The organism is Chromohalobacter canadensis (genome assembly GCF_029544075.1).
Taxonomy (GTDB): Bacteria; Pseudomonadota; Gammaproteobacteria; order Pseudomonadales; family Halomonadaceae; genus Chromohalobacter; species Chromohalobacter canadensis_A.
In genome coordinates this window covers 1-57671 of sequence record NZ_JAJQJH010000004.1, presented here as the reverse complement: position 1 = coordinate 57671, position 57671 = coordinate 1, and the positions used below count along the sequence as shown (strand labels likewise).

At 62.6% G+C, this 57671-nt stretch carries 51 protein-coding genes (1 of these 51 running past the window's edge); 37 read left to right on the top strand and 14 right to left on the bottom strand.

Going from position 1 to position 57671, the window contains the following annotated elements; translation table 11 throughout:
• The 12 genes from LUN51_RS07805 to tal all read left to right on the top strand — a co-directional run.
• Positions 1-526, top strand: the 3' portion of a protein-coding gene (locus LUN51_RS07805) for a carbohydrate ABC transporter permease (RefSeq protein WP_011505942.1). The gene continues 362 nt to the left of window position 1, outside the view; only the last 526 of its 888 coding nucleotides appear in the window; its start codon lies off the left edge, out of view; the stop codon is at positions 524-526.
• Positions 527-541: 15 nt separating this feature from the next.
• Positions 542-1363, top strand: coding sequence for a carbohydrate ABC transporter permease (locus LUN51_RS07800; protein WP_011505943.1), 822 nt, complete (start codon positions 542-544; stop codon positions 1361-1363).
• A gap of 11 nt (positions 1364-1374) precedes the next feature.
• Positions 1375-2517, top strand: a complete 1143-nt coding sequence (locus LUN51_RS07795; RefSeq protein ID WP_277810817.1) for an ABC transporter ATP-binding protein — start codon at positions 1375-1377, stop codon at positions 2515-2517.
• Positions 2517-3209: an HAD family hydrolase gene (locus LUN51_RS07790; RefSeq protein WP_084075928.1), complete on the top strand. Its 693-nt coding sequence runs from the start codon at positions 2517-2519 to the stop codon at positions 3207-3209. Before LUN51_RS07795 ends, LUN51_RS07790 begins: the two co-directional genes overlap by 1 nt.
• Before the next feature lie 77 nt (positions 3210-3286).
• On the top strand, positions 3287-4072 hold the full coding sequence (locus LUN51_RS07785; protein ID WP_011505946.1) for an L-iditol 2-dehydrogenase: 786 nt from the start codon (positions 3287-3289) through the stop codon (positions 4070-4072).
• 2 nt (positions 4073-4074) lie between these two features.
• Positions 4075-5046, top strand: a complete 972-nt coding sequence (locus tag LUN51_RS07780; RefSeq protein WP_277810816.1) for a sugar kinase — start codon at positions 4075-4077, stop codon at positions 5044-5046.
• The gene (locus LUN51_RS07775; protein ID WP_277810815.1) at positions 5043-6326 is read left to right on the top strand and encodes a D-tagatose-bisphosphate aldolase, class II, non-catalytic subunit; all 1284 of its coding nucleotides are present in this window, start codon (positions 5043-5045) and stop codon (positions 6324-6326) included. Before LUN51_RS07780 ends, LUN51_RS07775 begins: the two co-directional genes overlap by 4 nt.
• 17 nt (positions 6327-6343) lie before the next feature.
• Positions 6344-7093 carry an SDR family oxidoreductase gene (locus tag LUN51_RS07770; protein ID WP_035414541.1) on the top strand — a complete coding sequence of 250 codons (750 nt, stop codon included), beginning with the start codon at positions 6344-6346 and terminating at the stop codon, positions 7091-7093.
• Between the two features lie 15 nt (positions 7094-7108).
• Entirely contained in the window at positions 7109-7822 is a 714-nt protein-coding gene (locus LUN51_RS07765) for a nucleoside triphosphate hydrolase (protein WP_277810814.1), read from the top strand.
• Complete coding sequence (locus LUN51_RS07760; RefSeq protein WP_277810813.1) at positions 7815-9299, top strand: mannitol dehydrogenase family protein; 1485 nt, start codon at positions 7815-7817, stop codon at positions 9297-9299. Before LUN51_RS07765 ends, LUN51_RS07760 begins: the two co-directional genes overlap by 8 nt.
• 69 nt (positions 9300-9368) lie before the next feature.
• Positions 9369-10865, top strand: a complete 1497-nt coding sequence (gene xylB, locus LUN51_RS07755) for a xylulokinase (protein ID WP_277810812.1) — start codon at positions 9369-9371, stop codon at positions 10863-10865.
• 39 nt (positions 10866-10904) lie between these two features.
• Positions 10905-11855, top strand: coding sequence for a transaldolase (gene tal / locus LUN51_RS07750; protein WP_075369460.1), 951 nt, complete (start codon positions 10905-10907; stop codon positions 11853-11855).
• 140 nt (positions 11856-11995) lie between these two features.
• On the opposite strand, the gene LUN51_RS07745 is transcribed toward tal, so the two are convergent.
• From LUN51_RS07745 to LUN51_RS07735, 3 genes are all read right to left on the bottom strand, one after another.
• Entirely contained in the window at positions 11996-13456 is a 1461-nt protein-coding gene (locus tag LUN51_RS07745; protein WP_277810811.1) for an NAD-dependent succinate-semialdehyde dehydrogenase, read from the bottom strand.
• A gap of 227 nt (positions 13457-13683) precedes the next feature.
• Positions 13684-14679 (bottom strand): LLM class flavin-dependent oxidoreductase, encoded by a 996-nt coding sequence (locus LUN51_RS07740; RefSeq protein WP_277810810.1) that lies wholly within the window; start codon positions 14677-14679, stop codon positions 13684-13686.
• A gap of 104 nt (positions 14680-14783) precedes the next feature.
• Positions 14784-15377, bottom strand: a complete 594-nt coding sequence (locus LUN51_RS07735; RefSeq protein ID WP_277810809.1) for a YqaA family protein — start codon at positions 15375-15377, stop codon at positions 14784-14786.
• A gap of 216 nt (positions 15378-15593) precedes the next feature.
• On the opposite strand from LUN51_RS07735, the gene LUN51_RS07730 reads away from it, so the two are divergent.
• Positions 15594-17228 carry a BCCT family transporter gene (locus LUN51_RS07730; protein WP_277810808.1) on the top strand — a complete coding sequence of 545 codons (1635 nt, stop codon included), beginning with the start codon at positions 15594-15596 and terminating at the stop codon, positions 17226-17228.
• A gap of 299 nt (positions 17229-17527) precedes the next feature.
• Here LUN51_RS07730 and LUN51_RS07725 read toward each other — a convergent pair whose 3' ends face one another.
• Positions 17528-17956, bottom strand: coding sequence for a hypothetical protein (locus LUN51_RS07725; protein ID WP_277810807.1), 429 nt, complete (start codon positions 17954-17956; stop codon positions 17528-17530).
• A 124-nt stretch (positions 17957-18080) separates the two neighbouring features.
• Between LUN51_RS07725 and LUN51_RS07720 the strand changes: the two genes are divergently transcribed.
• From LUN51_RS07720 to LUN51_RS07710, 3 genes are all read left to right on the top strand, one after another.
• Complete coding sequence (locus tag LUN51_RS07720) at positions 18081-18788, top strand: extensin family protein (protein ID WP_277810806.1); 708 nt, start codon at positions 18081-18083, stop codon at positions 18786-18788.
• 105 nt (positions 18789-18893) lie between these two features.
• On the top strand, positions 18894-19520 hold the full coding sequence (locus tag LUN51_RS07715; protein WP_277810805.1) for a YbhB/YbcL family Raf kinase inhibitor-like protein: 627 nt from the start codon (positions 18894-18896) through the stop codon (positions 19518-19520).
• 26 nt (positions 19521-19546) lie between these two features.
• Positions 19547-20083, top strand: a complete 537-nt coding sequence (locus LUN51_RS07710; protein WP_277810804.1) for a carboxypeptidase regulatory-like domain-containing protein — start codon at positions 19547-19549, stop codon at positions 20081-20083.
• A gap of 103 nt (positions 20084-20186) precedes the next feature.
• Here the strand turns inward: LUN51_RS07710 and LUN51_RS07705 are convergent, their stop codons facing one another.
• A complete protein-coding gene (locus tag LUN51_RS07705; RefSeq protein ID WP_257125191.1) occupies positions 20187-20309 on the bottom strand; it encodes a hypothetical protein in 123 nt (40 codons plus the stop codon).
• A gap of 148 nt (positions 20310-20457) precedes the next feature.
• Here LUN51_RS07705 and LUN51_RS07700 point away from each other — a divergent pair, with 148 nt between their 5' ends.
• The 5 genes from LUN51_RS07700 to LUN51_RS07680 all read left to right on the top strand — a co-directional run bounded on the left by LUN51_RS07700 (position 20458) and on the right by LUN51_RS07680 (position 25212).
• A complete protein-coding gene (locus LUN51_RS07700) occupies positions 20458-21402 on the top strand; it encodes a LysR family transcriptional regulator (RefSeq protein WP_277810803.1) in 945 nt (314 codons plus the stop codon).
• A 110-nt stretch (positions 21403-21512) separates the two neighbouring features.
• Positions 21513-22550: a TRAP transporter substrate-binding protein DctP gene (gene dctP / locus LUN51_RS07695; RefSeq protein WP_277810802.1), complete on the top strand. Its 1038-nt coding sequence runs from the start codon at positions 21513-21515 to the stop codon at positions 22548-22550.
• A 73-nt stretch (positions 22551-22623) separates the two neighbouring features.
• Entirely contained in the window at positions 22624-23133 is a 510-nt protein-coding gene (locus LUN51_RS07690) for a TRAP transporter small permease (RefSeq protein ID WP_277810801.1), read from the top strand.
• A complete protein-coding gene (locus tag LUN51_RS07685) occupies positions 23133-24410 on the top strand; it encodes a TRAP transporter large permease (protein WP_431355568.1) in 1278 nt (425 codons plus the stop codon). Before LUN51_RS07690 ends, LUN51_RS07685 begins: the two co-directional genes overlap by 1 nt.
• Before the next feature lie 40 nt (positions 24411-24450).
• A complete protein-coding gene (locus tag LUN51_RS07680; protein ID WP_277810799.1) occupies positions 24451-25212 on the top strand; it encodes a M15 family metallopeptidase in 762 nt (253 codons plus the stop codon).
• Here LUN51_RS07680 and hglS read toward each other — a convergent pair.
• The 3 genes from hglS to LUN51_RS07665 all read right to left on the bottom strand — a co-directional run bounded on the left by hglS (position 25209) and on the right by LUN51_RS07665 (position 28873).
• Positions 25209-26576, bottom strand: a complete 1368-nt coding sequence (gene hglS, locus LUN51_RS07675) for a 2-oxoadipate dioxygenase/decarboxylase HglS (RefSeq protein WP_277810798.1) — start codon at positions 26574-26576, stop codon at positions 25209-25211. The two genes, LUN51_RS07680 and hglS, sit on opposite strands and share 4 nt — an antisense overlap.
• Positions 26573-27862, bottom strand: a complete 1290-nt coding sequence (locus LUN51_RS07670; RefSeq protein ID WP_277810797.1) for a 2-aminoadipate transaminase — start codon at positions 27860-27862, stop codon at positions 26573-26575. Before LUN51_RS07670 ends, hglS begins: the two co-directional genes overlap by 4 nt.
• A 99-nt stretch (positions 27863-27961) precedes the next feature.
• On the bottom strand, positions 27962-28873 hold the full coding sequence (locus tag LUN51_RS07665; RefSeq protein ID WP_277810796.1) for a LysR family transcriptional regulator: 912 nt from the start codon (positions 28871-28873) through the stop codon (positions 27962-27964).
• A gap of 189 nt (positions 28874-29062) precedes the next feature.
• On the opposite strand from LUN51_RS07665, the gene amaB reads away from it, so the two are divergent.
• From amaB to amaA, 4 genes are all read left to right on the top strand, one after another.
• Complete coding sequence (amaB, locus tag LUN51_RS07660) at positions 29063-30556, top strand: L-piperidine-6-carboxylate dehydrogenase (RefSeq protein WP_277810795.1); 1494 nt, start codon at positions 29063-29065, stop codon at positions 30554-30556.
• 122 nt (positions 30557-30678) lie between these two features.
• Complete coding sequence (locus LUN51_RS07655; RefSeq protein WP_277810794.1) at positions 30679-32130, top strand: sodium-dependent transporter; 1452 nt, start codon at positions 30679-30681, stop codon at positions 32128-32130.
• Complete coding sequence (locus LUN51_RS07650) at positions 32127-32438, top strand: hypothetical protein (RefSeq protein WP_277810793.1); 312 nt, start codon at positions 32127-32129, stop codon at positions 32436-32438. Before LUN51_RS07655 ends, LUN51_RS07650 begins: the two co-directional genes overlap by 4 nt.
• Complete coding sequence (gene amaA, locus LUN51_RS07645; RefSeq protein WP_277810792.1) at positions 32435-33715, top strand: L-pipecolate oxidase; 1281 nt, start codon at positions 32435-32437, stop codon at positions 33713-33715. Before LUN51_RS07650 ends, amaA begins: the two co-directional genes overlap by 4 nt.
• Before the next feature lie 111 nt (positions 33716-33826).
• On the opposite strand, the gene gnd is transcribed toward amaA, so the two are convergent.
• The 3 genes from gnd to LUN51_RS07630 form a co-directional block, all read right to left on the bottom strand.
• Complete coding sequence (gene gnd / locus LUN51_RS07640; RefSeq protein ID WP_277810791.1) at positions 33827-34807, bottom strand: phosphogluconate dehydrogenase (NAD(+)-dependent, decarboxylating); 981 nt, start codon at positions 34805-34807, stop codon at positions 33827-33829.
• A 126-nt stretch (positions 34808-34933) separates the two neighbouring features.
• The gene (locus tag LUN51_RS07635; protein ID WP_277810790.1) at positions 34934-36175 is read right to left on the bottom strand and encodes a ribonucleotide-diphosphate reductase subunit beta; all 1242 of its coding nucleotides are present in this window, start codon (positions 36173-36175) and stop codon (positions 34934-34936) included.
• Positions 36176-36316: 141 nt separating this feature from the next.
• Positions 36317-39250 carry a ribonucleoside-diphosphate reductase subunit alpha gene (locus tag LUN51_RS07630; RefSeq protein ID WP_277810789.1) on the bottom strand — a complete coding sequence of 978 codons (2934 nt, stop codon included), beginning with the start codon at positions 39248-39250 and terminating at the stop codon, positions 36317-36319.
• Between the two features lie 545 nt (positions 39251-39795).
• Between LUN51_RS07630 and LUN51_RS07625 the strand changes: the two genes are divergently transcribed.
• Both LUN51_RS07625 and LUN51_RS07620 read left to right on the top strand, forming a co-directional pair.
• Positions 39796-40515 (top strand): response regulator, encoded by a 720-nt coding sequence (locus LUN51_RS07625; protein ID WP_075369471.1) that lies wholly within the window; start codon positions 39796-39798, stop codon positions 40513-40515.
• Between the two features lie 5 nt (positions 40516-40520).
• Positions 40521-42164: an ATP-binding protein gene (locus LUN51_RS07620; RefSeq protein WP_277810788.1), complete on the top strand. Its 1644-nt coding sequence runs from the start codon at positions 40521-40523 to the stop codon at positions 42162-42164.
• A 59-nt stretch (positions 42165-42223) separates the two neighbouring features.
• Here LUN51_RS07620 and LUN51_RS07615 read toward each other — a convergent pair whose 3' ends face one another.
• Entirely contained in the window at positions 42224-43138 is a 915-nt protein-coding gene (locus LUN51_RS07615) for a LysR family transcriptional regulator (protein ID WP_277810787.1), read from the bottom strand.
• A gap of 163 nt (positions 43139-43301) precedes the next feature.
• On the opposite strand from LUN51_RS07615, the gene metE reads away from it, so the two are divergent.
• Both metE and LUN51_RS07605 read left to right on the top strand, forming a co-directional pair.
• Positions 43302-45587 (top strand): 5-methyltetrahydropteroyltriglutamate--homocysteine S-methyltransferase, encoded by a 2286-nt coding sequence (gene metE, locus LUN51_RS07610; protein ID WP_277810786.1) that lies wholly within the window; start codon positions 43302-43304, stop codon positions 45585-45587.
• A 200-nt stretch (positions 45588-45787) separates the two neighbouring features.
• Complete coding sequence (locus tag LUN51_RS07605; RefSeq protein WP_277810785.1) at positions 45788-46576, top strand: C-type lysozyme, inhibitor; 789 nt, start codon at positions 45788-45790, stop codon at positions 46574-46576.
• A gap of 53 nt (positions 46577-46629) precedes the next feature.
• Here the strand turns inward: LUN51_RS07605 and LUN51_RS07600 are convergent, their stop codons facing one another.
• The gene (locus tag LUN51_RS07600) at positions 46630-47508 is read right to left on the bottom strand and encodes a MurR/RpiR family transcriptional regulator (protein ID WP_277810784.1); all 879 of its coding nucleotides are present in this window, start codon (positions 47506-47508) and stop codon (positions 46630-46632) included.
• Positions 47509-47640: 132 nt separating this feature from the next.
• On the opposite strand from LUN51_RS07600, the gene LUN51_RS07595 reads away from it, so the two are divergent.
• From LUN51_RS07595 to LUN51_RS07560, 8 genes are all read left to right on the top strand, one after another.
• Entirely contained in the window at positions 47641-48438 is a 798-nt protein-coding gene (locus LUN51_RS07595; RefSeq protein ID WP_277810783.1) for an N-formylglutamate amidohydrolase, read from the top strand.
• Entirely contained in the window at positions 48431-49027 is a 597-nt protein-coding gene (locus LUN51_RS07590; RefSeq protein WP_277810782.1) for a TRAP transporter small permease subunit, read from the top strand. Before LUN51_RS07595 ends, LUN51_RS07590 begins: the two co-directional genes overlap by 8 nt.
• Complete coding sequence (locus LUN51_RS07585) at positions 49027-50349, top strand: TRAP transporter large permease (RefSeq protein WP_040239694.1); 1323 nt, start codon at positions 49027-49029, stop codon at positions 50347-50349. Before LUN51_RS07590 ends, LUN51_RS07585 begins: the two co-directional genes overlap by 1 nt.
• A 98-nt stretch (positions 50350-50447) precedes the next feature.
• Positions 50448-51500, top strand: coding sequence for a TRAP transporter substrate-binding protein (locus tag LUN51_RS07580; RefSeq protein WP_277810781.1), 1053 nt, complete (start codon positions 50448-50450; stop codon positions 51498-51500).
• Positions 51501-51600: 100 nt separating this feature from the next.
• Positions 51601-52962: a glutamine synthetase family protein gene (locus LUN51_RS07575; RefSeq protein ID WP_277810780.1), complete on the top strand. Its 1362-nt coding sequence runs from the start codon at positions 51601-51603 to the stop codon at positions 52960-52962.
• A gap of 42 nt (positions 52963-53004) precedes the next feature.
• The gene (locus tag LUN51_RS07570) at positions 53005-54384 is read left to right on the top strand and encodes an aldehyde dehydrogenase family protein (protein ID WP_277810779.1); all 1380 of its coding nucleotides are present in this window, start codon (positions 53005-53007) and stop codon (positions 54382-54384) included.
• A gap of 47 nt (positions 54385-54431) precedes the next feature.
• On the top strand, positions 54432-55577 hold the full coding sequence (locus tag LUN51_RS07565) for an iron-containing alcohol dehydrogenase (RefSeq protein WP_277810778.1): 1146 nt from the start codon (positions 54432-54434) through the stop codon (positions 55575-55577).
• 219 nt (positions 55578-55796) lie between these two features.
• Positions 55797-56411, top strand: a complete 615-nt coding sequence (locus LUN51_RS07560) for an FMN-dependent NADH-azoreductase (RefSeq protein WP_277810777.1) — start codon at positions 55797-55799, stop codon at positions 56409-56411.
• A gap of 64 nt (positions 56412-56475) precedes the next feature.
• Here LUN51_RS07560 and LUN51_RS07555 read toward each other — a convergent pair whose 3' ends face one another.
• On the bottom strand, positions 56476-57549 hold the full coding sequence (locus LUN51_RS07555) for a metal-dependent hydrolase (protein ID WP_277810776.1): 1074 nt from the start codon (positions 57547-57549) through the stop codon (positions 56476-56478).
• Between the last annotated feature and the right edge of the window lie 122 nt (positions 57550-57671).

Below are 57671 nucleotides of genomic sequence, written 5' to 3'. Positions count from 1 at the left end.
CACGGTCGGCGCCCTGGTGTGGAAGAACATGCTGATGCACCCGGTCAACGGCGTGTTCGCCTGGCTGAGCGGCCTGCTCGGGCTGCCGGTGATCGACTGGTTCTCGTCGATGCCGCTGGCGTCGATCATCATCATCGTCGCCTGGCAGTGGATGCCGTTCGCCTTGCTGATCCTGCTCACCGCCATCCAGTCCCTGGACGATGACCAGGTCGAAGCGGCGCGCATGGACGGTGCCGGACCGCTGGCGATCTTCTGGTTCATCACCCTGCCGCACCTGAAGCGGGCGATCAGCGTGGTGATCATGATCGAGATGATCTTCCTGCTGACGATTTTCGCCGAGATATTCGTCACCACCTCGGGCGGCCCGGGGCTGGCCTCGACCAATCTGGCCTATTTCATCTATATCCGCGCGTTGCTGGACTTCGACGTGGGCGGCGCCTCGGCCGGCGGTGTCATCGCCATCATCCTGGCCAACATCGTGGCGATCTTCTTGATCCGCACCGTGGCCAAGAATCTCGAGACCTGAGGCGAGGAGCACTGCATGAATCCTACGATGACCAAGAAACTGCTGCTCACGCTGCTCGCCTGGGGCATCGCGTTGATCGTGTTCTTTCCGATCTTCTGGATGGTGCTGACCGGCTTCAAGACCGAAGGCGAGGCCGTGGCGACACCGCCGAGCCTGTTCTTCGAGCCGACCCTGGCGGGCTATCACGAAGTCATGGCGCGTGCCGACTACTTGAAGTTCGCCCTGAACAGCATCGTGATCTCGTTCGGCTCGACCCTGCTGGCGCTGATCGTGGCGATTCCCTCGGCCTATTCGATGGCCTTCCTGCCGACCAAGCGCACCCGCGGCACGTTGCTGTGGATGCTGTCCACCAAGATGCTGCCGCCGGTCGGCGTGCTGATGCCGGTGTACCTGCTGTTCCGCGACATGGGCCTGCTCGACTCCCAGCTCGGTCTGACCATCGTCTACATGCTGATGAACCTGCCGATCGTGGTGTGGATGCTGTACACCTTCTTCAAGGACATTCCCAAGGACATCCTCGAAGCAGGACGCATGGACGGCGCCGGCACCCTGCAGGAAGTGCTCTACCTGCTGTTGCCGCTGACCCTGCCGGGGATCGCGTCCACCGGATTGCTGTCGGTCATCCTGAGCTGGAACGAGGCGTTCTGGAGCCTCAACCTGACGACCTCGGATGCCGCCCCGCTGACCGCTTTCATCGCTTCCTTCTCGAGTCCCGAAGGGCTGTTCTGGGCCAAGTTGTCCGCCGCCTCGACGCTGGCCATCGCGCCGATTCTGATCTTCGGCTGGTTGACCCAGAAGCAGATGGTTCGTGGTCTCACCTTCGGCGCCGTCAAATAAGGAATTCCGCCATGGCAACGCTACAACTCAACAACATCGTCAAGGACTTCGGCGGCACCCAGGTCATCAAGGGCGTCGACCTCGAGGTCAAGGACCGCGAATTCGTGGTCTTCGTCGGCCCCTCGGGCTGCGGCAAGTCGACCCTGATGCGGATGATCGCCGGGCTCGAGAGCACCACCAGCGGCGAGATCGCTATCGACGGCCAGCGCGTCAACGAGGTCGGGCCCGCCGACCGCGGCCTGGCGATGGTCTTCCAGAGCTACGCGCTCTACCCGCACATGACCGTCGAGGACAACATGGGCTTCAGCCTGCGCCTGGCCAAGGTGCCCAAGGCCGAGCGCCGCGAGAAGGTCCTCGCCGCCGCACGCATCCTGCAGCTCGAGCCCCTGCTCGACCGCAAGCCCCGCGCGCTGTCCGGCGGCCAGCGTCAGCGCGTGGCGATCGGACGGGCGATCGTGCGCAACCCCAGCATCTTCCTGTTCGACGAACCGCTGTCGAACCTGGACGCGGCGCTGCGCGTGCAGATGCGCATCGAGCTGGCCCGGCTCCACGAGGAGCTCGACGCGACGATGATCTACGTCACCCACGACCAGATCGAGGCCATGACCATGGCCGACAAGATCGTCGTGCTGCAGGACGGCGTGGTCGAGCAGATCGGCTCGCCGATGGAGCTCTACCACCACCCGCGCAACCGCTTCGTGGCCGGCTTCATCGGCTCGCCGAAGATGAACTTCCTGGAGGTCGAGGTGCGCGGTGCCGACGCCGAGGGGGTCGACGTGGCGCTGCCCGGCGGCGACTGCCGGGTGCCGGTCGCGGGCGACGGCGTCAGCGCCGGCGATACGCTGACGCTGGGCATCCGTCCCGAGCACCTGGTGCTCGACGAGGCGGGGCCGCTGACGGGCCGGATCCAGGTCATCGAACGTCTCGGCGGCGTCACCTCGCTGTATCTCGAGCACGGCGACAGCGAGTGGATTCTGGTCGCCGACGGCAACGTCGCGCATCGCGTGCACGACGAGGTGCGCTTCACCTTCGACCCGGCCTGCGCGCACCTTTTCACTGCCGATGGCCTGGCCCTGGCGCACCTGACGCGCCACCCGCTGGCCGATATCGACCGCAAGGAAAATCGCGCCTCTTCGGCATCGGACGGCCGCTGATGAAGTCGCCCATGGAGGTGCTGATCTTCGACTGCGACGGCGTGCTGGTGGACAGCGAAGCCATCGCCGAGACGGTGCTGCGCGAGCGACTGGCGGCCTGGCTGCCTGACCTGGCGATCGGTGATGAATTGCGCCGGGCACTGGGCATGACTACCCAGGCGATTCTCGATCATCTGGCTGCCCGCAGCGCGCATGCCTTGCCCGATGACGCCCTCGAACGCATCGACACGGCGATCGAGGCGCGATTGGCCGAGGAGCTCGAGGCCATGGCCGGCGTGGCGGCTGCCATCGAGGCCCTCGATCTGCCGCTGGCGATCGTCTCCAACAGCCGCCGCCGTCGCGTCGTCGCCTCGCTGGCCAACACCGGGCTCGATGCGCAACTCGGCAAGGCGCCGCTGTTCACCGCCGAGCAGGTCGCGCACCCCAAGCCGGCGCCTGATGTCTATCGCCTGGCGGCGTCGCATCTCGGTGTCGCGCCTGCCGCCTGCCTCGTTATCGAGGACAGTGTCTCGGGGACCCGGGCGGCCTGTGCCGCCGGCATGACGGTGATCGGTTTCACCGGCGCCAGTCATGTCGAGCCCGGCCATGCACAACGGCTGCGCGACGCCGGCGCCTGGCAGGTGCTCACGCACATGGCGGCGCTTGGCGAGCTGGTACAGCGCTGGCGCGGCGAGCGTCACGCCGTGCGCTGAAGACCGCCGGGGGGATATGGCCGACGGCCCGAAGCTGGCGCTTCATCATGACTTCACTCGAACAAGGAACCACAGCGATGAAACTCGACAAGCGAACGGCAGTGGTGACCGGCGGCGCGCGCGGGATCGGCCTGGCGATCGTCAAGGGCTATCTGCGGGAAGGGGCGCGCGTGGCGATCGCCGATATCGACACCGACGCCGCCGAGCAGGCGGTCGCCGAGATTCGGGCCGAGGTCGACGAGGCGCCGGTGATGGCGGTGCGGCTCGACGTGGCCGACGCCGACTCGCGCCAGGCGATGATCGCGGCCGTCGAGGCGCGTTTCGGCGGTATCGACATCCTCGTCAACAATGCGGCGGTATTCGACATGGCCCCGGTGCTCGAGGTCAGCGAGGCCAGCTATGACCGGCAATTCGGCATCAACGTCAAGGGGACCTTCTTCACCCTGCAGGCGGTGGCGGCGCATATGGTCGAGCGCGGCCAGGGCGGCAAGATCATCAACATGGCCTCCCAGGCCGGGCGCCGCGGCGAGCCCCTGGTCAGCATGTACTGCGCCTCCAAGGCCGCGGTGATCAGCCTCACCCAGTCCTGCGGCCTCGCCCTGATCAAGCACCGCATCAACGTCAACGGCATCGCCCCCGGGGTGGTCGACACCCCCATGTGGGACGAGGTCGATGCCTTGTTCGCGCGCTACGAGAACCGCCCGGCCGGCGAGAAGAAGCGCCTGGTCGGCGAGGCGGTGCCCTATGGTCGCATGGGGCGTCCCGAGGATCATGTCGGTGCGGCGGTGTTCCTGGCTTCCGCCGACAGCGACTACGTGGTGGCACAGACGCTGAACGTCGATGGCGGCAACTGGATGAGCTGATCATGAGCGCAGAACTGCCTCACTTCGATATCGTCACCGCCGGCGAGCTGCTCGCCGAATTCGTCGCCGAGCGACCCGGCCAGCGTTTCGACGTGCCGGGACGTTTCCAGGGGCCGTTTCCCAGCGGTGCGCCGGCGATCTTCGCCTCCCAGGCGGCGCGCATGGGGGCGCGGGTCGCCTATGCCGGCTGCGTGGGCAGCGATGGCTTCGGCGACCTGATCCTGGATCGGCTGACCGCCGACGGGATCGATACCGCTGCGGTGGGGCGCGATGCCGAGTATCCCACCGGCACCGCCTTCGTGCGTTATCGCGACGACGGCGACCGCGACTTCATCTTCAACCTGACGCACAGCGCAGCGGCGCGTCTCGACGTCGACGATGCCGGGCTCGAACGACTGGCGGATTGCCGGTATCTGCATGTGATGGGCTCGTCGCTGTCTTCACCCGCGGCCATCGCACTGATCGATCGGCTGGCTACACGGGTTCGCGCGCGTGGTGGCCGGATCAGTTTCGACCCCAATATTCGTGCCGAATTGATGGCCGACCCGGCGACCCGGGCGGCGGTGCTGACGCGCATCGACGATTGCGATGTCTTCCTGCCCAGCGAAGCGGACCTTGCCTGGCTCAGCCATGGCGAGCCGGAGGCCGAGACCGTGGCGAGACTGCTCGACGAACGGCGCATGTCGCTGGTGGTGCTCAAGCGTGCCGCGCGCGGCAGCGAGGCCTTCACGTCGGGTCACGCGCCCCGACGCGTGGCGGCGTATCCCGTCGATGAGCGCGACCCCACCGGAGCCGGCGACTGTTTCGGAGGCGCCCTGATGGCCGCGCTGGCGGCGGGCGAGCCGCTCGAGCGTGCCCTGCAGCTGGCCAGCGCCGCCGGTGCCCACGCGGTGACGCGTGTCGGTCCCATGGAGGGGTGCAGCGACCGCGCCACCCTCGACGCCCTGATTGCATCCCACGGAGGTGCCCGATGAGCGATCATCTGCTCGACCCTATCGTCACGGCCAACCGCGAAGGCAGCCGACGCGGCATCTACTCGGTATGCTCGGCGCATCCGCTGGTGCTCGAGGCGGCGTTTCACCAGGCACTCGAGGATGGCTCGCCGCTGCTGATCGAGGCGACCTGCAACCAGGTCAATCAGGAGGGCGGCTATACCGGCCAGACGCCGGCCGACTTCCGTGATCGGGTCGCGGCGATCGCCGAGGAATGCGGGTTCGATGCCGGGCGCTTGATTCTGGGCGGGGATCATCTGGGCCCCTCGCCGTGGCAGGATCAGCCCGCCGAGACGGCGATGGCCAAGGCCGAGGCACTGGTCGCGGCCTACGCCGCAGCGGGCTTCACCAAGCTGCACCTGGACGCCAGCATGCCTTGCGCCGACGATCCGGCGGCACTCGATGACGCGCAGGTCGCGGCACGTGCCGCGCGGCTATGCCATGCCGCGGAGCAGGCCGTCGGCGATCGCTGCGGCGAGCTGCGCTACGTGATCGGCACCGAAGTGCCCACCCCGGGCGGTGCCCACGAACACCTCGACGGCGTGGCGGTGACCACCACCGACGACCTGGCACGTACCCTCGCCACTCATCGCGACGTGTTCGAGACTCAAGGGCTGGCGGATGCCTGGGCCCGGGTGCGCGGCGTGGTCGTCCAGCCAGGGGTCGAGTTCGGTCACAGCGAGGTGGTCGACTTCGTGCCGGACGAGGCGCGCGCGTTGAGCCGCGCCATCGCCGCCTGGCCGAACATCGTCTTCGAGGCGCACTCCACCGATTATCAGACGCCCGCCGCCTATGCCGAGCTGGTGGCCGGCCACTTCGCGATTCTCAAGGTCGGGCCGGCGCTGACCTTTGCGTTGCGCGAGGCGTTGTTCGCGCTCGAGGCCATCGCCACCGAGGCGCCGGGCATCGACGCACCGCCGCTCGGTGCCAGTCTCGAACAGGCGATGCGTGACGACCCCCGCTACTGGCAGGCCTATTACGAGGGCGATGCCGAACAGCAACGCTTCGCGCGTCGCTACAGCCTGAGCGATCGGATCCGTTATTACTGGACGCGGCCGGAGGTGGCGGCGAACGTCGAGGCGCTGTTCGACACGCTGAGCCGCCGACCGATGCCACCGACCCTGATCAGCCAATATCTGCCCGACGGCTATCGGGCGGTTTGCGAGGGGCGCCTGGCGGCCGAGCCTCGCGCGCTGGTGCGCCAGCACATCCAGCAGGTGCTCGCGGCCTATGCCCGGGCCTGCCTGCCCGAATCACGTTGAACGGCGGGAGCGAGGCGATGCGTCAACTGCACTTCGATTTCAGCGGTAGCGTGGTGTTGATCACCGGGGCGGCCAACGGCATCGGCAAACAGCTCGCCGAGCGGTTCGCGGCAGGCGGCGCCCATCTGGTGCTGGCCGACCGCAGCGAGGCGGTCGAGGCGGTCGCCCGGGCACTCGGCGACACCCACCTGGCCGCGGTGCTCGATGTCAGCGAGGAAGATGCCGTCGAGGCGATGGTCACGCAGGCCATCGAGCGCTTCGGCCACATCGACGTGCTGGTCAACAATGCCGGCATCGGCCCGCTGGCGCCCGCCGAGTCGATGGAGGCCACGCTCTGGGATGCCACCCAGGCGGTCAACCTGCGCGGCGTGTTCCTGTGTTGTCGCGCGGTGGGACGGCGCATGCGCGAGCGCGGCTACGGACGCATCGTCAATCTTGCCTCGCAGGCGGCCAGCGTCGGCCTGGAAGGGCACCTGGCCTACTGTGCCAGCAAGTCCGGCGTGCTGGGGCTGACGCGTACCCTGGCGCTGGAATGGGGGCCGTACGGAGTGACCGCCAACGCGGTGTCGCCGACGGTGGTCGACACCGAATTGGGACGCTACGGCTGGGCCGGGGAGAAGGGCGAGCGCATGAAGGCGCTGATTCCCACCCGGCGTTTCGCCACCCCCGACGAGATCGCCGACAGCATATTGTTCCTGGCTGCCCGCGAGTCGGCGATGATCAACGGCGCCGACCTGCGGGTGGACGGCGGTTATACCGCGTGCTGACGAGGGACGGGAGCCATGACGGACACCTTTGCCAACGCCGATGACGCGCTCATGATGACGCCGACGCTCGAGGCCATGGCCGAGCGGTTGCTGACGCATGCCTCGCCGGAGCGTCGCACCCTGGTGGCCATCGCCGGCCCGCCGGCGGCGGGCAAGTCGACGCTCACCCAGCGGCTCTGCGAGCGGCTCAATGTCCTGCAGCCGGGTGTGGCGGCCATCGTCCCCATGGACGGGTATCACTTCGACAACGCGGTGCTCGCGCCCCAGGGCCGGCTGGACATCAAGGGCGCGCCGGAAACCTTCGATGTCGCGGGGCTGCTGAGCGACCTGACACGTCTGCGTCGCGACGACGGCGCGGTGGCCGTACCGGTGTTCGATCGCCCGCTCGACCTGGCACGCGCCGGCGGCCGCCTGATCCTGCCCGAGCATCGCCTGGTGCTGGTCGAGGGCAATTACCTGTTGCTGGACGCTCCGCCCTGGCGCGAGCTGCAAGCCTTGTTCGACCTGTCGGTGTTCATCGACGTGCCCGATAGCGTGCTGGTCGAGCGTCTGCTGTGCCGCTGGCGAGACATGGGGCAGGACCCGGCCGGCGCGCGGGCACGCACCCATGACAAGGACATGCTCAACGCACGGTTGGTCAACGATCGCTCGGCGGCGCCGGACTGGCGCTGGCAATTTCACGCTGCTATTCGACACTCGCTCGGCCCCAAGGAGTCTTCCCATGACTGAACTGACCAACGCTACCCTGGCGCGTCTCGACGCCGCCGTCGCCACGCCGAGCTATGACCGCTCGCAGCTCACCCCGGGCATCGTCCATATCGGCGTGGGCGGATTTCATCGCGCTCATCAGGCGATGTATCTCGATGCGCTGATGAATCGGGGCGAGGCGCTCGACTGGGCCATCGTCGGGGTCGGTGTCATGCCCGGCGATACGCGCATGCGCGATGCCCTGGCCGCACAGGATCATCTCTACACGCTGGTGGTCAAGCACCCCGATGGCCGCTACGAGCCGCGGGTGATCGGCTCGCTCATCGATTACCTCTTCGCGCCCGACGATCCCGAGGCGGTCATCGAGGCCATGAGCGATCCCGCGATTCGCATCGTCTCCCTGACGGTCACCGAAGGGGGCTACAACATCGACCCCGCCAACGGCGAATACGATCTCGCGACCCCCGACGTGCGCCATGACCTGGCCTCGCCTCAGGCGCCACGTACGACCTTCGGGCTGGTCATCGCGGCGCTCCAGCGGCGGCGCGAACGGGGCATCGCACCGTTCACGGTGATGTCGTGCGACAACATCGAAGGCAATGGCGATGTCGCCCGCAAGATGTTCACCGCCCACGCCCGGGCCCTGGACGCCGAATTGGGCGCCTGGTTGGAAGCCGAGGTCAGCTTCCCCAACGCCATGGTCGATCGCATCACGCCGGTGACGACCCCGGCCGATTGCCAGGCGCTGGCGGAACGCTTCGGGGTGGAGGACCAGTGGCCGGTGGTCTGCGAACCGTTCACCCAATGGGTGCTCGAGGACCATTTCGCGCTCGGCCGCCCGCCCTACGAATGGGTCGGCGTGCAGATGGTCGAGGATGTCGTGCCCTATGAACTGATGAAACTGCGCCTGCTCAACGCCAGCCATCAGGCGTTGACCTACTTCGGCTATCTCGCCGGCTACCGCTATGCCCACGAAGTGTGCCAGGACCCGCTGTTCGTCGAGTTCCTGCTCGATTACATGCGACTCGAGGCCACGCCGACGCTATCACCGGTACCGGGCGTCGATCTGGCCGACTACCGGCAGACACTGATCGAGCGTTTCGCCAACCCCGAGATCAAGGACACCCTGGCACGTCTATGTGCCGAGAGTTCCGACCGCATCCCCAAATGGTTGCTGCCGGTGATTCGCGAGCAGCTCGCGCGCGGTGGCGATATTCACCGCAGTGCCGCCGTGGTCGCCAGTTGGGCGCGTTACGCCGAGGGCGTCGACGAGCAGGGCGAACCCATCGAGGTGGTCGACCGGCTCAAGGAGCGCTTGATGACGGTCGCCGGCGACAATCGCAACTACCCAGCAGCGTTCATTGAACAGCACGCCTTGTTCGGCGACCTGGCGAAAGAGACACGTTTCCGCGACGCTTATCTTCAGGCGCTTGCCTCCTTGCATGCAGATGGAGCACGCGCGACATTGCATGCCTTGGTCGAGGGTCGTATGTCGTAACGTGGCCAAAGGTCAGATACTCGATACCCCGTCATAGTCGGGGAATGCGCTGCAGCCGAAGGAGAGAGCATGTACGTTGGCGTGGATTGTGGAACGCAGAGCACTAAGGTCGTGATGGTGGATATCGAGCATGCGGCGATTCTGGGAGAGGCGAGTCGTCCGCATCATTTGATCGAAGGCGATAACGGCAAGCGTGAACAGGACGTGAGTGAGTGGATCGCAGCCTTGACCGAGGCGTTCCATGAGGCGGTGAGCGAGGCCGGGATCCAGGCGCGCGACATTCGCGCCATCGGTGTCTCGGGACAGCAGCACGGCATGGTCGCGCTGGACGTGGACGGGCAACCGCTGCATCCCGCGAAATTGTGGTGCGATACCGAAACGGCGCTTCACAACGAGGCGTTGATCGAGCGCTTGGGCGGTCGAGAAGGCTGCCTGGACAAGCTGGGGTTGGTGCTTCAAACCGGCTATACGGCCTCGAAAGTCGCCTGGTTGCGCGATACGCATCCAGATGCCTACCGACGTATCGCCACGTTGCTGTTACCCCATGATTACCTGAACTTCTGGCTGACCGGCGAGCGCGTTGCCGAGTGCGGCGATGCCTCCGGCACCGGATACTTCGATACCCGCACGCGTAGCTGGCGTCATGATGTGTTCCAAATCATGGCGCCCGAACTCTCGCCGGAGGCGGTGCTGCCGCGTTTGGTCGACTCTCACGCCCCAGTGGGCACGGTACGCCCTGAAGTTGCGCGCCTGCTGGGCCTCGGCGATGACGTACTGGTGTCCAGTGGCGGCGGCGACAATATGATGGCGGCGATCGGTACCGGCAACATCGCGCCCGGCATGGTTACCCTGAGCCTGGGCACCTCGGGGACCGTGTACGCTCATTCGTCCGAACCGATGGAGGCCGAGGACGCCCAGGTCGCCAATTTCTGCGCCAGCCACGGGGGCTGGCTACCGCTTATCTGCACCATGAACGTGACCTCGGCGACGACCAAGGTCCGTGAGCTGTTCGGTTTCGATCTGGTGACCTTCGGAGAACGAGTGGCCAGAGCGCCGCTGGGCGCCGAGGGCGTCATGGCCTTGCCGTTCTTCAATGGCGAGCGTGTGCCGGCACTGCCGCACGCCACCGCCAGCTTCGAGGGCATGACGAGCCTCAACACGACCGCGGACAATCTCTGTCGCGCGGTAGTCGAAGGGACGACGTTCGGGCTACGCTATGGGTTCGAACGCTTGGGCGAGCTGGCATCGCAGGCTAGCCAGGTCCGTCTGGTCGGCGGTGGCGCCAAGAGTGCCGTCTGGCGCCAAATCGTCGCTGATGTGCTGGATGTCGACGTGATCTGTCCACGTATTACCGAAGCTGCCGCTCTGGGCGGGGCGATTCAGGCTGCCTGGTGCGATACCCAGACGCGTGGGCGGGGCGAGTCACTGGCGGCACTGACCGAGCGTCTCGTCGAGGTGGATCTCGACACCCTCACCCGCCCGCGTGGCGAACCGGTGCGCCGTTATCAGGAACTTTACCAGCGTTACCGTCAGGCGCTGGCCGAACGCTACGACGTCGCGCCATGAGACGCGACCCATGACCCTTTTCGTTACAGGACATTTGCCATGACGCAACTCGAGGCTCTCAAGCAACTTTCGATGGTGGTCGCCGATACCGGCGATCTCGAGGCGATCAAGCGCTATCAGCCGCACGATGCCACGACCAATCCTTCACTGATCCTCAAGGCTTTCGAGCTGCCCGGCTATCAAACGTTGATCGACGAGACGCTAGCGCAGGTCAAGACTGATATCGCCGATCCCCAAGCCCGTGTCGACGAAGCGGTGGATCGTTTATCCGTCGCCATTGGTAGCGAGATCACGCAACTGATTCCGGGGCGCGTGTCCACGGAAGTGGCTGCCAAGCTGTCCTTCGATCGCGAGGCGAGCATCAAGAAGGCGCATCGTCTCATCGAGCTTTACGAGCAGCACGGGGTCGGTCGTGAACGCGTGCTGATCAAGCTGGCCTCCACTTGGGAGGGCATCCGCGCTGCCGAACAGCTCGAGAAAGAAGGCATTCAGTGCAACCTGACGCTGTTGTTCTCCAAGGCGCAGGCCCGTGCCTGTTTCGACGCCGGGGTGTATCTCATCTCGCCCTTCGTGGGCCGCGTCACCGACTGGTACAAGCAGAAAACCGGGCAGGAGTACGCGCCGGAGGAAGATCCGGGCGTGGTGTTCGTGCGTGAGGTATGCGATATCGCCAGCCGTTATCGTTACGACACGGTGGTCATGGGCGCCAGCTTCCGCACCCAGGGCCAAATCCTGGGCTTGGCTGGCTGCAACCGCCTGACCATTTCACCGGCGCTGCTTGAGGAGCTCGAGAGCCAGGAAGGCGACATCGAACGCAAGATCAGCGATGTCGGGGACGCCAGCGAGCGCCTCGCGCCAATCGATGAAGCCGAGTTCCGCTGGGGGCTCAATCAGGATGCCATGGCGACCGAGAAGCTCGCCGAAGGCATTCGCCGTTTCGCCGACGACCAGGCGACTCTCGAAGAGAAGCTCGCCGCGCGCCTGGGGTGACGCGCCATCGTGCTGCATGAACGCAAGAAGGCCGGCGAATGCCGGCCTTCTTGCATTTCATAGGCATGGCGGCGATGCGGTGGATGGTTGGGCCATGAGGTCGATCCGCATGGTCGTCTCAGCTGTTTGCAGTACGGCGGTCAACGCTTGGGGCGCGGGCCGATGCAGTAATACTGGGTTTCCAGATATTCCTCCATGCCGGCATGGGCGCCTTCGCGGCCCAGTCCCGACTGCTTTACGCCGCCGAAAGGGACGTGTGGCCCGGTGATGTCCATGGTATTCACCCCGACCATGCCAAACTCCAGCTCGCGCAGGAACTTGCGGATACGGGCATCGTCATGAGTGTAAACGTATGAAGCGAGACCGTAGATAGTGTCGTTGGCGGCCGAGATGACTTCATCGTCGTCATCGAAGGCACGGATGGTTGCCACCGGGGCGAACGCCTCCTCGACGGAGACACGCATGTCGGTCGTGAAGTCGGCCACCAGCGTGGGCATGAAAAAATGGGCGCCGGGGGCCTCGCCTTGATCGCGACCGATGATGCGCGCTCCTTTGTTTCTTGCATCGTCGACCAGCGCGTGGGCTTCATCGACCGCGTCGCGATTGATCAGCGGCCCGATCTCGTTGTCTTCATCGAAGCCGTTACCCACGCCCATGGCATTCATGCGTTCGGCGAAGCGCTTGATGAAGTCTTCGTAGAGGGAGCGGTGCACGTAGATCCGGTTGGCGGCGACGCAGTCCTGACCGCTGGTCTGGAACTTGGCTGCGATCGCCCCGTCGACGGCGGTCTCCAGGTCGACATCGTCGCAGACGATGAACGGTGCGTTGCCGCCGAGTTCCATCGCCGTGCACTTGACCGTATCCGCACTCTGACGCAAGAGCTGTCGACCTACTTGGGTGGAGCCGGTGAACGATAGGGCGCGCACGCGATCATCGGCGCATACTTTTTCGGAGAAGCGCTTGCCAGCGCAGGTCAGTACATTGAACTCGCCATTCGTCAACCCGGCGCGCTCGGCCAATACAGCCAGGGCCAGGGCACTGAATGGGGTCTGACTGGCAGGGTTGACCAGCGTGGTGCAGCCTGCCGCCAGGGCGGCCCCGACCTTGCGCGTGATCATCGCCAGCGGGAAGTTCCACGGCGTGATGATGGCGGCCACGCCCACCGGTTGGCGGGTCGTGCCAAGCGCAAATGCGGGGTCCTCTGGAGGTATGGTCTCGCCGGTGCCGCGGCGCGCCTCCTCGGCGAACCAGCGCAAGAAACTCGCAGCATAGTCGACTTCGCCATGCGCTTCCGCGAGCGGTTTGCCTTGTTCCAGGGTCATCAGCCGGGCAAGCGCTTCGGCATGCTCGTGCATGCCTTCGTACCACGCCAGCAGTTTGTCGGCGCGCTCGACACATGACGTGCTGCGCCATGCCATGAAGGCGCGCGACGCCGTGTCGATCGCCTCTTCGATATGGGTGGACTGCAGTTCCGGCACATGGCCTATCACCTGTTCGGTAGCCGGGTCACTGACTGCCTGACGGCCATTATCGGGGGCATCGATCCAGCGGCCACCGACAAAGGCTTGCTCACGTATCAGTGCTTTTTCATCGCCTTCCATAAGCAATACTCCTGAAAAAGACATGCGCTAACGATCATGACGCTACGCTCATGAGTGGCGCATACTCAAGCGCCATCATGTATTGCTATCGTTACAAGTGAACGCTTGGGTAACCAATGCGGCAACCGAGTGCACAGTACTTTTAGATGATGGCGTGGGAACGGTTTACGGTGAGGAGAGGCCGGCGAATGCCGGCCTTTTGCGTCTGCACGAATGGCTGGTGAGACTCAGCCTTTCCAGACATCGGCGAGAATTTCGTAGGAACGACGGCGATCCTCGTGGTCGTAGAAATCACCGTTGATCATCAGTTCGTCGGCTTGGGTGTGCGCGAGCAGGTTCTCGAGTTCATCGCGGATCGTATCGGGGCCGCCGACGATGGCGGCGCCGAGGTTCTGACTGACCATGGCGCGTTCCTGCGGCGACCAGTCGAGTGCTTCGACGGGCGGCAGGGTGCGCGTGCTCTTGCCGCGAATCAGGTTGAGAAACTTCTGTTGCTGGGTAGTGGCCAAATACTGCGCGTGCGCATCGCTGTCGGCGGCGACCAGTGGAATGCCCAGCATCACATAAGGCGCGTCCAGCACCTCGGAGGGCTGGAATAGTTGCCGATAGAGCTGGATGGCCTCGAGCATGTAGCCCGGCGCGAACTGCCCTGCGAAAGCGAACGGCAGGCCGAGCTGTGCGGCGAGGCGCGCGCTGAAATCGCTGGAGCCCAGCAACCAGAGCGGTACATGCGTACCCTGGCCGGGGATCGCCTTGACGCGCTGATCGGGCAGGGCCTCGCCCAGATAGCCGCGTAGCTCGGCCAAGCGGTCGGGGAAGTCATTCACGCCAGCGCGTGGGTTGCGGCGCATGGCCTGCATGGTCACGCCATCGGAGCCAGGTGCGCGTCCCAGGCCGAGATCGATACGGCCCGGGTAGAGCGTTTCCAGCGTTCCAAATTGCTCGGCGACTACCAGCGGCGGATGGTTGGGCAGCATGATACCGCCCGATCCCACGCGAATGCGTTGAGTCTTGCCGGCGACATGGCCGATGAGCAAAGACGTGGCGGCGCTAGCGATACCGTCGATGTTGTGATGCTCGGCCAGCCAATAGCGGTTGTAGCCCAGAGTGTCGGTGAGCTGGGCGAGATCGACCGTGCATTCGAACGTCTCGGCGGCGGTACCGTCATGCGAGATCGGCGCGAGATCGAGTACGGACAGCGGAATTTGCGAAAGTCGGCTCATGATGGCCCCTTGGATAGGATAACGTTAGCGTCCTCAATATTTCTTTTTGTGGGGGTGGCGAGGACATAACTCAAGGTTCGGCGAAGCGTTCATGCAAGGTGCATTCATGGCATGAATTGAAGCCAGAGCCAGGAGCTGAACAGCACGATGCCCAGCACGCCGATGGGGCGTGCATGGCGCCGCCACAAGGACAATGCCGCGTCGCCGGCGAGATGCACCAGCAAGGCGAGGCCGAAATAACGCACGCCACGTGCCAGCAAGGCTGCCAACAGGAAAAACGGAAAGGGGTAACCACTGGAACCGGCGGCGAGCATGGCGATCTGGAAGGGAATGGGAATGATGCCCACCGCAAGCACCGCCAGGAAGCCGTCGTTGGCCATGCGTGTCTGAAAGGCGTTATAGGCGTCCTGACCACCGAACAAAGGGATGAGTGTCGTTCCCCAGGTGTTCAACGCCCATGCACCCAGTGCGTAACCGATGCAGGCGGCGGCCAGGTTGCCTGCCAGCGCGACGCTTGCCAGGCGCCATTTGCGACGCGGCTGGGCCAGCATCCAGGGAATCAGGATGGTCTCGATAGGAATCGGAACCAGGAGGGTTTCCAGCACCGAGGCGAAAAACAAAAGCGACAAGGCGTGCCGTGAATGCGAGAGACGCTCAAGCCAAGCGGTGGCGGACGCCAGGCGGGTCGGTGACGGCATAACAGGCTCTTCAATCTTTAATAAGGTTTAATGGTTTATTTGCTTAAATATAAAAAACGGTTATGGTCGTGCGGCTTTGGTTCGGCCATCGTTGTCGTTTGGTCTCATGTGCCTGGCTTTGGTTCCATGGGTCATTGCAGGCATGCCGAGCTCGGTGATAAGAACCCGGTAGGTGCAATGAGGCACCGTATCGTCGGAGACTAAGAGGATAGCTGCATGGCCAATATTGGAAGGCAATACGTATTTATCGTCTCCGCCCTGATCGTTGCGGTTCTGGTCGCCATTGGTGCGGCCTTTCCCGAGGGCTTCGGTGAGGCGGCATCGACGGCATTATCAACCATTTCACACTATTTTGGGTGGTTCTACCTGTTCTCGGTCTTCGGGTTCGTGGTGTTCCTGCTGACGTTGGCCTTCAGCAAGTACGGCAAGATCCGTCTGGGCCCGCAGGATTGCTCACCTTCCTACAGCTTCTTCTCGTGGATCAGCATGCTACTGGCGGCGGGGTTTGGCGTAGGGTTGGTGTTCTACGGCATGGCCGAGCCAATGACACACTTTCTCGAACCGCCTTACGGTGACATGGAAGGCGGCACCGAGGAAGCGGCACGCTATGCCATTCAATACAGCTTCTTCAATTGGGGCATCCATCAGTGGGCGGCGTTCTCGGTGGTTGGCTTGATCATCGCCTATTATCAGTTCCGCAAGGGGCAGGCGGGGCTGGTGTCCAACGTGCTTTCGAGCATGACGGCCAAGCGTCCCAAGTTGCGCAAGGTGGGACCAGCACTGGATGTGTTCGCCGTGGTCGCGACCGTGATGGGGGTGGCGACCTCCATCGGCCTTGCAGTGTTGCAGATCAACGGTGGTCTACACGAAGTATTCGGTGTCGAGGAAGGCATCAAGTGGCAATTCATCATCATGGGCGCCATGTTCCTGTGTTATATGGCGTCCACTTGGTCGGGGTTGGACAAGGGGATCAAGCGTCTCTCCAATCTCAACATGGCGCTGTGCTTCGCGCTGATGTTCTACGTGTTGTTCACCGGGCCGACCGTGGCCATTCTCGAAACCATCACCCTGGGCATCGGTGATTACCTGCAAAACATCGTGGGGATGAGCCTGCGTATCGCGCCGTATAGCGATAACACTTGGGCGAGCAACTGGACGATTTTCTACTGGGCTTGGGTCATCGCCTGGTCGCCGTTCGTGGGCACCTTCGTGGCGCGTGTCTCGCGCGGGCGGACCATCAAGGAATACGTGTTCGGCGTCTTGTTCGTTCCGCCGCTGTTGGCCTGCCTGTGGATCGGCGTCTTCGGCGGTGCGGCGCTCAACATGGAGCTCACCGGCGATGTCGGGTTGGCCTCGGCAACGGCTGACAATATCACCGTGGCGCTGTTCCAAATGTTCAACTTGATGCCATTCTCCAACGTGCTGTCTGTCGTGGCGCTGTTTTTGATCTTCATCTTCCTGGTGACGTCCGCAGACTCAGCGACGTATATCGTCTCGCAGATGACCGACGGAGGCTCGCTGAACCCACCCTTGGTGAAGCGGATTATATGGGGCGTGTTGATCGCCGCGATTTGTCTCACCTTGCTGGTTGCAGGGGGCTTGAACGGGCTGCAATCCGCTGCGGTGCTGGCGGCATTGCCATTTACCTTCATTCTCTATGGCATGATTATCGTCTTGATCAAGGAGTTGCGGGCGGACCGCAAGGCAATGCTGACCTCGCTCTACCATCGTCACGGTGAGACCCCGGTGGGCGCCGATGCCTTCGAGGCGGAAACGCTGGCAGAGGCCGAGCGTTATCGTCGCGCCCCAAATGTGGTCAACCGGCGTATCAATACGCGTGAAGGCGGGTAATGCCTCACATGACGACATGTGTCACGCCCGGCTTCGGCCGGGCGTTTTGCGTTGGCGCTAGTGGAAACGCGCGCTACCCCTTATGGTAAGCAATATTGCATGCACGGGAGTGAGAAATGCGCCAAGTGGCCAAAGCAGGCAGGCGGCAACGCCAAGGTGCCACTCGCCGCCGGAGAGGAGGCCCAGTGCGCCCCCAAGGCGGCCTCGATGATTGGCTGAATCGACTGGTGAGCATCGCCGTGCTCACCGCGTTGATCGTAGGCGTATTGGCATTGCTGGTCACCTTGTTGTGGGGCTGATTACGTTGGCCGTGGCGAGACTCTCCAAAGCCCGAAGCAGCGTGCGAAGACCCAGATCCCCATCCCCCAGGCACCATTGACCAGGAAGCCGATGGGGAACCCCGCGAGGTTGAGGCCGCGTCCCTTGAGCGGAAAGACGATGAACAGCGCCACGAGTGTCAAGGCGATACCGCCGAACAACACGCTTTTCCACCACAGTCCGGTCGTGATGTGGCAACGCGTGAATACCCACAGCATGACGATCCCCCATACACCGCCCCAGAAGCTCGCCGACAGCCACTGAGGAACGCTCAGGGGGGGTACGGCTGTCGTGCCATAGGGCGCAAACGGCACGATGGCGTAGGCGTGCAACAATCCCGCCATGGGCTGATGGAAGCACAGCACGGCGAAGAAGCCAGCGATGAAGGCAAGTGGAATCCAGCGTGGCATGACGGTTCTCCTTTCAAGTCGAGGGTGCGTACAGTATCGGTTAAATTCACATGCCTCACAGGGTGATCGTCATATGACCGCTGGGTTCTCTACACTGTAGGTTTTGCACCAGGCCGGGAGCGCCATGAAGCCGTCGCTTGCTTTCCTCGCGTTGAGTTTCGCCTTGATTGCTGCTGGCATCGCCCTGGAGAAGGGCGCCTGGACAGTTCCCCGGGCATGGAATCCCTTCCAGCCCTTGCATCTTGACGATCCGTTGACCCTAGTCACGCAATGGAAGTTGCGCCAGCTCAAGGGGGATCGCGAGGCATGCCGCGATGTTCTCGACTCCGCGCCTGCCGGTACGCTGAATTACACGCCGCTGGAGGATTACACCCCCGTTGCCGACTGCCCACTTAAAAACGTGGTACGCGTGCGCCATGCCGGCGTCGATTTCAATGCCAACTTCGTGGCCAGCTGTCCGCTGGCGGTGGCCTGGTCGCTGTTCGAGCGTCAACGTTTGCAACCGGCCGCGCGGGAGATTTTTGGTGAGCCGGTGGCGTCGGTACGTCACTTGGGGAGCTTCGCGTGCCGCAATATCTATCATCGCGACAACGCCCGCCGCAGCGACCATGCCACTGCGGAAGCGCTCGATGTGTCGGCTTTTCGGCTAGCGGACGGGCGCCGTGTGTCCGTGCTCGACGACTGGGCGGGTGATGATGATGCGGCTAATTTCCTGCATCGTGTACGCGATGGTGCCTGTGAAGTGTTCGGGACTACCCTAGGGCCGGACTACAATGCTGCGCATGCCAATCATTTCCATTTTGGCATGCGCGGCATCTCACTGTGTCGATAATGGTGTCTTGTAAGGGGCGCCGTTCGTCCTATGCGCACCACCTCATGGATGTGCCAAACTGAGGAACGTCATCTTCTTCGCCACGGACTACCAGGAGGCAGCCGCATGCGCATCGACGTGCAGGACATCATCGACGGTGAAGCTATTCCCGAACGCTTTGCGTTCGCCATTCCCGATCCCGAGCAGCACCTTCGTTTCAGTGACAATCGCAACCCGCGTGTTCGTTGGCACGATGTGCCCGCCGGGACGCGTAGCCTCGCGTTGTTGGTGGTCGATACGGATGCACCCACGGACCCTACTGACGTCAACCAGGAAGGGCGCAGCGTACCGGCCGACCTGCCTCGCGCCGATTTCTACCACTGGGTATTGATCGACATTCCGGCGGAAGTGAGCGGCATCGACGAAGGCGAAGATGCCGACGGTGTCGTGCCCATGGGCAAGGCGCCGGGCGACACCGGCAAGGGCGTACGCGGTATCAACAGCTACACGGATTTTTTCGCCGACGACGAACAACTCGAAGGTATCTACGGGGGATACGATGGGCCATGTCCGCCGTGGAACGATGCCTTGATACACCGTTATCACTTTACCGTCTATGCGTTGGATGTCGCCTCGCTGGGCCTGCAAGGCGAGTTTACCGGTGATGAAGTCCTCGAAGCCATGCAAGGGCATATCATCGAAAAAGCCAGCATGATGGGTACTTACACGCTCAACCCCGAGCTTGCACGTTAAGCTCGTTCACAAAGGTGGCTCATGGAATGAGGTATATACGTACGGGATGGTGGCTGGTCTTGGTGGGACTGGCGTTGAGCGGCTGCGAGATGCTGCCGACAGGTGGTCCGACGCAGCCCGTCGATATCGAGGAAGCCGGCGAAGGCACGCCGGCGGGCGCCGTCGAACGTCAGGTCGCGTTTCCTGCCGAGGAATACGCCAAGCTGGATAAGCATGGTTCAGCCGTCGTCAAAGGGCGGCTGCGTTACATGTCCTCATCCGCCGGCACGCTGGTGGGCAAAAACGAAACCGTGTCGATCGCACCGGCTACGCGCTATTCCGCCGAGGCTGCCGAAGCCGCGCTGGCAGGGAAGCGCATCGAGCCTGCGGACCCACGTGCCCGTGAGTATACGCATTACGCCAAGACCAACGACAACGGATATTTCGAGGCTACCGGTATCCCTGCGGGAGTGTTCTATGTGGCCGGAAGCGTGCGCCTGCCGGACGGTTCGCGCAGCCCGCTGATCCTGAAGCAAATCGAGGTCGGCGTCGGTCAGACGCGTGAGGTCGACCTGAGCCGCTGACGCGCGATGTATGGGATCAATGACAAACGCCCTGCCAACCGGCAGGGCGTTCATGGTTCGTTCCTTGCCCACGCAAGGGCGAGGCGTGCCCCGATCACTGACGTCAGCTCGAGTGCGTGGGTGTCTTCTTGTAGTGCCCGGGCACCGTAACCCGCTCGCCATTGGGCAGATCGCGGACATAGGTAGGAACGTAGACACGTTTGATGACACTCTTGGCTTCCGCCATGATCAAGTCTCCTGTGAATTCGACGCCTTCACGCTACGCCGGTTGCGGATTGGAATCAATCCCATCGCCGGGGTGGCATGGTGTGTCCGAGCGCCGGGCCGTTTGCCCGAAGCGGGCATGGAACCAGTCGTCGCCGAGCGAGGGAGTCATGAAACCATTCAAGTCGCGTGCCCTGGAGTACCTCGATGCTGCTGTTCATCATGGGTCTCTCCGGCGTGCCGCCGCTCACCTCGGGGTCAATCCCTCGGCGCTGAGCCGTCAACTGCGCGCCCTGGAAGAAGAATTGGGCACACCGTTGCTGGTGCGGACGTCGCGTGTCGCGCTGACGCCGGCAGGAGAGCTGGTGCTGCAGCATTACCGGGACCAGCGTGCCGCCGAACGTGCCACGCTTTCGCGTTTGCAGGCCTTGCAGAATCTGGAGCGCGGCGAGGTGCGCATCGCCGTGGGCGAGGGGTTCATCGCCGATCTGATCTCGGCGCCGCTGCAGAACTTCCTTGCCACCTATCCGGGGCTGGAGATCGAAGTCAGCATGGCGGGACTGACCGAGGCAATCATGCTGGTCAAGGAAGATGCCGTGGATCTGGCCCTGCTGTATGCGCCTCCCGATGATCCGCACCTGGTCTCGCATATCGACAGGCGACAGCCGCTCGACCTGATCATGCCGGCCGAGCATCCCCTGGCGCGTTCACCGACACCGCTGCCGCTTGCGGATATTGCCGACCATCCGCTGGCGTTGATCGACGGCCACACCGGCATGGGCCAACTGGTCGATATGGCGCTTTATGCGGCACATCTGTCCTACCGGCCGAGGATGAAGACCAATTCAGTCTCGGTTCTCAAGAATTTTGTGCGTTCGGGCTTGGGCGTGACGTTCATGCCGGAGCTCACGGTGCTCGAAGAGATCCATGAGGGCAGTATCGTGGCGCGCGAGGTCGATGCCAGCGTGCTGCGTGATGCCAGGGCGCGAATCGTCACCCGGGCGGAACGGCCGTTGACGATCGCGGCGCAGGCCTTCATCAAGCACTTGCGCCGCAGCATGCGCTTTTTCAGCGCCGATGCGCCGCGGGTTCTGGACACGCAGACGTTGCCTTGAAAGCAACACTGAATCGCTTGAAAGGTCAACAACGCAACGGCTAGCGTTGGCATGTCGTCGTGGTTCGACACCGATCCCTCTCGACTCTGCATAACAACAAGGAGACATCCATGCGTATCCTCACCCCGCGCAACGTCCTGCTGGCCGCCGTCACGACCGGCATGATGGCCACCGTGAGCCTGGCCAATGCGGCGACCACCCTCAATCTGAGCTACAACGGTCCCCCCGATACCGACAAGAATGCCGTGCACCTCTTTGCCAGCAACCTCAAGCGACTGGTAGAGGAGAAGACCGATGGCGACATTCAGCTCAAGCTTTACCCCAACTCCATGCTCGGCGAAGAGCAGGAACGCATGGAGCAGGTCATCAATACCCCGAGCTTGAACATTGCATCGTTCGCCGGCCTGTCGCCGATCGTGCCGGAGATTTATGTCAGCGCGATTCCCTTCTTGTTCGAGAACTATGAAGCCGCCCACCAGTTCTTCGATGAGGGCGATTACTGGAACAAGGTCGAGGATACTCTCGAGGAGCGCACCGGCGCCGAGTTGCTCGGTGTCATTGAGGAAGGCGGCTTCCTCGACTTCACCAACTCGAAGCGTCCCATCAGCAGTCCGGAGGATTTTGAGGGCCTGCGCTTTCGTGCCATGGACCCCAGCCAGGTGGCGCTTTACGAGGCCTTTGGTGCCTCCGGCACGCCGATCCCCTGGACCGATACCTACATGGCGCTCAAGACCAACGTCGCCGATGGTCAGATGAACCCGCCGATGTACATCATCATGGGCAGTCTCTACGAGGTGCAGAAGTATCTGACACTGGCCAATGTGCAGTATTCGGACCAGTTCTTGATTGCCAACGGCGAATGGTACGACGACCTTTCCGAAGAAAACCGCCAAGCGATCGAGGCGGCTGTCCAGGAAGCCAGCGAGCTCAACCGAGAAGATGTCGAGAAGCGGGTCGACGAGCGCATCCAGTTCCTGGCCGACCAGGGCATGGAAGTCATCGAGCCCACCGAGGAAGAGCTTGCTGCCTTCCGCGAGAAGGGGCAGCCGGCCTATATCGAGTGGCTGACGGACGAGCAGGGCATTGACCGGGCATGGATCGAAATGGCCCTCGAAGATGCTGGGCAGAGTGACCTGCTCGCCAACTGAGGTTTTCTTCCTTCACTTCCTTGAGGCGCGTGTCGCGATCGGCAGGTAGTCGGTCGCGACACGCAGGATCATCATGTATCGAGATACCTTGCTGAGACTATTGGGGCGGGTGACCACGGCGCTCGGTGGTCTGGCCCTGCTCGTGACCCTGGTCGATATCCTCTACGGTGTCGTGGCCCGCTATGTCGTCGGCCAGGCGCCGATCTGGAGCGATGAACTGGCCCGCTACTGCCTGATCGCCTCGGCGCTGTTGATCGCCGGCAACGTCTGGGTGCGCGGCGAGCACATGCGCGTGGCACTGCTCGAGCGCCGGCTGGGCGCGGCGGCCCGGCGCGTGCTGCTGGCCTACCAGTGGCTGCTGACCCTGGCCCTTGCGCTGGCGATGACCTGGTGGAGTTGGCAATATGCCTTGTCGGTCAGCTACTTCACCTCGCAGGGGCTGGGCATCAGCCGCAGCATTCCCATGATGGCCATGCCGCTGGGCTTCGGTCTGCTCGCCTTGCAGGTGCTGCTCCATGGACCGCGTTCGCTGCCTCGGCCCGGTGTCGATGACACCGGCCCGACCGAGGAGGCGGCATCATGATGGTCGCCGCGATGTTCGCAACCTTGCTGGCCAATACCTTATTGGGTATTCCACTTTTCTTGACGCTGATCGTGACCGCTCTGGTGGGCTTCGTTTTCGTCGATCCAGGCATGATTGCGCGCATGATGCCGCAACAGTTCTTCGGTGGCCTCAATAGTTTTTCGCTGATGGCGATCCCGTTGTTCATTCTCGCTGGTAATCTGATGAATGCCTGTGGGATGACCGAGCGTTTGATGCGCGTCGCGCGCCTGTTGGTGGGGCATCTGCGGGGCGGTATCGGACATGTCAATGTGGTGGGTAGCGTCTTCATGTCCGGGGTCAATGGCTCGGCGGCTGCCGATGCCTCGGCCCTGGGGGCATTGCTGGTGCCGGCGATGAGGCGCGATGGGTATTCCACGGCTTTTGCCGCTGGGCTGACCGCCGGTAGCTCGCTGATCGGGCCAATCATCCCGCCGAGCATCTTCATGATCTTGTATAGCGCGCAGACCAATACCTCGGTTGGTCAGCTGTTCCTCGGTGGCGTCGTGCCGGGGCTGCTATTGGCGCTGGCGTTCATGGTCATGAATGCCATTCATGCCCGGCGTGCCGGCCTCGAGCGTCGCACCACGCTACCCGCGAGGAGTGAGGTGTTCGCGGCAGTGCGGGGCGCTCTGCCGGCGCTGGTGGCGCCGTTCATCATCGTCGCCGGCATCGTGCTGGGCTTCGTCACGCCCACCGAGTCCGGTGCGCTGACCGTGCTTTACGTGGCGCTGTGTGGCCTGGCGTTGGGCGAACTGCGTCCGCTGGCCTTCTGGCGGGCACTGGTCGAGACCACGCGCCTGAGCGCAGCGATCTTCATGATCATCGGCATCTCTTCGGTAATCAGTTGGGAACTGGCCTATGCCCAGGCGCCGGAGCGTTTCGCCGGCTTGCTCGAGCCCTTCATTGAATCACCGGTCATCGTGCTATTGATGCTCAGTGCCATCACGTTCGTCACCGGCATGTTCATGGAAGAGGTGTCGGCATTGATGCTGCTCTCGCCGGTCTTCACGCCAGTGGCGCTGGCTGCCGGTATCGATCCGGTGGCGTTGGGGATCATTATCACGCTGAATATCACCATTGCCTTGATCACTCCACCGATGGGGGCCTGCCTGTTCATAGCGGCGGCAGTCAGCCGACTGGATATCACCGTATTGTTCCGCACCATCTGGCCGTTCATTCTGACGGCGGTGGCGGTTCTGCTGGTGCTGATCACTTTCCCCGGATTGATTACCTGGCTCCCGAATACTCTTGGCTGACTTCATCTTGGAAACGAACTGCTTGTTGGAAACGAACCGCGTGAACGTGACTGATTCGACGCTCCGTCCCATTGACCCCATCGCCGAGCCGCCGTGGGAGGCGATCGCAGCCATTCCCATCGTTGACGAGGGCGGGGCGTTGCACTCGGTCAGCCTCGCCGCGCCGATGCTGCGCACCTTGCCCCTCTATCATGCCCTGGGGGTCCCCGGGGCGGTGCCCGAGTGCTGGGCGCGGGAGGCCGTCTATCGGCGGCTTCTCGACGTGGCGCGGCACTTGCCGGACGGCCTGGGGCTGGTAGTGCTGGATGCCTGGCGACCTTACGTCGTGCAGCGCCACCTCTACGACACCCTGCTGGAAATGGTGGAAACACGCTATGCGGATCTCGACGAGTCGGATCGGCGAGCCATGACCCGGGCGTTCGTATCGCCGCCCAGCGAGCGGCGGGATCGGCCGAGTCCGCATCTCACCGGCGGCGCGGTGGACGTGGCGCTGTGCGATGCTGATGGGCTGCTGCTGGACATGGGGTCTGCCTTCGACGAGGCGCGGGCGGCATCGCATACCGTGCATTTCGAGCATCACGCCGTTGACGCCGACACACGCACCTATCGTGATCGGCGGCGGATTCTCTATCACGCCATGGTCGATGCCGGCTTCGCCAACCTGCCCAGCGAGTGGTGGCACTACAGCTACGGCGACCAGATGTGGGCCTGGTACCGCGGCGAATCCCGCGCGCTGTTCGGCCCCAGCGGCCCCGATAGCCTGGAGGCTCGCTGGCGGCGTTCGCTCGGGCAGGACGCCTAGCGGACTGGCGGGATGCCCAGAGACGTCAGAGCGGCATCCAGAGAACTCCGCTCGCGTTCGGCATAGAGCGTCAGCTCGTCGGTAACCGGCGCGCCCAGTGCCTCCTCGAAGGCTTCGCGATTGGCGTGGCCGGCATAGGCATCGTTGCCGTCGCCGCCAAGGTTCGATTGAAAGATGCCGGCAGCGCTGACCGGCAAGAAATCCTCGTAGGTGATCGGCCGGGCGGCGACCAGGCCCTGCTCGATCAACGCTTCCAGATTGGTCTCGGCGACCGAGCCGGCCTCGCGGCCCGCCTCGGTCAGTCGATACTCGAAGAAGGCCAGGCCCTGACGTCGCAGCTCGGTCTCGGTATCCGGGAAGTCAGCGAACACCTCGGCCAGAACGCGTTGGTGTTCGTCATTGGCCAGTCCGGCAGTGCGCTGGCGCGATTCGGTGAGCAGCCGATCGTAAAGGGCGCGTCCCTCGGCGGTCAGCGCCACGCCGCGCTGTTCGATCTCGCCGAAGCGCGCAGTGTGGGTGCCCTGGCGTTCACCGGCGAAGCGAGTCGGCTCTTCCAGCGCCTTGAAGCTGGTCTGGCGCAGCAGGATCGGGCAGTCGTGACGCGGCGGGCCTTCGATGACCTCCTTGGGGTTCATCCCCGCCGCCGGCATGCGACGCTGCGCCTCGTCGATGTCCAGGGTACGCGGCGTCAGGTGATTGATGTGCGGCCCACGGAAGCAGACCACGTCGGCAATCAGCCGGTGCTCGGTGTGTAGCGCCTCGTAGGTGTCCAGGTCCACGGTGGCGTCCTGGTGCCAGCGAAAGGTCTCCAGCGCCTCGGTCACGAAGCGGCCGGCCTGTTCGTCGGTCAGTCCGCCCTGTCGCTCGCTGAGTTCGATCAGTTCCCGGGCGCCGGGCGTGAAGATATCGCGCGCGGCGAGGATACTGGCGGCGCGCTCGCGCAGCTCGGCGCTCTCGATCAGTTCCAGGCGCAGCAAGGAGGTGAAGACACGGAAGGGATTGCGCGCCAGGGCCGCGTCGTCGATGGGACGGAAGGCGGTGGAATGTACCGGCACGCCAGCTTCGGAGAGGTCGTAGTAGCCGACCGGGTACATGCCCATCACCGCGAACAACCGGCGCAGCATGGCGAGTTCCTCGGCACTGCCGACGCGAATGGCGCCATGCCGCTCGACACTGAGGCGCTTCAACTCATCGTGGGCCTCGAGCCGCGCGGCCAGCTCGGGGTCGCGCTCGAGGGTCTCGCGATTCACCTCCGTTACCAGCTCGAGTAGGGCCCCGTACTGGGGCACTTCGGTCTGGTACATGGCCGACATAGCCTTGGAAAAACGGTCACGAATCTCGTGATGTGAAACAAGGGTTGTCATCGGGTGTGCCTCTCGGTGTCGGTCGTCGTAGGTTCGATTGATACGCGGCGAAGGGCGCTTTCGAGCCTCGCCAGCCCTTCGCCTAGCACCTCGGGCTCGGTGGTCAGAGGAGGCAGCAGGCGCAGCACGTTGCGCCGCCGCCCGCTGGGCATCAACAGCACGCCCTCCTCGCGAGCGGCGTCGAGCAGGGCCGCCAGATGCTCGGCGCCGGTGGCCCCGGGCGTATCCTCGAAGACGATGCCGCGCATGGCGCCCACGCCGGTCATCTCGCCGAGCATCGGGTAGCGGCCGGAAGACCGCCAGTCGCGATACGCCTCCATAAACCTCGCCTCCTGGCGCTCGCTCCAGTCGGTCAGGCGCTCCTCACTCATCACTTCCATCACCGTCCGGGCCGCGGCGCAGGCGACGGCATTGCCTGAATAAGTACCGCCCAGGCCGCCCTTCGGCGGAGCGTTCATGAGCTCCGCCTTACCGGCCACCGCGGCCAGCGGCAGACCGGCGGCCATACTCTTGCCCATCAGCAGCAGGTCGGGTTCGACATCCAGGTGGGAGAAGGCGAAACGCTTGCCGGTGCGCCCGAAGCCGGACTGGATCTCGTCGAAGATCAACACGATGCCGTGAGTCTCGCACAGCGCCCTCAGGCGCGCGGCGAAATCGGCACACAGCAGGCGAAAGCCGCCCTCGCCCTGGACTGGCTCGACGATGATGCAGGCGATCTCGTCGGCGGGTACCTCGACCTCGAACAGCCGTTCCAGGGCGGCCATGGCGGTGTCGGCATCGACGCCACCGTCGCGGCTCGGGAAGGGCAGATGATGCACCGCCCCGGGCAATGCACCGAGACGATTCTTGTAGGGCTTGACCTTGCCGTTGAGGTTCAGCGCCGCCAGCGTGCGGCCATGGAAGCCGTCGTCGAAGGCGATCACGCCCTGGCGTCCGGTGGCGGCGCGAGCGATCTTGAGGGCGTTCTCGGTGGCCTCGGCCCCGCTGTTGGTGAGCATGCAGGACAGCGGATATGACACCGGCACGAAGGCATCCAGAGCCCTGGCTACCTCGAGATAGCCACGATGCGGCAGGGCATTGAAGGCGGAATGCATCAGGGTTCCGACCTGCGCCCTGACCGCCTCGACCACGGCAGGATGACCATGCCCCAGGTTGAGCACGCCGATACCGCCGACGAAATCGACGTAATGCTTGCCCTGTTCGTCCCAGACCTCGGCGTTGCGGCCCCGCTCGATGCAGATGGGGTGCACGATGCCGAGCGCGTCACTGATGTGCGGAAGGTCCATGTCGTCATCCTAGGGAAGCATATGGCCACGATGAGAACAGAGCCGTATTTATGGCTTCAAACGAAAAAAAGCGTGTTATCCATTCCATTAATTCATGTATTAGGTTGCAAACCCGTCGCCAGGTGCCTCCCGATGCTCGAGTATCCAGTCGATGAAGCCTCGAACTTTGGTGTCCTCTCCCTTGTGCTCGGGATAGGCCAGGTAATAGGCATCGCGACTGGTCAGACCGAACGTCCAGGGAATCGTCAGTAGACCGGCCTGTAGTTCCTCCTCGGCCAGAAAGCGCGGTGCCAGGGCTACGCCACATCCGGCACGGGCTGCGCGTAAGGCCATGTAGAAGGTATCGAAACGTGGCCCGTGGTAGCTGTGCTCGGTGTAACAGCCTTGGGCTTCGAACCAGTCGTGCCAGGCCTCGGGCCGCGTCGAGCTCTGCAATAGCACCAGCTTTGTTAGTTCCAGCGGCTCTTGAATGCCGTCGACTGGCAGCACCGCGGGCGCGCAGACCGGCACCATCTCCTCGTCGAGCAGTTTTATGCACTCGGCCCGGGGCCAGGCGCCATGACCGAAGAAGAAGGCGACATCGACGCGCTCCTCCTCCAGGTCGAAGGGCTCCGAGCGGTTGGCGATGTTCAGATAGACCCGCGGGTGCCGGAAGCGGAACCCATTGAGCCGCGGAATCAACCAACGTGCCCCGAAGGTTGGCAGGGTGGTGACATTGAGCACCACACTCTGGCCGCCGTAGGACTGCATGTAACGCGTGGACATTTCCACCTGGGCCAGAATCTTGCGCACCTCGGTGAGGTAGAGCGAGCCCTCCGGCGTAACCTGAAGTCGCTTGCGCACTCGACGGAACAGTGGATGCTCGAGCACCGCCTCGAGCTGGGCCACCTGCTTGCTGACGGCACTCTGGGTTAGGTTCAGCTCGTCGCCGGCACGAGTGAAACTCATGTGCCGCACCGAGGCCTCAAAGCACTGCATGGCGGTCAGGCTGGGCAGGTGTCGATGACTCATGCGTCTCTCCTTTTTATGGACCGCTCCTTGTCATGGGCGGCTCCGCGTCGTGGACCTTCTTTTCATCTCGAAGGCTATATCCTGAAAAAAAGGAATAACCTCCATATAAAACGTCGTTTGAAGGGCGTCAACTACCACGCCAATACTGGTTTCGATTTTCGAACCCAAGAATTAACAGTAGGAGGAAGAATGATCGAATCCCTCATGCAGCGCCTAGGCGTTTCCCAGGATGTCTACCGTCAGGGAGACTTTGCGGTCATCTCACCTACCGATGGAGGCGAGCTCGGGCGGATCCGCCTCGAGGGCGCCGATGCCGTCGAGGCCCGCGTGGCACGCGCCCAGAGCGCCTTCGAGCAGTGGCGCCAGGTGCCCGCTCCCCGTCGCGGTGAGCTGGTTCGGCTGTTTGGCGAGCAACTGCGCCGCCACAAGGAGGATCTTGGTGCTCTGGTCACTCTGGAATGCGGCAAGATCTACCAGGAAGGCCTCGGCGAAGTGCAGGAGATGATCGACATCTGTGATCTGGCTGTTGGCCAATCGCGTCAGCTTTACGGCCTGACCATCGCCTCCGAGCGTCCCGGCCACCACATGCGCGAAAGCTGGCATCCGCTGGGGCCGATCGGCCTGATTACTGCCTTCAACTTCCCGGTGGCGCCTTGGGCCTGGAATGCTGCCCTGGCCCTGGTGTGCGGCAACAGCCTGCTGTGGAAGCCCTCAGAGAAGACGCCGCTCACTGCCCTGGCCTGCCAGGCGCTGCTGGAGCGCGCCATGGCCGAATTCGGCGACGAGGCACCCGAAGGCCTCAGCCAGGTGGTTCTGGGGGATCGCGAGGCCGGCGAGCGCCTGGCCGACGATCCCCGCGTGCCGCTGATCAGCGCCACCGGCAGCACCCGCATGGGTCGCGAGGTCGCGCCTCGGGTAGCCGCCCGCTTTGGTCGCAGCATCCTCGAACTCGGCGGCAACAATGGCATGATCTTGGCGCCCAGCGCCGATCTCGACATGGCGGTACGCGCCATCCTGTTCTCCGCCGTGGGCACGGCCGGGCAGCGTTGCACGTCCCTGCGTCGCCTGATCGTCCATGAGTCGATCCGCGACGAAGTCGTCGCGCGCGTGAAGAAAGCCTATGCCGGCGTGACCATAGGCGATCCCATGGATGGCAGTTTGGTCGGTCCGTTGATCGATGCCCAAGCCTTTGAACAGATGCAGTCCGTGCTCGACCAGGCGCGCCGGCAGGGTGCGAGGGTCGTCGGTGGCGAACGTCAACTCGCCGACCAGTATCCCGATGCTTACTACGTGACCCCGGCCATCGTCGAGGTCGACAAGCAGGACGAGCTGGTCAAGAACGAGACCTTCGCCCCGATTCTGTATGTGATGAGCTACCGCGACTTCGATGAGGCCATGACCTTGCACAACGACGTTCCCCAAGGGCTGTCGTCATGCATCTTTACCAGCGACGTGCGCGAATCCGAGTCCTTCATTTCGGATGTCGGCAGCGACTGCGGCATCGCCAACGTCAACATCGGGCCAAGTGGGGCAGAGATTGGGGGCGCCTTCGGAGGTGAGAAAGAAACCGGTGGTGGCCGCGAGTCCGGGTCCGATATCTGGAAGAGCTACATGCGTCGCCAGACCAACACCGTCAATTATTCCCGTGAGCTACCACTGGCCCAAGGGATCAAGTTCGACTGATCACGAGCGCCGCCCCGATCACGGGGCGGCGCTCGTTGCACAGGGGCTCGCAGCTTCGATGAACACGATCGGGGTTTCGGAACGCCCGACCATCCAGGCAGAACGTGTCATGGAGTCCAAAGATGACAACAACAATTTCTCGAGAACAATGGGGTAGTCGTTTTGGCTACCTGATGGCCGTCGTCGGCGCCATGGTCGGTGCTGGCAATATCTGGCGTATGCCCTACGTGACGGGAGAGAACGGCGGAGGCGCCTTCTTGATCGCCTATTTCTTGCTGCTCTATTTGATCGCGGTGCCCGGCCTGATGGGCGAGACCAGTCTCGGGCGCTATACCCGGCAGGGGTTGATCGGCACCTTCCGTAAGCTCTATGGCAACAATCGACTCGTCGGCCTGGGACTGGTGATCCTGATCTTCAACATCGTGCTGATGTCCTATTACTCGTCGATCGTCGGCTGGTCGATCTACTACGCCTTCCATGCCGTGATCGGCACCTTTACCCAGGCCGACTTCGACACCGCCGCCCTGTGGCAGGCGTTCAGTGGTAACACCGCTCTGAATGTCGGCATGCACAGCGTCGCCATGCTGCTGGTCACCGGCATCCTGCTGTTCGGCATCAAGGGTGGCATCGAGCGCCTGGCCAAGTGGATGATGCCGATCTTGACCATCGCCTTGATCGCCATCGCCATCCGGGGTGTGACGCTGCCGGGCGCCATGGCCGGCCTGGAGTTCAGCTTTTCGCCTAACTGGGCCTATCTGGCGCGCGGGGAAACCTGGCTGGCGGCACTCGGTCAGGCGCTGTTCTCCACTGGCCTCGGCTGGGGCATCGCTTTGACCTATGGCAGCTACCTTGGCCGCAATGACGATATTCCCTTGGGCGGCGGCGTCTTCACGGCGATCGGCAACACCAGCTTCGGGCTACTCGCCATCTTCGCCGTCTTTCCCATCGTCTTCGCCTTCGATATCTCGCCCAGCTCCGGTGCCGAGCTAGCCTTCGTGGCCTTGGCCAATGCCTTTGGCAGCATGACGGGGGGGTATCTCTGGGCGCTACTGTTCTTCATGGGCTTCTTTTTCGCCAACTTGACCACCGCAATTGCCATTACCGAAGTCGGTGTGACCACCTATCGAGAGGAACGCAACACCAATCGCACCAAGGCTGTACTGACTATCTGCGGCATCATCTGGCTGCTGGGCATCCCGAGTGCCATGAACGCCAATATCCTCGGCTATCTGGACTTTGTGATCGGTAACTGGGGCCTACCGTTGTCGACCTTCATCATCATGATCACCATCGGCTGGAAATTCGATGCCCAGCGGCTGCGCGTGGTGAGCCTCAATCGAGGCGCCGATATCTACGTGCCGCGTGTCTGGGAACTCGTTGTGCGCTACCAGATCCCCGCCATCATGCTCGGCATCATGGCTTACTTTCTCTACACCAATCTCGGTCAAACGCCCTGGAAGACGGTCAGCGGTCTGGCAATACTGACTCTGATGATTCCTCTGTGCATGTGGGTCATGGGTCGTCGCCATGACATGCCTTATACCGCCACGTCCAAAGGAGGTCCGTCATCATGAGCCTGTCCGCCATCATTGTCATGATCGTGTCCATCATCGCCTTGTGGGGCGTGGCTAGCTATGCCCTGATCGTCTCGATGCGCCAAGAGGAGCGCAAACTGGCTTTGCTCCAGTCACAGGATGATTTCGAACCCTACTCGCCACGCGCCTTTCGGGATCTCGAGCAGTGGCTGGCGCAGCATTCCGATAGCGAACACGCGCCTGAAGTTCGGGAGTGGCAACAAGCGCAGCGACAGTCTCTGCAACGCAACCCGCAACGCTTCTACGAGTGGTCGCATGCCGACGACGACGCTAGGGGGGCATCATGAAATCGGCTTGTATCTGGACCTCCACATCCCCCGAACGACAACGGGACTACCCACGCTGGGAAGGCAATGCCGCCGCCGATGTCGCCGTCATCGGCGGCGGCATCACCGGGCTCAGTACTGCCCTGCATCTCGCCGAGGCTGGCGTTTCGGTGACGTTGTTGGAGGCGGGGGACATTCCCAGCGGTGGCTCTGGGCGCAGTGTCGGCTTGGTCAATGCAGGGATGTGGATACCACCGGACGATATTCTCGAGGCCTTGGGCCCGGAAAACGGCGAACGTGCCAACGAAGTACTCGGTCGTGCTCCCTCCGAAGTCTTTACACTTATCGACCGGCACAGCATCGACTGCCAGGATACTCGGACCGGTACCTTGCACCTTGCACACAACGGTAAGGGCGCTGAGGAACTGGCTCGCCGCTTCGAACAGTTTTCGCGTTGTGGTGCGCCGGTCGAGCTACTTGAGGGAGAGGCGTGTCAACGGCGTATCGGCACGCCCCGGATCCGCCGTGCTTTGCTCGACCGGCGGGCTGGCACACTGAATCCGACTGCCTATACCCGGGGGCTCGCCCGGGCGGCTCATGACGCAGGCGCCAACCTGCACACTCACAGTGCCGCCGAGAGTATTCAACGTGAAGGCGACAGTTGGCGAGTCGACACTCCATTGGGTAGCGTCAAGGCGCCGCGTTTGGTGATTGCTACAAACGCCTACACTGAAGATCATTGGAACCAAGTGCGCGAGCACTTCTTCCGTGGACATTTCTATCAGATTGCTTCCCCGCCGCTATCTGACGAGCTTGCGAGTGACATTCTGCCCGAACGCCAGGGAGCATGGGATACCCGCACAGTACTCAGTAGCCTGAGGCGCGATGTCGAGGGGCGCTTGATTTTGGGCAGCCTAGGGTGTGGCGACAGCAAGCCGGCGTCTTTCTTGCGCTGCTGGGCCGATAGAATCCAGCGCCATTATTTCCCGCAACTGGGGCGGGTTGATTGGGAATGTACCTGGACGGGGCAGGTCGGCTTCACTCCAGATCACACTCTACGCCTCTTCGAGCCGGCGCCAGGCATTTTAGGTGTTGCGGGTTATAACGGCCGTGGTATCACCACTGGCACGGTTGTAGGGAAGGGCTTTGCCCATTACTTAAACACTGGTGATGATAGCTTGTTGCCACTGCCGATCTGCTCCCATCAACCGATACGCGCCAAGCCATTGTGGAGCTCCGGTTACGAAGGAGGTTTCACGCTATACCACGCAGGGCAGTGTTTACGCGTATTGATATGAGGCGCAGGCGGCGCTGTTCGGCCCCAGCGGCCCTGATACGCTTGAGGAGCGCTAGCAGAGGTCGCTGGGGCGGGAAGCCTGATGCGGCGGGCCGGTCAGCGCGTACCGACGCTACTGCGAGGGTGGTTCGACATGGCCACCGAAGCCGAAGCGCATCGCCGAGAGCAAACGATTGGCGTAGGTGTTGTCCTTGCGCGAGTTGAAACGTGCGAACAGCGCGTTGGCCAAGACCGGGGTGGAGACGCCTTGCTCGACAGCGGCGTCGATGGTCCAGCGGCCTTCGCCGCTGTCGGCGACAGCGCCGGTGTAATGGTCGAGCTTGGGGTCGCCGGCCAGTGCCTGGGCCGTGAGGTCGAGCAACCAAGACGAGACCACGCTGCCGCGACGCCAGACTTCGGCCACGTCGGCGAGGTTAAGGTCGAAGCGCTCGTCGTCCGGCAGGTCCGGCGATGACTTGCTCTGCATCAGCTCGAAACCCTCGGCGTACGCCTGCATAAGGCCGTACTCGATCCCGTTATGCACCATCTTCACGTAATGACCGGCGCCCACCGGGCCGGCATGGATATAGCCACGCTCGGCGCTGTCATGGGGGGCGTTGCGGCCATGTGTGCGCTCTAGATCGCCATGTCCCGGGGCCAGCGTGTCGAATAGCGGATCGAGATGCTCGAAGACATCGCGCTCGGCGCCCACCATCATGCAATAGCCACGCTCCAAGCCCCAGACGCCTCCCGAAGTGCCCACGTCCACATAATGGATGCCCGTGAGTGCCAGCGCCTTGGCGCGTCGGATGTCGTCCTTGTAGAAGGTATTGCCGCCGTCGATGATGATGTCGCCGGCGTCCATCTGCTCGGCGAGGGCATTGATGGTGTCTTCAGTGGGCGCGCCGGCAGGCAGCATGACCCATACCACGCGTGGCGTTTCCAGTTGATCCACCAGCGCGGCCAGGGAATCCGCCTGGGTGGCGCCGTCCTCGATCAACGCCGAGGCGATGGATTGATCGCGGTCATGGGCGACGACCTCATGGCCGCCACGCATCAAGCGTCGGGCGATATTGCCGCCCATGCGGCCGAGTCCGATGATACCGAGTTGCATGTTCGTACCTTTCGCGATGTCGGGTAGGGAGTGGGAACGGCGGCAAGCCTACCGATACCGAGTGCATGACGCAAAGCGGGCCATGTCGCATGACACGGCCCACCTCGAAACGTCATATGTGACGTGTCAATCCCAGCTCAGCGCGCCGCCGACCTGGTATTCCGTGACGCGCGTCTCGAAGAAGTTCTTCTCCTTGCGCAGGTCGATGATCTCGCTCATCCACGGGAAGGGATTGTCGGCACCGGGATACTGCTCCTTCAAGCCGATCTGGGCCAGGCGGCGGTTGCAGATGAAATGCAGGTATTCCTCCATGATCGCGGCGTTCATGCCGAGTACGCCGCGCGGCATGGAGTCGCGCGCATAGGCGATTTCCAGCTCGGTGCCTTCGATGATCATCTGAGTAACCTCGTCCTGGAATTCCGCCGTCCACAGGTGTGGGTTCTCGATCTTGATCTGGTTGATCATGTCGACGCCGAAGTTCAGGTGCATCGACTCGTCGCGCAGGATGTACTGGAACTGCTCGGCGACGCCGGTCATCTTGTTGCGCCGGCCCATGGAGAGAATCTGGCTGAAGCCGCAATAGAAGAAGATGCCTTCGGTCACGCAGTAGAAGGCGATCAGATTGCGCAGCAGTTCCTGGTCGGTTTCCGGCGTGCCGGTGTGGAAGTCCGGACGCGCCAGCGACTGGGTGTGCTTGAGGCTCCACGCCGACTTGGCGGCGACCGAGGGCACCTCGCGGTACATGTTGAAGACTTCGCCTTCGTCCATGCCCAGCGATTCCACGCAGTACTGGTAAGCGTGGGTGTGAATGGCTTCTTCGAAGGCCTGGCGCAGCAGGTACTGGCGGCACTCGGGATTGGTGATCAGGCGGTATAGCGCCAGCACCAGGTTGTTGGCGACCAACGAGTCGGCGGTGGAGAAATAGCCCAGACTGCGCTCGACGATGCGACGCTCGTCCTCGGTCAGGCCGTCATTGCTTTTCCACAGCGCAATGTCGGCGTTCATGTTCACTTCCTGAGGCATCCAGTGATTGGCGCTGCCGTCCAGGTACTTCTGCCACGCCCACTCATACTTGAAGGGCACCAACTGGTTGAGGTCGGCGCGGGCATTGATCATCTTCTTGTCGTCGACCTCGATACGCGCCGCGCCCATTTCCAGCTCTTCCAGGCCGGCGGCGACATCGAGCTCGTCCAAGGACTTACGGGCGCGCGCCAGCCGGTCTTCATCGGCTACCTGGTAGCGTGACGCGCTTTCGCGCACCTGCTCGGGTTCCGGTGCCGCGGGTTGCGCTGTCGGCTTGGTAGCCGGCGCGGGCTTTTGAGGCTCGGCGGCGGTCTCGTCTTCGTGGAATTCGTCCCAGTTCAGCATGTTCTTCCTCGTTCCTTGCTAGTGGCGTTATGCGTGACGCCAATGGCTAGACTGTGGTGAGCTTCGAGCTTCGAGCTTCGAGCTTCGAGCTTCGAGCGATTCGTGGCTCGCGACTCGAAGCCCGTCGCTGGCGCTAAGCGTCTATTGGCAAGCCTCGCAGCCGAGCTCGTCGATATCGCCTGCCGATGGCGCTCGCGAGCCGCTGCCACTCTTACCGTTCAGGAAGTCGTCGATGCCGCGCGCCTCGCCGGAGGGGCCACTGGCCGCTGGGCTGGGTGCGCCGCTGGCAGCGGGCTGAGTCGACGGCGCCGCACCGCTATCGGCGTTGCCGACGGCATTGAGATTGCCACGATCGACGGTAGATTTTTCCACCGAGGTGGCGCCCAGCGCGCGCAGGTAATAGGTGGTCTTGAGGCCACGGAACCAGGCCATGCGATAGGTGACGTCGAGCTTCTTGCCCGAGACGCCGGCGATGTAGAGGTTCAGCGACTGCGCCTGATCGATCCACTTCTGACGCCGCGCGGCGGCTTCGACCAACCACTTGGGCTCGACCTCGAAGGCGCTGGCATAGCGGGCCTTGAGATCGTCCGGCACGCGGTCGATGGGTTGTACGCTCCCGTCGTAGTACTTGAGGTCGTTGATCATGACCTCATCCCACAAGCCGCGCTCCTTGAGGTCGTTGACCATGTAGGCGTTGACCACGGTGAACTCGCCGGAGAGGTTCGATTTGACGAACAGGTTCTGGTAGGTCGGCTCGATGGATTGCGTCACGCCACAGATGTTGGAGATCGTCGCGGTCGGCGCGATCGCCATGACGTTGGAGTTGCGCATGCCCTGACTGGTGACCTTGTCACGCAGACGCGACCAATCTTGTGTGGTAGAGGTATCCACCTCGATATAGTCGGCGCCGCGCTCCTCGGCCAGGTTCGCGATGGAGTCGATGGGCAGCACGCCCTTGCTCCATAGCGATCCCTCGAAGCTTTGGTAGCGTCCGCGCTCGGCGGCCAGATCGCTGGAGGCTTCGATGGCGTGATAGCTGATCAGCTCCATCGAGGTGTCGGAGAATTCAACGGCCTCCTGAGAAGCATAAGCGATCCCACGCTTGTAGAGTGCGTCCTGAAAGCCCATCAAGCCCAGCCCCACCGGGCGGTGCTTGAAGTTGGAGCGCTCGGCCTGCGGCACGGCGTAGTAGTTGATGTCGATGACGTTATCGAGCATGCGCACGGCCGTTTTGACGGTCTTCTTCAGCTTGTCGCCATCGAGCTCACCGTCGACGATGTGCTGCGCCAGGTTGATCGAGCCCAGGTTGCACACGGCGATTTCGTCCGCCGAGGTATTGAGGGTGATCTCCGTGCACAGGTTGGAGCTATGCACCACGCCGGCATGGTTCTGCGGGCTGCGCAGGTTGCACGGGTCCTTGAAGGTGATCCACGGATGGCCGGTTTCGAACAGCATGGACAGCATTTTGCGCCACAAGTCCTTGGCCTTGACGCGCTTGAACAGGTTGAGCTGTCCGTTGCGGGTCATTTCCTCGTACTCGGTGTAGCGCTTCTCGAAGGCGGCGCCGTACAGGTCGTGCAGGTCAGGGCAGGTGGACGGCGAGAACAGTGTCCATTCTTCGTCGTCGAAGACCCGCTTCATGAACAGGTCCGGCACCCAGTTGGCGGTGTTCATGTCATGGGTACGGCGGCGGTCGTCGCCGGTATTCTTGCGCAGTTCGAGGAATTCCTCGACGTCGAGGTGCCAGGTCTCGAGATAGGCGCAGACCGCGCCCTTGCGCTTGCCGCCCTGATTGACGGCCACGGCGGTATCGTTGACCACCTTGAGGAACGGCACCACGCCCTGCGACTTGCCGTTGGTGCCCTTGATGTAGGAGCCCAGCGCGCGTACCGGGGTCCAGTCGTTGCCCAGGCCGCCGGCCCACTTGGAGAGCATGGCGTTGTCGCGAATCGCGCCGTAGATGCCATCGAGCTGATCGGGCACGGTGGTGAGGTAACACGAAGAGAGCTGGCTCTTGACGGTGCCAGCGTTGAATAGCGTCGGCGTGGAGGCCATGTAGTCGAAGCTCGAGAGTAACTCGTAGAATTCGATGGCCCGCGCTTCGCGATCATCCTCGTTGAGCGCCAGGCCCATGGCGACACGCATGAACATCACCTGCGGGAGTTCGTAGCGGATGTCGTCATGGTGCAGGAAGTAGCGGTCGTAAAGCGTCTGCAGGCCGAGATAGGTGAACTGGGCATCGCGGGTGTGATCCAGCGCCGCACCGAGGCGCTCGAGATCGAACTCGGCAAGCTGCGGATCGAGCTGGTCGAACGCGATGCCCCTGGCGATGTAGGCCTTGAAGGCCGGTGCGTAGAGCTCGGCCATCTCCTGGTAAGTCGCTTCGTCGGCGATATCCAGGAAGGAGAGTGCCTCGCGCCGCAGGTTGTCCTGCAAGAGTCGCGCGGTGGCGTAGGTATAGTTGGGTTCTTTTTCGACCAGAGTACGCGCGGTCATCGTCAGCGCTTGCGACACGCCATCGATGGAAACGCCGTCATAGAGATTCTTCAGCGACGCGTCGACGATCTTCTGTGGCTCGACGTTGGTGAGCCCTTCGCAGGCGTCAAACACCAGCGTCTCGACCCGGCCCAGGTCCAGCGGACGCACGGTGCCGTCGGCCTGCGTGACGTTGAGGCTGGGGTGCGGTTTGGCGATATCGCCGTTCTGGGGCTGACGGGCGCGAGCATGTTCTTCGCGGTACAGCACATAGGCGCGGGCGACCTTCTGCTCACCGGCGCGCATCAGGGCCAGCTCGACTTGGTCCTGGATGTCTTCGATGTGCAGGGTGCCGCCATCGGGCATGCGACGCAGGAAGGTATCGACGATGCTCTGGGTCGCCTCGTGTACGAAGTCACGGATGCGTGACGATGCTGCGGCATTGTCGCCTTCGGTGGCGATGAACGCCTTGGTGATCGCCACCGAGATCTTGCTGCCATCAAAGGCCGCGACATCACCGCCTCGCTTGATGACACGCAGTCGCTGCGGTGCGGTGATGTCTACTGACGCCTTGTCAGGGGAAGAAAGAGTGGTATCCATGACGCCTTCCTGTCGTTACGGGTCCAAGGGAAAAGGTGCCGCCGTTCATGTCGCATCGTGAGAAGTCGAGCGTTATGGCGACGATGGCCGAATTAGCCGTCCTGTCTCGGCATTTTCGTGCCTGAAGAGGCCCATTCGGGACGAGCACGCGAAATACTGTGATCCCTATATATGGGGTGGGTCGTGATGATGAGCACAAGATAGAGCTGTTTCTCAGGGGCCGCAAGTGGATAAGCTGTGGATAGTCTGTGTCTCTCTTGGGGGTTGTTCTTGCGCTCCGTCAAGATATCTATAACTCGCTGCCACGCGACGATTTTTCAATCAGCGTGGCGATCTCTATGATGCTCGACAGCTACTCGAGAGTGAATTCGGGTATCATCGCTGGCTTTCCGCTATGGTAGGGAGTGGCGGCATGCACCCCTTTGTCGCACCGCTTATTCAGGCGGCGTCGCTCTGGATAGCGCGAAGAATACAAAATAAAGACGAACGGAACTCGCACGATAAGGCCGAAGGTAGGCAGGGCTTCATGGCACTAATGTAAAGGGATGGATGACAGCTTGGACAGCAGCAGACATCACGATCACGTCCTGATCATAGAGGACGACGAGCGGCTGGCGCATCTGACGCGGGAGTACCTCGAAGCGAATGAGTTCCAGGTCGATCTGGAATACGACGGCGCACGTGCCGTGGAACGTATTCTCGACGAGCAGCCGGATATGGTCATTCTCGACCTCATGTTGCCTGGCGAGGATGGTCTTTCCATTTGTCGCCGCGTACGTGCCCACTATGCCGGCCCCATTCTCATGCTGACCGCGCGTACCGACGACATGGATCAGGTGCTGGGGCTCGAAATGGGGGCCGACGACTATGTGCCGAAGCCGGTGCAGCCGCGCGTACTGCTTGCACGCATGCGCGCCCTGCTGCGCCGGGCCGATGCTCTGGACGCCGCCAGCGGCGCCACCCGGCTGAACTTCGGCGATCTGCTCATCGATAGCGCTACGCGCGAGGCCTGGCTCAACGATGAGCGTATCGACTTGACCAGTGCCGAATTCGACCTGTTGTGGCTGTTGGCCGGCAATGCCGGCCGCGTACTGACCCGCGAGGAAATCTTTTCGCAGCTGCGGGGCATCAAGTATGACGGTCAGGATCGCTCGATCGATGTACGGGTCTCGCGTATTCGGCCTAAGATCGGCGACGATCCCAACCAACCGCACCGAATCAAGACCGTGCGCAGTAAAGGGTACCTGTTCGTCAAGGATAGCTAACGTTGATGCGGCGAACCCTGTCGGACAGCACTTTCCTGCGCGTTTACGCCTTGTTGTTGCTGGCGTTGGTGCTGACATTCGGACTCGCATTGCTGGGGTATCTGGTGGTCGACCAGGTTCGTCAGGAGAATTACCGCGAGCGTTTGGCCAGCGGCCCGATGCAGGTGCTCGCGCATCTGGCCGCCGAGCAGCCGGTCGACGAGCGTGACGAATGGCTGGCGTCGATGTCGTCGACGTTGGGTGTTCCCATGACGTTGCACCCCATCGATGGCGTATCGCTAAGTTATTTCGACCGCTCGCGGCTCAATGAAGGACGGCCGCTGATCGAGCGTCATGACGCGGCATGGTCGGTGCTGCGGCGTCTACCTGATACGCCTTGGCTGCTGGAAGTGCGTGTCGGTGGGCTCAAAGAGATGCAGTTACGCGGCGCGACCGAGGCGCTGCGAACGTGGCTTAGCGGCGTCTCGGAAGATGAGCGTGCCGAGCGTCTGGCGCGCCTTCAGCGTGTCTTCAAGATCCCGCTGGAGGTCTCGCCGACGCCACCTTCGGGTGTCGATCCTATCCAGCAGTCGCGCCTCGAGGGAGGTGAAGTCGTCGTGCGCCTCGAGCCGGGGCTCGGCGTGCTTTATGTGCACGCACGGCTGGGAGCGGATCGCTGGCTCAGTATCGGCCCCATACCGTCCTTCGAACCGATGCCCATTTCGTTGGCGCTGGTCTTGCTGGGCATCATGTTGCTGGTGTTGGCCGGCACCATCTACTTCGTGGTGCGCGGTGTGGAAGGGCGCGTGGAGCGCTTGGAGCGTGCCGCCACGCGCATCGCCGGGGGCCATCTGGATACCCGCGTCAAGGTCGAGAGCAACGACTTTCTCGGGCGGTTGGGGATGGCCTTTAATGGCATGGCGGCCCAGGTGCAATCGTTGTTGCGTACACAGCAGGAAATGATCCGCGCCGTCTCCCATGAATTGCGTACGCCAGTGGCACGTATTCGTTTCGCGGTGCAGATGGTCGAAGACATGACCGAAGAACCCGTGGTGCGGCGTCAGTTGCAGGACATCGACGGGGATATCGAGGAACTCGATCAACTCGTCGATGAGATCCTGACCTATGCCCGCCTGGGGAGCGACAGCGCCCAGGGCATCCAGCTCGCCACCGAGACCACCGATTGTCGCGCCATGGCTCATCGCGTGGTCGATACCCTGGCGCCGCTGCACGCGCATTTGCGCTTGGAAGTCTTGGAAGGCGAGGACGTCGATGTCGAGGCTGATCCGCGTTATCTGCAGCGTGCGCTTTCCAATCTCGTGGCCAATGCCTGCCGCCATGCGGAAGGGCATATCCATGTGAGCGTGACGCGGGAAGCCCGGGCCGTGCGGTTGGATGTCGAAGACGACGGCGCAGGGGTGCCCGAAGCCGACCGCCTGTTGATCTTCAAGCCCTTCGCGCGTCTCGATGATAGCCGTACGCGGCGCTCCGGCGGCTATGGCCTGGGGCTTTCCATCGTACAGAAAATCATGGCCTGGCATGGCGGCAGCGTCGTGGTCGAACGCAGCCAACGCCTCGGTGGGGCGCGCTTCAGCCTGTTGTTGCCGACGTCGGATATGCTCCAGGGTGAGCCGCGCCACCTGTGGGGGCGCCGCCAAGGCGATGTTTGACCTCGGCAGGCTTGCATATGCCGCAAGCGCTGGCGTGAAAGCGTGGCGACGAGACGCGGCTACGCCGGCTTGATCCCCTCGAGTACCGAGAAGGAGGTCTCGCGCGCGGTGCGCAGGAAGTCCTCCATCCATGGCTCGTCACGGCTCTCCTCGCGAATCGCTGCGAATAGCGTGCTCCACACTCCCTGCTCGCCGAGATGCAGGGCGCGCACATAGCCGCGCTCCAGGTATTCGGTGAGCGCCCAGTTGGGCAGTGCGCAGACCCCCCGACCGCTGGCCACCAACTGCATCATCATGATCGTCAACTCGGCGGTGCGCACTTCGGCGGGCGTGAAGCCCGCCGGGGTCAGGAACTGCGTGAAGACGTCGAGGCGTGTGTGCTCCACCGGATAGGTGATCAATGTTTCGTGCGCCAGCTCTTCGGGGGTCACCCAGTCGCGGCGTGCCAGGGTGTGCTGCTTGCCCACGGCCAGCAGCCCCTCGTAGCGAAACAAGGGTTCGTAATGAATGCCGGCCAACGGCTGAGGGTCGGCGGTGATTACCAAATCCAGCGACTCCCGCGCCAGCGACGGCAAGGCATCGAAACTATAGCCGCTAGGAATGTCGACCTCGACCTCCGGCCAGTGATCGCGAAAGTGATCGATGGTCGGCATCAACCATTGAAAGCAGCTATGGCATTCGATGGCCATGTGTAAACGCCCTTGTTCATGGCCGGCCAGGCGTGCCAGGTCGCGTTCCGCCATGCGGATCTGTGGCAGGATCTGCTCGGCCAGTGCGAGCAGGCGCTCGCCCGCCCGCGTAAAAGTGACCGGGCGCGTCTTGCGCTGAAACAGGGGCGTGTCCAGGCGCTCCTCGAGATCCTTGATCTGATGCGAGAGCGCCGATTGGGTGAGATGTACGCGTTCGGCGGCCTCGACGAGCGAGCCGGCGTCACGTAGTGCGATCAAGGTGCGGAGATGGCGAAGCTCGAGCATGGTGTATGAGAGCCGTTCATTTTGATGATTAGTTAATTTAGTTTGATTCACGCGCTGCCGCCAGCGAGACTGCCCGCCAGCACATCACGGCGTCGCCGTGACCACGAAGTCACTTATTACTGAAAGCCACTCATTCTAGCCGCATACCGCAAGAGGAAACACGATGGCGCTGGCACACATTCTGGGGTATCCGCGCATTGGCGCGAACCGCGAGTTGAAAAAGGCCGTCGAGGCCTACTGGAAAGGCGAGATCGATCAGGCCTCGCTCGAGGATAGCGGCAAGGCGCTGCGCGCCGCGCATTGGCAAGCCAGCCGCGATGCGGGGCTCGATCTCGTGACCGTGGGCGACTTCGCTTTCTACGATCAGGTGCTCAACGTCAGCGCTCTGCTGGGTGCGGTGCCGCCGCGTTTCGGTGCCGTCGAGGGCGAGGTCGACCTGGACACGACCTTTCGCATGGCGCGTGGCCGGGCACCCACCGGCGAGCCGGCGGCCGCCTGCGAGATGACCAAGTATTTCGACACCAACTACCACTACCTGGTCCCCGAGCTGCATGCCGATCAACGTTTCCGGGTGGCCTCTACGCGGTTGTTCGACGAGGTCGCCGAAGCCCAGGCCGAGGGGCATCCGGTCAAGGTGGCGTTGCTGGGGCCCATCAGTTGGTTGTGGCTGGCCAAGGAAAAAAGCGAGGGGCTCGACCGTCTGACCCTGCTCGATGCACTGTTACCGGTGTATGGCGAGATCCTCGAACGTTTGGCGGCGCAGGGCGTGGAATGGGTACAGCTCGACGAGCCGGCGCTGGTGCAGGACTTGCCTCGTGACTGGCGTCAGGCCTTCGAAGCCGCCTACAACAAGTTGCAGTCCGCGCAGGTCAAGCTCCTGGTGGCGACCTACTTCGGCGCCCTGGGCGACAACCTGGGCCTGGCCGCCGGATTGCCTGTCGCCGGGTTGCACATCGATACGGTACGCGCGCCCGAACAGCTCGACGCCGTACTCGACCGTCTTCCCACCTACAAGGTGCTATCCATTGGTGCCATCGATGGACGCAACATCTGGCGCGCCGACTTGGCGGCACTGCGCGAGCGCTTGCAAGTGGCCCGCGCGCGTCTCGGCGAACGTCTGTGGATCTCGGCCTCCTGCTCGCTGCTGCACGTGCCGGTGGATCTCGAGGCAGAAACCGACCTCGATGCCGAACTCAAGAGCTGGTTGGCCTTCGCGCGGCAAAAGCTCGATGAAATCGTCACTCTGTCGCATTTGCTCGATGGTCGTGCTGCCCCGGAAGACACGGCGCGCCTGGAGGCCGCCACACAGGCGCTGGAGGCACGCCGCAATTCTCCGCGCATTCACAAGCCCGCCGTGGGGGAACGTCTGGCGGGCATTTCCACCAACGACGCCGAGCGCCCGAGCCCTTACAGCGCGCGTGCCAAGGCTCAGCGTCGTCATCTCGACCTGCCGCTGTTTCCGACCACCACGATCGGTTCGTTCCCGCAGACGCAGGACATCCGGGCCGCGCGCCGCGCCTTCAAGAACGGTGAGCTGGACCGCGATGCTTACGAGGCCCGCATGCGCGAGGAGATCGTCCACGCTGTCGAGCGTCAGGAAGCACTGGATATCGACGTACCGGTCCACGGCGAGCCCGAGCGTAACGACATGGTCGAGTATTTCGGCGAACTGCTGGATGGCTTTGCCTTCACGCGTTTTGGATGGGTACAAAGTTACGGCTCGCGCTGCGTGAAGCCGCCGGTGATCTTCGGCGATGTGAGCCGCCCCGGCCCGATGACGGTGCGTTGGAGCGAGTACGCGCAATCGCTGACTGACAAGCCCATGAAGGGCATGCTCACCGGGCCGGTGACGATTCTGCAGTGGTCCTTCGTACGCGATGACCAGCCACGCGATGCCACCTGCCGTCAGATCGCCCTGTCCTTGCGTGACGAGGTCGCCGATCTCGAAGCGGCGGGTATCAAGATCATCCAGATCGACGAGCCGGCACTCCGAGAGGGGCTGCCGCTGCGGCAGGGCGAATGGCAGCGCTACCTCGACTGGGCGGTGGAAAGCTTCAAGTTGAGCGCGGCCGTCGCTCGCGACGAGACGCAAATCCACACGCACATGTGCTATTCGGAATTCAACGACATCATCGCGGCGATTGCGGCCCTGGATGCCGACGTGATCACCATCGAGACGTCACGTTCCGACATGGAGCTGCTCGACGCCTTCCAGGACTTCGCCTATCCCAACGAGATCGGCCCGGGCGTGTACGACATCCACTCGCCCAACATTCCCGAAGTGGAATGGATGGTGCAGTTGATGGAAAAAGCCGCCGAGAAGATCCCCGCCGAGCGGCTTTGGGTCAATCCGGACTGTGGCCTGAAAACGCGCGGTTGGGCGGAAGTCGAGCCGGCATTAGCCAACATGGTCGATGCGGCCAAGGAACTGCGCCGCCGCCACGGGTAAGTCTCTTGCGTTGACGCCATGAACGCGCCGCCGAGCCACCGCTCGGCGGCGCGTTTCTTATGGTGCAGTCGTTTCTCGTAGCGCCAGCGTTTCTCATGGCATGAGGACTGGTATGCTATCGGCCTTCATTGATTGATCGATATTGCATGCAACATGCCCCGCTGATGCGGGGTGGGTCCTGACCAGCAAGGAGAAGCTGAATGTTTCCCAGAATGTCTCGGCGTGCGCGGCACGTCTTGTCGGGTGTGGTATGCGTTGCCGTGTTGGGCGGTTGCGCGAGTGTCGAGAAGCCGCCACAGGTGAGCGACGCCACGGGGAGTGATTTCAACCCGCCGCCGCGTCTCGATAAGCCGGACGAGAGCGACGACACCCCCAAGTCGCCGCTGTTGCCGAGCGCCTTCTTTGCCGATGGTGCGGAAGCATTCGTGTCCTGGCGTTGCACACCGGCACAGGATCTCATCTCGGCCTCGCCCGGGGATAATCTGCGGTTATGGTCGGCTCAGGGGTACTACGCGCTCGAACGCAGCGTTGTCGCCGAGGGCAAGCGTTACCGCAAGGGGACCCTGACGTTTGCGCAACAGGGCGATGAAGCGCACGTCGAAAGCGACAACGGCCAGCTCGCCTGTCAGCAAGATGCTCGTCGCGATGCGATCACGCGCGCCGACGCCCCGAATGCGATCTTCAAGGGACAGGGCAACGAGCCCGGATGGACGCTCGAGCTTGATCGTGAGACGCCTCAACTCACTCTGGTCACGCAATACGGCGAGCAAAAGCGCACGCTGGATTATAGGGTTACGCGGCTTGACAACGGGCACCAGGCTGCTATGACGCTCGAGGCTGGCGATGCCGACGTGCCGGTGACTGTCGAACTCAAGGCACGGGCCTGTTTCGACAGCATGAGCGGCAAGCCGTATCCCGTCCGGGTACGGGTCGAAGAGGCGGGGCGCACCTGGGTGGGGTGCGGCCAGGGCGTGGAGCGAACGCGCTGAACGGCGTGCAATTCAGCACTATGGACGATAAGTAAGCCACTAGAAAGCTGGTGTCAGGTGAATTTGCGAAAGAAATGGGTCTTGTCGAACAATTCATCCAACCGCTCATAGCGATCACGAGCCTCGGGCCAGCGTTGCTCCTGGACGGCGGCGATCATGGTCTCCAGCAGCATCATGGTCGCCACGTTGGAATCCCATCCCGAGGGAATTTCCACCCAACAGTGAAAGGTTAAATCGGCGAGTGACGCGATGGGGGAGCCCCACTGATCGGTGAATAGCACGATTCGTGCATCGCGCTTTTGCACTATCTCCGCTAAGCGCAGCAGGTTGGTCTCATACCGCCGGATGTCGAAGATCAGCAGGGTGTCCCCTGGTGCCATGTCGAGCACGTAATGCGGCCAGGTGCCCGATGACGAGGTCATATGGGTTACCCCGGGGCGCACCGCCTGGAAATGCGTGAAGGCATAATCGGCCAGGGCTTGGGTGATGCGCCCACCGACAATGTAAAGGCGCTTCTCGGCATCGGCTAGTTGGTGGGTCGCTTGATCGAATCGTTCGGTGTCGATATGGGCGAAGGTCTGCTGCAGGTTATTCGTGACTGCCTGAGAGAACCGGTTGAGCAGATGCCGCTTGGGGGCCTCGGACGACCAGTTGTCGCGCCTTTGGGTGGGCCCGATCCCCTTTGCTTCCAGCTCGTGCAACAGCGCCTTGTGGAATTCCGGGTAGCCCTTGAACCCTAGTTTCTTGACCATCCGTGCCACGGTAGGAGAGGAAACGCCCACATTGCTCGCCACGATAGTGATCGAGGCGAGACCCGCCGCAGGATAGTTATCGAGCAGTGCATTGGCAAACTTGCGTTCCCCTTGCGTCAACGCCGAGTAGTGCTCTCGGATCAGTTCACGCACGGTTGAGGCGGCGTTGGTGGTCGCCATCACACTTCCCTCCTAGGTAGGTTCTGCGCGGCTGCTGAGCGTGCCATTTAAGCGTTGTTACGGCGCTTGAAAAAATATTGACACGTGGTCTTGGCGACGTCTATATCTTTACAGAGTCGCGGAGAAATCATGATGTCCAGCGAATTAGAACAATTATCCCCGAACGTCGAGATTCTCTATCGGTACGCCAAGGGCCCGGTGCTCCTGCTATGCGAGCACGCGTCGTACCATATCCCTGAGCGCTATCATGGGCTGGGGCTGGAGCCCTCCCACCGTCGCAGTCACGCAGCATGGGATCCTGGCGCACGCGATGTGGCCGTTGCGCTGTCGGGGTTGCTCAACGCCCCGCTGGTGGCGAGTCGTGTCTCGCGGCTGGTTTATGACTGCAATCGTCCTCCCGAGGCGGCCAGCGCAATGCCGGAGCGCTCCGAGATCGTCGAGGTGCCGGGCAATCGCGAGCTGACGCCAGCGCAGCGAGCCGCCCGGGTCGAGGCCGTCTACCATCCGTTTTGCAAGGCTGTGACTCAGGTGCTGGCACAGCGTACGGCTCACGATATCCCTACCGTGCTGATCACAGTGCATAGTTTTACGCCTACCTTTCATGGCCGCGTGCGTACGGTCGAGATCGGCATTCTGCATGATGCCGATCGCCGTCTGGCCGATGCGATGCTGGCGAATGCCCATCGCCTGGCCCATCGATGCATTCAGCGCAACGCTCCGTACGGGCCGCAGGATGGTGTCACCCATTCGCTGGTGCGCCACGGTATCGATAATGGCCTGGCGAACGTGATGATCGAGATTCGCAACGACCTGCTGACCACGCCGGAAGATGTCCACTCCATGGCCAAAGAGCTGATGCAGCTGATCCAGCCGGCGCTGGCAGCTTTGGGGGCCGTGCTTACCCACAGGGAGGGTAAGCACGATGCCTAGCGCCATTCTCCGCTACATCAGCGTGATCGATGCGATGAACCGTTTCATTGGGCGGTTCGCGATGTATCTGATCTTCGTGCTGATCGCGGTGCTGTTGTGGTCCTCGGTCTCCAAAGTGTTTTTGACCCCCACGATGTGGACGCTGGAGTCTGCACAATTCGTCATGGTGGCGTATTTCGTGCTGGGCGGGCCTTACTCAATCCAGATGGGCTCGAATGTACGCATGGATCTTTTCTACGGCGAGTGGAGCCCGAAGACGAAGGCGTGGGTCGATGCCTTCACGGTCTTCTTCCTGATCTTTTACCTCGGTGTCCTGCTTTATGGTGGGTTGGTATCGACGGCCTATTCTCTTGGCTACTTCGGTAATGAGCCTTTCGACTTCCTCTTGAGCCTCGTTGGCACGTTCTTCACGGAAGGGGCCGCGGCGGCCGGTGACAAACTCGGTTTCCTGGAGCGTAGCCCGACGGCCTGGCGGCCCTGGCTGTGGCCCATCAAGGTCGTGCTTTGCCTCGGTGTGTTGCTGATGATCCTTCAATCTCTTGCCGAATTTTTCCGGGATATCGGCCGTCTGCGCGGGGTGCTCGACTGATGTCGTACGAGATGATCGCCATCGTGATGTTCAGCTCGATGATGCTGATGCTGCTCACTGGGCAGCGTGTTTTCGGCGCCATCGGCTTCGTCGGCGCCCTGGCAGGCGTCATGCTGTGGGGCACCGGTGGGGTGGACATCCCGTTCTCGTCCGCGATGAAACTGATGAAATGGTATCCGTTGCTGACCCTGCCGATGTTCATCTTCATGGGGTACGTGCTGTCGGAAAGCCGTATCGCCGATGACCTCTACCGGATGTTTCATGTCTGGATGGGGCCGGTCAAAGGTGGCCTGGCCATTGGCACGATCGGCCTGATGGTGTTGATCTCGGCCATGAACGGGCTGTCGGTGGCCGGGATGGCGATCGGCGCCACCATCGCCTTGCCCGAACTGCTCCGGCGCGGGTACGACAAGATCATGGTCACCGGCGTCATCCAAGCGGGATCCAGCCTCGGTATTCTGGTGCCGCCTTCGGTGGTGCTAGTGCTGTACGCCATGATTGCGCGCCAGCCGGTGGGACAATTGTGGCTAGCCGGCGTGCTGCCGGGGCTGATGATGGCGTTGCTGTTCGTCATCTATATCTATGTTCGCTGCCGCCTTCAGCCCAGCTTGGGGCCCGTTCTTCCCGCCGAAGAGCGGAACGTGTCGCTGGCCGAGAAGCTGCGTCTGCTAAGGGCGGGGCTGCTGCCCCTGGTGATCTTTGCGGTGATGATGGTGCCTTTCGTCAAGGGTTGGACATCTTTGGTTGAAAGCTCCGCGGTCGGCGCGATGGCTGCGCTGCTGGCGGCTATCCTCAAGGGACGAATGACGCGCCAAGTCTTCGAGGTATCGGTGCGAAAGACACTGGCCATCTCCTGCATGTTCATGTGGATCATCCTGGCAGCGCTGGCCTTCGGGGCCATATTCGACGGGCTCGGCGCGGTGAAGGCCATCGAGGGTCTGTTTACCGAGCGCCTGGGGCTCTCGCCCTGGACGATTCTGATCCTCATGCAGCTCAGCTTCATCGTCATGGGCACCTTCCTCGACGATACCGCCATGCTGGTGATCGTGGCGCCGCTTTACGTGCCGTTGGTCGATGCGCTGGGGTTCGACCTGATCTGGTATGGCGTGCTCTACACGATCACCACGCAGATCGCCTACATGACGCCGCCGTTCGGGTACAACCTGTTCCTGATGCGTGCCATGGCGCCTCCGGAGATCGGGCTGCGTGACATTTATTTATCCATTCTCCCCTTCGTGGTGGTGATGATGGCAGCCCTGAGCCTGGTGATGGTCTTTCCACAGATCGCCCTCTGGCTTCCAGGCTACATTTATGGAAGTTGACAAAAGCGTATAGGGAAATTGACAGCAGTGTGAACGAGCAACAATAGCCCTACACAGGGCCATGTCCATTCGATAGTGACACCAGGAGAGCTAGAACAATGACAACAAGACGCAAATTTCTGATCAATGCCGCCGCCGGCGCTGCCATCATGCCGCTGGCCTCGAGGGTCATGGCCCAGTCATCCTCCGAGCCGACCATCAAGTGGCGCATGCAGACCTATGCCGGGGCCGCCTTGGCCGAGCATGTGGCCAAGCCCGCCATCGACCTGTTCAACCGAATCGCCGGGGACCGCATGCAGATCGAGCTGTACAGTGCCGATCAGTTGGTGCCGACCGGGGAACTGTTCCGGGCGATGCAGCGCGGCACCATCGACGCCGTGCAGTCGGATGACGATTCGATGGCGTCCCCCACCGAGGTGACCGTCTTTGGGGGGTACTTCCCCTTCGGGTGCCGATATAGCCTCGATGTGCCGGTACTGTTCAATCAGTACGGACTCAAGGAAATCTGGGAAGAGGAGTACGCCAAGGTCGGCGTCAAGCATGTGAGCGCCGGCGCCTGGGATCCGTGCCATTTCGCCACCAAGGAGCCGATTCGCAGCCTCAAGGACCTGGAGGGCAAGCGTGTCTTTACCTTCCCCACCGCAGGACGTTTTCTGTCCCGGTTCGGTGTCGTGCCGGTCACTCTCCCCTGGGAAGACATCGAAGTGGCCTTGCAGACCGGTGAGCTGGACGGGATCGCCTGGTCCGGCATCACCGAGGACTACACGGTCGGTTGGGCCAACGTTACCAACTACTTCCTGACCAACAACATCTCGGGTGCCTGGATCGGCCATTTCTTCGTCAACATGGAGCGCTGGGAGGAACTGCCAGAAGATCTCAAGGTGCTGTTCGAGGTGTGCTGTGAGCAGTCCCACTACCATCGTCAGTACTGGTACTGGGGCGGCGAGGCCAGGCTGCGCGTCCACGGTGACAAGCTGGAGCTGACGTCCATTCCCGACGCCGAGTGGGATCAGGTAGAAACGGCGGCCCAAGAGTTCTGGGATGAAATCGCGGCGCAATCCGAGACCAAGGCCAAGGTGGTCGACATCTTCAAGCAGTACAACGCCGATATGCGCAAGGCCGGTAGGCCCTATCGTTACGTCGATGCATGAGTCGGCTCCGTGCCCTGGCGCCTGCCGGGGCACGTCGCTTGAAAAGGGGGCGACCGAGCGTCGGACCTCGACATGGTGATGGCTATTGGGAACCTCGGAAATGACCAACACGCTGGCTTTGGATGACCTGAAGACTAGGGTCGAGAGCGGTGAGATCGACACGGTGCTCGTGTGCATCGTCGACATGCAGGGGCGCCTGATGGGCAAGCGACTGCATGCGCGCCACTTCGTGGATGATGGCTGGGACGAGACTCACTGCTGTAACTATCTATTGGCCACGGATCTCGAGATGGCAACGCCCGGTGGCTATGCCAGCACCTCCTGGCAGGCGGGCTACGGCGACTACATCATGAAACCGGACCTGGCCACGCTGCGATCCGTGCCGTGGCTGGAGGGCACGGCCATGGTGCTGTGCGATCTGCTGGATCATCGCACGCACGCGGCGGTCCCTCATGCGCCGCGGGCCATCCTCAAGCGTCAGCTGGCGCGGCTGGAGGAGATGGGGCTGGAGGCGATCATGGCCACCGAACTGGAGTTTTTCCTGTTTGAAAAAAGCCTCGACGACATTCGCAAGAGCGGGTTTCGCGACCTGCAGCCGATTAGCGGATACAACGAGGACTACCACATCTTCCAGACTACCAAGGAAGAGCATGTGTTGCGTCCGCTGCGTAACTACCTCCAGGCGGCGGGCATCCCCGTGGAAGGCACCAAGGGTGAGGCCGGGGCGGGGCAGGAAGAACTCAACATCCGTTATGCGAAAGCACTCGATACGGCGGATTACCACACCATCGCCAAGCATGCGACCAAGGAGGTCGCCTGGCAGCAAGGCCGGGCGGTGACGTTCCTGTCGAAATGGCACCACGCGCATGCGGGCAGCTCCAGTCACATCCACCAGTCGCTGTGGAAGCAGGGGCAGTCAGTCTTCCATGATGAGCGCGATGCGCTGGGCATGTCGGCCTTGATGAAGCATTACTTGGCGGGATTGCTGAAATATGCGCCTGACTATACCTACTTCCTGGCTCCCTACCTCAATAGCTACAAGCGCTTCCAGAAGGGCACCTTCGCACCCACTCGCACGGTCTGGTCGGTGGATAATCGTACCGCAGGGTTTCGCCTCTGCGCCGAAGGCACACGGGCGGTGCGCATCGAGTGCCGCATCGGCGGCTCGGACCTGAACCCCTATCTGGCCATGGCCGGCCAGTTGGCCGCCGGCATCAAGGGGATCGAAGAATGCCTGGCGCTGCCTCCTCCCGCCGAGGGCGATACCTACGAAGGGGGGAGTGGCCTGATACCACAGAATCTGCGCGATGCCATGGAGGCCCTGAGGGGGGCCACCATGCTGCGCGAGGCCATGGGGGGTGATGTGGTCGACCATTACGTGCGAGCCGCCGAAGTGGAGCTTGAGGACTTCCAGCGGGTGGTCTCCGACTACGAGGTGGCACGCGGTTTCGAGCGGTGTTGAGGTCAGGTCCGCAAAACGGGAAATGGCAAACGGGAGGGGATGATGGGGCATATTCTGAGATGTATCTCGCCGATCGACGGGGCGGTCTTCGCCGAGCGTGAGGCGCTGTCGCCCGAGGCCGCGCGGCAGGCAGCGGATCGGGCGCGTGCGGCCCAGGCCGACTGGGCCGCACGTCCTCTCCGGGAGCGTATCGATCTGGTGCGGGCCGGCATCGCCGCCGTGGGAGCGATGAATGACGAACTGGTGCCGGAGCTCGCGCAGATGATGGGGCGCCCGGTTCGTTACGGTGGCGAGTTCGGTGGCTTCGAAGAACGGGGAAGCCATATGGCGACCATCGCCGAAGAGGCGCTGGCCGATATCGCGGTGGGCGAGGACGCCACCGTCAAGCGCTACATCAAGCGCATTCCGCACGGAGTGGTGCTGGTGGTGGCCCCCTGGAACTACCCCTACATGACGGCCATCAACACGGTGGCGCCGGCGCTGATCGCAGGCAACAGCGTACTGTTGAAGCATGCCACCCAGACCCTGCTGGCAGGCGAGCGGATGGCGCGTGCCTTCCATTCGGTCGGCGTGCCCGAGGCGGTGTTCCAGAACGTCTTTCTGGATCACGCCACCACCTCGACGCTGATTGCCGATCGCGCGTTCGATTTCGTCAATTTCACCGGCTCCGTGGGCGGCGGGCGTGCCATGGAACAGGCGGCGGCCGGTACTTTTACCGGGCTAGGGCTCGAGCTGGGCGGCAAGGATCCGGGCTATGTCATGGAGGATGCCGACCTCGATGCGGCGGTGGCGTCCCTGATCGACGGGGCAATGTTCAACTCGGGCCAATGCTGCTGCGGGATCGAACGCATCTATGTGCACGAGCGCCTCTATGAGGCCTTTGTCGACAAGGCGGTCGCGATCGTCGAGGGCTACAAGCTGGGCAATCCACTTGATGCCGAGACGGATATCGGCCCGATGGCGAATATCCGCTTCGCCAGGGAGGTCCGTGACCAGATCGAAGAGGCCTTGGCCGCCGGTGCGAGGGCTCATGTCATGCACAAGCCCGAAGATGACGGCGGTGCCTATCTGAGTCCGCAGATTCTTACCGAAGTGACGCATGACATGCGCGTGATGCGCGATGAAAGCTTCGGCCCGGTGGTCGGCATCATGAAGGTGAGTGGCGATGAAGAAGCCATCCGTCTGATGAATGACAGCCGGTTCGGACTGACCGCGAGCCTGTGGACGGCCGATATCGCGCGCGCCCAGCGCGTGGGAGACCGGATCGAGACCGGTACCGTCTTCATGAACCGCGCGGATTATCTGGACCCTGGCCTGTGCTGGACCGGCTGCAAGGAGTCGGGGCGCGGCGGGGGCCTGTCGGTGATCGGCTATCACAACCTGACACGCCCCAAGTCCTACTATCTAAAAAAAACGACATAACGAAAACGACATAAAGAAAACAATGACAGGCTAAAGAAGGTGACGACATGACATTGATCGGAAACTGGACGTATCCCACCGCTATCCGCTTCGGGGCCGGCCGAGTCAAGGAATTGCCCGAGGCCTGTGCCGAGGCGGGCATCACCCGGCCGCTTCTGGTGACGGATCGCGGTCTGGCCGATCTGCCGATCACCGCTGCCGCGCTGGATATCCTGGAGGCTTCGGGACTGGGACGGGAGCTCTTCGCCGACGTCGATCCCAATCCCAACGAGCGCAACCTGTCGGCAGGCGTCGAGGCCTTTCGGACGGGGGGGCATGACGGGGTGATCGCGTTTGGCGGTGGCTCGGGGCTGGATCTCGGCAAGATGGTGGCTTTCATGTCCGGCCAGACGCGTCCGGTGTGGGACTTCGAGGATATCGACGACTGGTGGACGCGAGCCGATGCCGAGGCGATCGTCCCCATCGTGGCGGTGCCTACCACGGCCGGGACCGGCTCGGAGGTGGGGCGGGCCAGCGTCATTACCAACGCCAAGACCCACGAAAAGAAAATCATCTTCCACCCCAGAGTTTTGCCCCGGGTGGTGATCTGTGATCCCGAGTTGACGGTGGGCATGCCCAAGGCAATCACTGCCGGTACCGGGCTCGACGCCTTCGCCCACTGCGTGGAGGCTTTCTCGAGCCCACACTATCATCCGATGAGCCAAGGCATCGCGCTGGAAGGCATGCGACTGGTCAAGGAATATCTGCCGCGCGCCTATGCCGATGGCACCGATCTCGAGGCGCGTGCACACATGATGAGCGCCGCGATGATGGGATCCACTGCCTTTCAGAAGGGGTTGGGGGCCATCCATGCGATGAGCCATCCCATTGGCGCGGTGTTCAATTCCCACCATGGCACCACCAATGCGATCTGCATGCCGGCGGTACTGGCGTTCAACGCCGATAGCATCCGCGAACGCTTCGACATGGCGGCTGCCTATTTGGGGATCGCCGGCGGCTTCGACGGCTTCAGGGCTTTCGTGCAGGTGCTCAACGACCAGATGGGTATCCCGCGCACGCTCACCGAGATCGGCGCCGACCCGGAGCGCATCGACGACTTGGCCGCAATGGCCATTGCGGATCCTAGCTGTGGAGGCAATCCAGTGACCTTGACTGTCGAGGATCTCAAGGGGCTTTTCCGTCAGTGCATGTGAGCATCGCGTGACAACCCCGTACGCGGCTTTCATCCCTCGTGACTGGGCGCTATGACGATCATGCCAAGGGTGCCGAGAGCAGCCGTTGAGCCGCATGTGGGGAATGTTTCATTATATCGAATGGTTTGTGGGCTTTTTTGCGTTTTTCTTTTCAAAAAGGGCAACGAATAATAGCGCTATTCGCATTATTTGCTCTAAAACCAATGAAAGGACTTTCGCATGGCCGTTCGCAATATCTTGTTGGTGACCGCTTCCATCCTTGGTGAACATGGTCAGTCACGCGCGCTGGCGGCGCATTTCAAAGCGCAGCTCGGCACGCGTGACGATGTCCAACTCACCGAGCGTGATGTCGTGGCGCTCGACCTTCCGCATCTCGATGGCGAGGAGATGCGCAGTTGGATGACCGCTCCCGACGAGCGTGATGCGGCCCAGCGCGACTTGGCAGCGCGCTCCGAGACGTTGATCGAGGAGGTGCTGGCGCATGATCTAATCGTATTGGCGGTGCCGCTTTACAACCTCGGCATTCCGAGCCAGCTCAAGGCCTGGTTCGATCGTATCCTGCGGGCGGGCAGAACGTTCAAGTATACCGAAAGCGGCCCGGTGGGCCTTATCGAGGGGAAACGCGCACTGGTGCTCGCGGCACGCGGTGGTCAGTACGTCGGGACCGAGATGGATACTCAGACCGGCCACGTCAGCAGCCTGCTGGGCTTGATCGGCATTCGCGACATCGACTGGATCTACGCGGAAGGTCTCAACATGGGCGAGGCGGTACGTGACCAGGCCATGGGTGAAGCGCGTCAAGCAGTGGCGAATTACACGGTGGAACGTCTCTGATCCCGATGCATGATAATAGTGAAACAGCGAAGAAGGCGGCTCATGATGAGCCGCCTTTTTCGTGTCAGAGCGAGACGTCTGGCATGAGGCACTGCGTCTGACGCTCGTCCAGTGACAAGCAGGTATCGGCCTGCGGCACGAACACACGGCTAAATAGCGAGGCGAAGGCTTTCCTATTGGGGCGCGCGCCGTCGACTCGTTCGCTGTCGATGGCGTGCCAGCCATCGTTGCGGCGCTCGGCAAGGGTAAAGTTGAACATGTGATAGCCGGGCGTGCCCAGACGCAGATCGGTTGCAATCAACTGGGTGGTGCCTTGGCGTTCCTCAGTGCGATAGCGCAGGAAGGGACCGGCGAACCATTGCAGGCGTTGCCCGGCCGCCGTGGCGAGTGCCGCATCCTGCCATTCGCCACCTCGCGGCAGTTGGGTCAGTGCCAGCGGTGTCTGGCCGTCGAAGAGGCTCACGACGCCTTCGTAGTAGGTGTCGTCCTGGACCACCGTGACGCGCCACAGCAGGGTGTTGAACGGTGTCGGCTGAATCAGGCGCGGAGCCTCGTCGAGCCCTAGGCTGGCGAGACTCGGGGCGATGCGCGCGTTCACTGTGTTCTGCGCGGCGACGGCGAACGTCAGATAAAAACACGCGAGCGTCAGTCCCCAGCCCAGCAGGCGTGGCGAATAGCCCTTGATCAGGGCGGCGATCACGCCCACCAGCAACGGCAGCGTAAAAAGCGGGTCGATGATGAAAATGCTGTGCCAACTCACTGGCGGTGTCGTCAGCGGCCACCAGAGTTGGGTGCCATAGGTGGTAAAGGCGTCCAACAGAGGGTGCGTCAGCAGGCAGCCGCCGAATAGTAGCCCCCAACGCAGCGTGCCGATGGGCGGCGTGACGCGTCGCCAGCGCTCGCCTGCCCGGGCCAGCCCGGTCAGTAGGATGGCGAGGGCGCCGAGTACCCACAGGGAATGGCTGAATCCCCGATGATAGGTGTAATCGGCCACGGCATCGCCATAGTCGATAATCACATCGAGATCGGGCAACGTGCCGAGCACGGCGCCGGCGATGACGGCCTTGCGACCTAGACGGCGACCCAGCACGGTGCCGCCGATGGCGGCACCGAGGCAGGCCTGCGTCAGTGAGTCCATGCGCTGTGATCTCCCTTTGCGGCGGCGTGTTTCCGATGGTTACTCCTTGGATTCATAGAATAACCGCAGCACTTTGGACCGCCAGGTAGAGGAAGGAGGGCCAGCGCCGGTACCCTCTCGAC

Coding starts and splice junctions, on each gene's coding strand:
- LUN51_RS07770 (WP_035414541.1), top strand. CDS start 6,344: ATGCGTCAACTGCACTTCGATTTCAGCGGTAGCGTGGTGTTGATCACC.
- LUN51_RS07745 (WP_277810811.1), bottom strand. CDS start 13,456: ATGGAAGGCGATGAAAAAGCACTGATACGTGAGCAAGCCTTTGTCGGT.
- LUN51_RS07565 (WP_277810778.1), top strand. CDS start 54,432: ATGACATTGATCGGAAACTGGACGTATCCCACCGCTATCCGCTTCGGG.
- xylB (WP_277810812.1), top strand. CDS start 9,369: ATGTACGTTGGCGTGGATTGTGGAACGCAGAGCACTAAGGTCGTGATG.
- LUN51_RS07655 (WP_277810794.1), top strand. CDS start 30,679: ATGACAACAACAATTTCTCGAGAACAATGGGGTAGTCGTTTTGGCTAC.
- LUN51_RS07650 (WP_277810793.1), top strand. CDS start 32,127: ATGAGCCTGTCCGCCATCATTGTCATGATCGTGTCCATCATCGCCTTG.
- LUN51_RS07740 (WP_277810810.1), bottom strand. CDS start 14,679: ATGAGCCGACTTTCGCAAATTCCGCTGTCCGTACTCGATCTCGCGCCG.
- LUN51_RS07615 (WP_277810787.1), bottom strand. CDS start 43,138: ATGCTCGAGCTTCGCCATCTCCGCACCTTGATCGCACTACGTGACGCC.
- LUN51_RS07735 (WP_277810809.1), bottom strand. CDS start 15,377: ATGCCGTCACCGACCCGCCTGGCGTCCGCCACCGCTTGGCTTGAGCGT.
- LUN51_RS07760 (WP_277810813.1), top strand. CDS start 7,815: ATGACTGAACTGACCAACGCTACCCTGGCGCGTCTCGACGCCGCCGTC.
- LUN51_RS07780 (WP_277810816.1), top strand. CDS start 4,075: ATGAGCGCAGAACTGCCTCACTTCGATATCGTCACCGCCGGCGAGCTG.
- LUN51_RS07590 (WP_277810782.1), top strand. CDS start 48,431: ATGCCTAGCGCCATTCTCCGCTACATCAGCGTGATCGATGCGATGAAC.
- LUN51_RS07620 (WP_277810788.1), top strand. CDS start 40,521: ATGCGGCGAACCCTGTCGGACAGCACTTTCCTGCGCGTTTACGCCTTG.
- LUN51_RS07800 (WP_011505943.1), top strand. CDS start 542: ATGAATCCTACGATGACCAAGAAACTGCTGCTCACGCTGCTCGCCTGG.
- LUN51_RS07605 (WP_277810785.1), top strand. CDS start 45,788: ATGTTTCCCAGAATGTCTCGGCGTGCGCGGCACGTCTTGTCGGGTGTG.
- dctP (WP_277810802.1), top strand. CDS start 21,513: ATGCGTATCCTCACCCCGCGCAACGTCCTGCTGGCCGCCGTCACGACC.
- gnd (WP_277810791.1), bottom strand. CDS start 34,807: ATGCAACTCGGTATCATCGGACTCGGCCGCATGGGCGGCAATATCGCC.
- LUN51_RS07730 (WP_277810808.1), top strand. CDS start 15,594: ATGGCCAATATTGGAAGGCAATACGTATTTATCGTCTCCGCCCTGATC.
- LUN51_RS07720 (WP_277810806.1), top strand. CDS start 18,081: ATGAAGCCGTCGCTTGCTTTCCTCGCGTTGAGTTTCGCCTTGATTGCT.
- amaA (WP_277810792.1), top strand. CDS start 32,435: ATGAAATCGGCTTGTATCTGGACCTCCACATCCCCCGAACGACAACGG.
- LUN51_RS07560 (WP_277810777.1), top strand. CDS start 55,797: ATGGCCGTTCGCAATATCTTGTTGGTGACCGCTTCCATCCTTGGTGAA.
- LUN51_RS07595 (WP_277810783.1), top strand. CDS start 47,641: ATGTCCAGCGAATTAGAACAATTATCCCCGAACGTCGAGATTCTCTAT.
- LUN51_RS07785 (WP_011505946.1), top strand. CDS start 3,287: ATGAAACTCGACAAGCGAACGGCAGTGGTGACCGGCGGCGCGCGCGGG.
- metE (WP_277810786.1), top strand. CDS start 43,302: ATGGCGCTGGCACACATTCTGGGGTATCCGCGCATTGGCGCGAACCGC.
- LUN51_RS07700 (WP_277810803.1), top strand. CDS start 20,458: ATGAAACCATTCAAGTCGCGTGCCCTGGAGTACCTCGATGCTGCTGTT.
- hglS (WP_277810798.1), bottom strand. CDS start 26,576: ATGACAACCCTTGTTTCACATCACGAGATTCGTGACCGTTTTTCCAAG.
- tal (WP_075369460.1), top strand. CDS start 10,905: ATGACGCAACTCGAGGCTCTCAAGCAACTTTCGATGGTGGTCGCCGAT.
- LUN51_RS07555 (WP_277810776.1), bottom strand. CDS start 57,549: ATGGACTCACTGACGCAGGCCTGCCTCGGTGCCGCCATCGGCGGCACC.
- LUN51_RS07635 (WP_277810790.1), bottom strand. CDS start 36,175: ATGCTGAACTGGGACGAATTCCACGAAGACGAGACCGCCGCCGAGCCT.
- LUN51_RS07685 (WP_431355568.1), top strand. CDS start 23,133: ATGGTCGCCGCGATGTTCGCAACCTTGCTGGCCAATACCTTATTGGGT.
- LUN51_RS07670 (WP_277810797.1), bottom strand. CDS start 27,862: ATGGACCTTCCGCACATCAGTGACGCGCTCGGCATCGTGCACCCCATC.
- LUN51_RS07570 (WP_277810779.1), top strand. CDS start 53,005: ATGGGGCATATTCTGAGATGTATCTCGCCGATCGACGGGGCGGTCTTC.
- amaB (WP_277810795.1), top strand. CDS start 29,063: ATGATCGAATCCCTCATGCAGCGCCTAGGCGTTTCCCAGGATGTCTAC.
- LUN51_RS07630 (WP_277810789.1), bottom strand. CDS start 39,250: ATGGATACCACTCTTTCTTCCCCTGACAAGGCGTCAGTAGACATCACC.
- LUN51_RS07585 (WP_040239694.1), top strand. CDS start 49,027: ATGTCGTACGAGATGATCGCCATCGTGATGTTCAGCTCGATGATGCTG.
- LUN51_RS07575 (WP_277810780.1), top strand. CDS start 51,601: ATGACCAACACGCTGGCTTTGGATGACCTGAAGACTAGGGTCGAGAGC.
- LUN51_RS07775 (WP_277810815.1), top strand. CDS start 5,043: ATGAGCGATCATCTGCTCGACCCTATCGTCACGGCCAACCGCGAAGGC.
- LUN51_RS07665 (WP_277810796.1), bottom strand. CDS start 28,873: ATGAGTCATCGACACCTGCCCAGCCTGACCGCCATGCAGTGCTTTGAG.
- LUN51_RS07715 (WP_277810805.1), top strand. CDS start 18,894: ATGCGCATCGACGTGCAGGACATCATCGACGGTGAAGCTATTCCCGAA.
- LUN51_RS07795 (WP_277810817.1), top strand. CDS start 1,375: ATGGCAACGCTACAACTCAACAACATCGTCAAGGACTTCGGCGGCACC.
- LUN51_RS07710 (WP_277810804.1), top strand. CDS start 19,547: ATGAGGTATATACGTACGGGATGGTGGCTGGTCTTGGTGGGACTGGCG.
- LUN51_RS07625 (WP_075369471.1), top strand. CDS start 39,796: ATGGATGACAGCTTGGACAGCAGCAGACATCACGATCACGTCCTGATC.
- LUN51_RS07600 (WP_277810784.1), bottom strand. CDS start 47,508: ATGGCGACCACCAACGCCGCCTCAACCGTGCGTGAACTGATCCGAGAG.
- LUN51_RS07580 (WP_277810781.1), top strand. CDS start 50,448: ATGACAACAAGACGCAAATTTCTGATCAATGCCGCCGCCGGCGCTGCC.
- LUN51_RS07725 (WP_277810807.1), bottom strand. CDS start 17,956: ATGCCACGCTGGATTCCACTTGCCTTCATCGCTGGCTTCTTCGCCGTG.
- LUN51_RS07765 (WP_277810814.1), top strand. CDS start 7,109: ATGACGGACACCTTTGCCAACGCCGATGACGCGCTCATGATGACGCCG.
- LUN51_RS07790 (WP_084075928.1), top strand. CDS start 2,517: ATGAAGTCGCCCATGGAGGTGCTGATCTTCGACTGCGACGGCGTGCTG.
- LUN51_RS07690 (WP_277810801.1), top strand. CDS start 22,624: ATGTATCGAGATACCTTGCTGAGACTATTGGGGCGGGTGACCACGGCG.
- LUN51_RS07705 (WP_257125191.1), bottom strand. CDS start 20,309: ATGGCGGAAGCCAAGAGTGTCATCAAACGTGTCTACGTTCCTACCTAT.